The following is a 46,979-nucleotide window of genomic DNA, read 5'->3' as shown; positions in this document are numbered from 1 at the left end:
TCTCATCTCCACTCTCTGATGGTTACGATGAGCCTGAAATCCTCCGCTACGCAATCAACCTAGTCTGTTCCATGGGTGCTGATGGCGGACACGAAAAAGATGCAGTTGCTGCCGAATTGCGTGCAGGGCAGGCATCCATGCATCACGGGCATCTATTTCACGCATCAGGGCCCAATAACACAGACGATAGACGCATTGGTGCGGCGTTGCGTTTCATAAAGCCTTCAATGAAACAGCAGAATGGCGTGAAAACTTTGGTTGCGCTAGTCGCAGGGCGAGATGATTTTGGGCATTTCTTACTTGCGTCCTCCCCTCAGGGCTTTTTGCATGAGAACGATTTCGTTTTGTGTCAAAGGGATGCAGACCGCAAGAAACAAATACTCTTCGCCGGAGTGTAATGGTTCCCTTAGCAAGTTCAGAACCATTGTTATTTCGACCCAATAGCCGACCTGAAGCGCTAAAACTGGCGGACCTACAAGTGTTATCATCGTCGCTCAGCTTTTCTTCCATCGGGCAAAAAGCTGAAGAGGTAGTCTACGGCAAGCTCGAAATTAGACTATTCATTGCTAGCTCATAAGGCATTCTGTTTGGTCTTGTCAGAAGAACTTTGCTTAAGCGAGGTAGGGGTGTTGCATAGCTTTTTCCCATGACCAGACCTGCCTCATTCAAATACTTCAAAACCAGCCCCGTGATAATCCGCCTTGCGGTGATGCTGTATATCCGTTTCCCGCTCTCGCTTCGAAATGTCGAAGATCTGTTACACGAGCGAGGCATCGACGTGAGCCACGAAACTGTCCGATATTGGTGGAACAGGTTTGGCCCTATGTTTGCATCAGAGATCCGAAGAAAGCGTGATCAGCAACTCAGAGCCTTTTCAAAATCGAAGTGGCACGTTGACGAGGTTTTCGTGAAGGTGAATGGCAAGCGGCATTATCTTTGGCGGGCTGTGGATCATGAAGGCGAGGTGCTGGAAGCCGTTGTTACCAAACGCCGAAACAAAGCTGCAGCGCTGAAATTCCTCAAGAAATTGATGAAGCGACATGGTTGCGCCGAAGAGATCGTCACAGATCGCTTCGCTTCCTACATGGCTGCGCTCAGAGAAATGGGCGCGCTCGAAAAACAACAGACGGGAAGGTGGCTCAACAACCGCGTCGAGAATTCGCACCTGCCGTTTCGACGACGCGAACGCGCGATGCAGCGTTTCAGGCGAATGCGAAGTTTGCAGAAATTCGCCTCCGTCCATTCCTCTGTTTACAATCACTTCAGCCAGGAAAGATCGCTAGCCAGTCGAGACACCTTCAAGCTGACCCGCACCGCCGCTCTCGCCGAGTGGCGTCAACTTTGTTCCGGATAGGTTCGCGGTTTCCGCGGCAAACTGAGACTGGTTCGAATTCGTCTGACAGCACCGCCATTACTCCTTCTAACAGAGAACTATGTCTGCCCCGGCGTCTTGGCTGTGCAACGCAGTTTCGTGAACCACGCCAGATTTCCGAAAGCCCAGGATCGTATACCCTGGTCGCTATTGCGTTCCCTTAAAAGAACACCCGTTAAGCCGGAAAATAAAAAACACTATAAACATTAACAAAAATATCAATTTGATATAGAGTTATAGTGTTTTTGTTCTGTATCGCTTGGGTTTTCGTGTGACACAAACGCTTTATGACAAATACGGTGGCTTCAAAACGATCAGCCGTGTCGTGATGACCTTCTATGAAATGGCGTTGGATTCGGATGATATCGGCCATTATTTTGAAGATATCGACATGCCTCGGCTGATTGATCATCAGACGAAATTCGTATCGTCCCTGATTGGCGGACCGGCGTCATTCAGTGATGACAGGATCGAAGCCGTTCACAGGCATCTGGGTATTTCACACGACGAATTTGATGTGATGGCTGAGCTGTTTGGCGAAGCGCTGAGCGTGCATGGTATGTCCGATCAGGATATCAAAACCGCGCTGGCTGCAATTGAAGGGAAGCGTTCAATTATCGTCGCCCGAAACGCGGCATGAGCATTCATGCGATAAACGAACAGCTGTTACGCGCCATCGGTGTCGGCATTGCCGTGGTGCGCGCCTCGGATCTTCAGTTCGTGTTTCATAACGGACCTTTCGCAGAGTGGTTTGGAACCCCCGAGAACGGCAGTACTCTTACGGACATTCTGCCTGCCCTTGATCCCAAAGAACTTGAAGACGTCAAGCAATCGGGCCTGAGATATTCGGTTGAGTTGCAGATCAAACCAAAGCGGCGGACCTTGATCTTTGCGGTCGCAGTTTCGTTGGCAAGCGGATTGTCAGAGCAGGTTCTGATTGTCGAATGCCAGAACATCACGCGCATTCGCGAGCTGGAAAGTATGATCGACAGCTATTCCACCATGGTCGAACGCAACACGCGAGAGCTGGAACGCGAAAAAGAACGGGTTGAACGCCTGCTTTTGAACTTGATGCCACGGGCGGTTTATGAAGAATTCAAGACCTTCGGTGTTGTCACTCCGCAGCTCTACAAGCAGGTGTCTGTGGTCATGCTGGACTTTGTGGGTTTCACCGATTTCGCGGCCAAGACCGACCCGACAGTGACCCTGAGTGAGTTGAACGACATTTTCACGGCGTTTGACAGGATCGTTGAACAATTCGGGTGTGAAAGGATCAAAACAATAGGTGACGCATATCTTGCGGTCTCAGGCATGCCTGACCCGACACCCGATCACGCGACTGCAGTGGCTCATTGCGCGGTACGTTTCCTGCGTTATCTCGAACGCCGTAACGAAAGCCATCCGCACAAATGGCAGGCCCGGATCGGTTTGGGCATGGGGGCCGCAGTCGGGTCTGTCGTGGGCATTCAGAAATACGTCTACGACGTTTTCGGTCCGGCGGTAAATATCGCGTCCCGACTGCAAATTTTCGCTAATCCTATGAAAATAGTTGCGCTGGAAGAGATGAAATACGCCCTGATTGACGAGTTTCAGGTCTCGGACCTGGGACGTGTCGACATAAAGGGAATGGGCGAGATGAATCTTATCAACGTAACGTCCGGGCTGAGCTTACCGCAAAGCAGTCGAACTTTTTGAAAGGTGTCAGTCGTCCTGCGGGATCAGACCCAGCCCTCGCAGATAGATACCAATGCCGCTTTCCAGCAGGTCTTCCGGGGGGAAGGGAGACGTCGCCCCGGTATTGCGCGCGTATAATTCGACCACGCCATGGCTCATCGCCCAGATGTGCGCGCTGAACATCGACGCGGGCGGGCGCTTTTCTGGTGGAATATGTTGCGACAAGTCAGCGGCTGCTTTCTCGAGAACCGATTTGGCCCGATTGGCGGCCATGGATAATTCTGGGGTGCGATTCAACGAAATTCCGCTTTCAAACATGGCGATGTAGTGGCCGGGGTTCTTCCGGGCAAAAGCCAGATAGGCCCGCCCGGTTGCCTCGAAGGCGGACAGGGCAGAGGGTTGGCCTGTGTCATAAGCGTATTGCATCAGGTCCGCGAACATCTCGAATCCCTGCCGTGCGGCTTCGGCGATAAGGTCTTCGCGCCCTTCAAAATGGCGATAGACTGCGGCTGGTGTTACGCCAGCGGTTTTGGCGGCTTCAGATAACGTAAAACCTGTCGGCCCCTTTTCTTCGATCAAGGACAAGGCTGCCTCGATCAGAGCTTGCTTTAGGTTTCCGTGATGATAACCGCGTTTCGACATCCCGGCCTCAGGTTCTTCGATTAGGTATTGGAAGACAAGGGGATAGACCAAATACACCCGGTCGTCCAACACTTGCCCTTGAAAGCCTTGGCCGGGCAGGGCGAAAACGCAATCTACGCTTCCCAGACATCCGGACCACCGCAGATCAGGGGATCAATGCCACCAATGCTTTTTGCGTCCTTCTCATCATAGTCCAGCGTGTGCAGGACCGTTTGAATTGCTGCAAGACGGGCGCGTTTCTTGTCGTCGGACCGGACTATTGTCCAAGGAGATATGTCTGAATGTGACCGGGTAAGAGTTTCCGAAATCGACTGTGTGTATTCATCCCACTTGTCCAACCCTGCCACGTCAATCGGGCTGAGTTTCCATTGCTTTAACGGGTCGGTTTCACGGGCCAGAAAACGGTTTAGTTGCTCAGCGCGCCCGACATTGAGCCAGAACTTGAAGAGTTTGATGCCATCATTGACCAGACCCGTTTCAAGCGGCAGAACCTGACGAAAGAACCGCTCGCGCTCTTCCCGGGTGCAGAAACCAAAGACGTTTTCGACCACGCCGCGATTGTACCAGCTGCGGTCAAAGAACACGATCTCGCCGGCTGCAGGCAGGTGCGGGATGTAGCGCTGAAAGTACCATTGACTGCGTTCAGTTTCCGAGGGTTTGCTGAGCGCCACATTGCGCGCGCCGCGCGGGTTCAGGTTTTCGCGAAACCGTTTGATCGTTCCGCCCTTACCGGCAGCATCGCGGCCTTCGAAGATGATGGCGATCCGTTGCGCCGTGTCCTTGACCCAAGACTGCATTTTGACCAGCTCGATCTGGAGCAGTTCCATCTGCTCTTCATAGTCCTTGGGTTTCATCTTCTCGCTATATGGGTAGGTCGGGTTCAGGATATCGCCTTTCTTCGAATTCTCGATCTCATCCCGCATAGCTTTGGGCGCGCTATCCTGAAAATACTTCTCGATAGAACCTTTTTCGGTCCGAGCCATATGTCACCTCGCGATAAAACCCATATCCGACTATGGATTAGAGCTTGGATTAACGCAAACCTGCACGCTGCGCTGCACGATCAATTGCGGCAGCAACTTCGGGCGCTGCGACAACCTGCGGCATGTGACCGATCCCCGGTAACGCGACCAGTTCGGCCTGCGGGATTTGCTGGATCAGACGTTGCGAATGCCATTCAAGGCCGACAGTGTCATCGGCGGTGCCGTGAACGATTTCGGTTGGCACTGAAATCTCACCGTATCGCGGCTGCAATTGGGTTATCTCATCCAATAGGTTGGCCCGTTGCTTGGCATTTGCATGCATGGAACTGCGCCGAATGGTCAGGCCGGGCCCAAAATGTTCAGCATATCCAGCGGGGGCCGATTGGGGCGCAAATACACTGTCCAATGCCCGCGTTACGTACCAATCGGGCACAAAGGAAGAAATCAGAGGCAGGGCGAGCGTATTGCCGAGCGTGGTAGACGCTAATTGGTTAAACCCATCCAGCGGCGTTTCCCACGGAATGGCGGCGGGTGCGATCAGAACAAGTGCTGAGAGGTCGTCGGGCCTGGTGACTGCCCATGCTAGTGCCACTGAACCACCGTAGCTTTGGCCCGCCACGACAGGCTTGTCCGCCCCAAGCTGGGCAGCAGCTTTTTGCAGGATATCCGCTTGCTCCGTGATCATTTCACCGTCTGGGTTGAAACTTTCTGAAAACCCCAGGCCAGGCCGGTCAAAAACGATGACGCGGTAGCTTTCCGCCAGAATAGGTGCCAGCGCAAAGGTCATGTCGCGGGTGTTGCCGCTTGAGCCGTGAAGAAGGACCACATCTGGCCCATTCCCTATGACAACCGCATGAACCGCGATTCCGTCGACATCAAGAATCTGGCCTTCGGGTGGGAAAGCCGCTTCTGCCTGTGCTTCATTCCGGGCGCTGCGCCACGCAGTCACAGCGACAAGGCCCAGAATGATGAGGCTAAAGGATATCAAGGTCTTAGTGGCCAATTTTGCTCATATCAAAAGGCGTCGTCTGATAGATTTCGTTTATCCAGTTTCCGTAAAGAAGATGCGCGTGACTGCGCCAACGGTTTTGAGGTGTCTTGGATGGGTCATCATCCGGATAGTAGTTGATCGGCACGTTGATGGGCGTGTCATTGGCGACGTCGCGGTCATACTCCTGTTTCAGCGTGTCGCTGTCATACTCAAAATGATTGAAGATATACAGCGCGCGGTGGCTGGGATCTTCGACCAGACAGGGACCCACATCATCGCTGCCCAGAAGGGTCGTCAAACCCTGCGCGGCGTCGATCTCATCTTGTTTCATTTCCGTCCAGCGGCTGACCGGGATAACGCAATCGTCAGAGAACCCACGCAAAAAAGGTGATGCAGGGTTCAGGTTGCGGTGGCGGAAACAGCCAAAGGCCTTGGCATCCAGCATGTGTTTTCGGACACCGTGAAAATGGTTGATCATCGCCATCCCGCCCCAGCAAACACCAAAGGTTGAATGAACGTTGGTTTGGGTCCAGTCGAAGATCTCGCTGATTTCATCCCAATAGGTGACATCACCAAATTCCAGATGCTCGATCGGCGCGCCAGTAATGATCAGGCCGTCAAATTTCTGGTCCTTGACCTCCTGAAAAGGCTGATAGAACTCGGACATATGCTCGGCGGCAGTGGTTTTTGTCTGATGTTCCGTCATACGGATCAATGACAGTTCGATCTGCAACGGGGTTGCACCGATCAGGCGCGCAAACTGGTTTTCCGTCTGGATCTTCTTCGGCATCAGATTTAGCAGCCCGATGCGCAGGGGGCGAATATCCTGACGCATTGCCTGATCCTCGGACATGACCATAACGCCCTCTTTGTTCAGGACGTCAAAGGCGGGCAGATCAGAGGGAATTTTGATGGGCATGTGTCTGACTTCGAAGAGATTAGGGAAAACTGGTAGTTAGGCGTTATTGCGTCTGGCCTCAAGGGTGCGTTCGATCAACTCATCGAAATCGGCCGCATCGCGGATCTTGCCGATGTCGTTGGCATCAATCGTCACGCCCCAGTTCTTTGCCATCGCCTCGTATCGGGGCTGACGATGGGCCAGGGCTTGCGCATAGGTCCAGCGGACAAAATCATCGGGGTTGACCTCGGCCTCTGCACAGCCGTGTTGATCCAGATACTCGGTCCAGGAACGTGTCAGAAAATCAGCCTGATAGGACATGGGTTTTGGGGCCTTGTCGAAACGGCGCACAAGGTCGGCTGTGTGACCCTCGTCACCCTTCAGCCAGATCATGAGGGTGTGCCGCGCGAGTTCGGACAAAACCTGATCCCTTGGGTCTTCGGGATCTACCCACTCGCAGATGGATCCGCCCGTATCGCAGATAAAGTGAGGATATTTGTACAGACGCTCGGCGCGGTCGATGAAGTATTCGGTGTCCAGCAGCGCATGAATTTCGGCCAAGCGAAACTGTTCCTGCCTGCGGCGGTATTCCGGCATGTCCAAGCCGCCCAGATCGGGGTTTCCCGGCTTGCCCAGATAAGCGGCAACAGGTGTCAGGTTGGCGAATGAAATATTCGAACCGATATAGATCGAATCCGACAACAGCAGTTCACGCAAGAACGGAACTTTCATGGCCTCGGCCTTGGCATTGTCGGTGATGTACTCGCCCATATAGCGCGTGCCGATCCGGTAATCGATCGAGTAGTGGAACCAGTTCCCGGAATCTCTGAGGATGTTGGATACGTAGGTCTTGCCCAACCCCGACATGCCAAAGAACAGCACTTTCTTTCGGCTTGCCGTGCGCCAGTCATTGGCTGAGGTGTAGATCATTTTGCGCTGTCCTTTTTTGCCCTAGCTAAATCGGGCAGCGCACGGCGTCAATTGGGCCGGGGCGAACGATTGAGAACCAAAAGGCCAATCGCCAGAACGGCAAAGCCCAGAAAGGCGCTAGGGGGCAGGGACTCTTCGCGCAGCAATGCACCCAGAACAATAGCGACCGGAGGTATGACAAGTGTGACCAGCATCAGATTGCCACTGCCGGCCATTGCCAAAACCCGGTAGTAAAGCAGATATGCGCCGGCCGTTGCGACAATCGCATAGTACCCGATGGCCACCCAGGTTATTGCGGGTAACGCCAAGCTGGGTACTCCATCAACTGCTAGTGTTATTGGCAATACCAGCACTGTCGAAGCCGTCAGCATACCGGCGGCGGCAATCACCGGGGGAAGGTGCGATAATGTCTGCCTCGCCCAAGCCGCGGCACATGCGTAGGAAACTGTTCCGGCCAACACTGCAAGCTGAGCGGTGCTTTGCAGGCTGAAACTCAAGAAGTTCTACACTCCAATCGCGATTGAGACACCAAGAAACCCCAGGCAGACACCCAGTAGCCGGGTTTTTGTCAATCGCTCGTCGCGAAAAAACAGTGCTGCTATCAAAACGCCGAAGATCGCAGTTGCTGCATTCAGGATCGCCGTCAGACCCGTGTCAATGTAAAGCTGCCCCCAAAGCCATCAGGCTGAAGGGGATGACGTTGTTCAACAGCCCCATGACCAGAAAAGCGCCCCAGATACGGGGCGCACGCGGCACCTTGATCCGCCTGATACAAGTTACCAGCCACAAAACCAGCATGGCCCAGAATGTGCGGTGCAAAACCGAAGTCATCACGGGAAGCGTGTCCAGAGCGACCCGGATGGAAACAAAGGAGGCGCCCCAGATCAGTCCAAGGAGCAAAAGCTCGGCCCAGGCGCAGAGAGAGAGGTGTTTTTGTTCGTTCATGCGGGCACTGTTTCATTGAAGTTAACCAACGGCGACCCGGTTCATGCGAAAAAGCCCCGCAGAAACTGCAGGGCTTTACAGTTACATAAGATTACTCAGATCAGTTCAGAGCGTATGTGATCTGGAAACCAACGCTCCAGGCGCTGTTGCCTGTGAACGTACCACGTGCCGCGGGACCAGCACCATTCGCAGTGGCATCCCCGATGTCGGTGTAACGAACACCGCCCGAGATTTTTGCCTTCTCAAGCGAGTACGTGCCACCCAGACCGATGCTCCAGAACCCATCTGTCGGACCGAGGTTCGAAACCGGCGTACCTTGGGAAGTTTCGTAGCCCAGTGTCACAGCACCAGAAAACTCTTCCGAGAACTGATAACCCAAACCGAGCGAGTAGGTGAACGTGGCATCGTCATAGTCAACCAAGTTCGTGGGGGCCGGGTAGTTTGGCGGGTTATACACGAGCTGTGGCCAGTCGACCCAACGGATCGAGCCAAACAACAATGTCTTGGGCGCCACGCCTGTTTGAAAATCCAGATTCACCGACTGCGGTGTTTCAATCTCACTCGAAGTGTTGACAGGCAACCCTCCGGTCAAAGCACTGGATTCTGTCTGTGAAAGGTCGTGGCTGATCTTGGAGTTATAGGTCAGAGATACGCGCGCGGCGATCTCAGGTTTTTCCCAGGCGACACCCACGACATAGCCAAATGCGGTATCAGCGTTAGTATCAACTTGATACCCAAAAGTAATTGGTACAGTTATTGAAGCCTCGACGCGCTGCGCGCGAATACCGCCGATCGCACTGAATCCACCGTCGAATTTGTACCGCAGCAAAGCAGTAATCGCATCTGTGTCAGCAGTTGCCTGCAGCACTCGTGGGTCTGCTGGATTAGCCGGGTTGAACGAAAGCGGGTAGGCGGCCGCATACTGAATATCGGCACCGTAGGGTTGATCATAGATCAGTGCGAAATCAAGCTTATCGGTAAGCGCCGTTTTGAACCCAAGGTGCGGTGTAAAAAAGTCGTTCGCAACTTCACCTGAATCAATGGGTTGGCCGCCGTTTGTACCAAAAATGTCTGGCATCGTGCCGGTCACGCTTGGGTCGGTATACCCCAACCGAAACTGAACTGCAGAGCCTTCTTCAAAGATCAGGTTGATACCCTGACCGCTGCGGTCCAGACCGCCTGCAAAACCAGCCGTTGCTCCAACGCACAATGCGCACGTTGCGAGTAGTGTTGTTTTCATTCTGTCCTCCCGAACTTTTTTCGAGTATTTGCCTGGCGAAGAATTGAGTGAGTCCAGCGCTTACCCGTGTGTAATGCGCGATACTTTCTTTTCAGTTAGTTTAAGGTCAACTGGTGACGGTGCGTTACTTGTTGCCACTACAGTTCTGAACTGTTGCCAAACTGTTACGATTTTCGGACCAGATGTTCAGGAAAATGCCAGTAAAGATGACGGCAGCGCCGATCAGTACCCAATGGTCGATGGGTTCATGATAGAGGAGCATCCCGATTACTGCGATTGTCGGAAGACGTGCAAAATCAAAGGGAATGACCACGGTTGCCGGGGCTATGGATAGGGCATTGGTAATACAGAAATGCGCCAGCAAACCCGCCAGCCCAACCAAAATCAGGTAAGGAGCGGTCTGCGTTGTCGGAAGCGCAATCTGACCATCGATGCCAGCGGCTGTGGCTCCAAGGACTGCTTGCATTGCAGTCAGCCAAAAAACAATACACCCAATGCTGGCAAATCGCGTGAGCTTCTTGGTGGTAATCGTTGTAAACGCAAAGAATACTGCGGATGCGGCGGCTGTCATAAGGCCGGGGCTCAAGGGGGCAGCGCCGGGGCGCGTGACGATCAGAACGCCCGAAAACCCGATAAGCGCCGCTATCAACCTGAGCGGCGTCAACCGTTCGTTCAGAAACGGCGGCGAGAGCAGGATTACCCAAAGCGGCTGCGTGAACTCCAGCGCGAATACCTGCGCTAAGGGAGCCACTGCCACGGCGTAGAACCAGAGATTTTGCCCCGTGAAATGTAAGGTGTTTCGTAAGGCGTGCAATCCCAGCCGTTCCGTCGAAACTTGCTGCCAGTTGCGAGTCACAGTCAGGACAGTTGCAACAACAACGAACCCAACGATGCTGCGATACATCATGATTTCAAAGGTATCATGCGCAGAACTCAGTTCACGCCCTGCAACCGCCATGGAAGAGAATGAGGCGATCGCGCCGGTCATCCATAGACCGGCCTTGATTACGTCTTTCTGCGCATGGCTCATTTCGAGCGTCCCTCAGGTTGGTCGCGGGGCCGCGCTGCCAAAAGACCGCAAAGCCAAGCGCTTATGATAAGCAGACTAGGTTCGTCCGGCTATTCAAACGCCGAAGGTGCGCCAGATTCAAGGTCGTATAGGTGACTGCCCGGTACAAAGGCTTGAACGAGTAGGGCTTTTTGCCGCTCAATCAGTTAAGTTTTACGCAGACACCCGCCGGTCATTCCCACTCGATGGTGCCGGGGGGTTTCGATGTGATGTCATAAGTACACCGGTTGATGCCTTTGACTTCGTTGATGATCCGCGTTGCCGTTTCGCCCAGGAATTCATGGCTGAACGGGTAGTAGTCCGCGGTCATGCCATCGACAGATGTTACGGCCCGCAGCGCGCAGGCGTAGTCATAGGTGCGCCCGTCGCCCATGACACCTACGGTCCGCACTGGCAAGATGGCAACAAAAGCCTGCCAGATGTCGTCATAGAGGCCGTGTTTACGGATCTGGTCGATAAAGATCGCATCAGCTTCACGCAAGATGCCCAGTTTTTCGCGGGTGATTTCACCGGGGCAGCGGATTGCCAGACCAGGGCCGGGGAAAGGGTGACGTCCGATGAAGCTTTGTGGAAGGCCAAGTTCGCGGCCAAGCGCGCGAACCTCATCCTTGAACAGCTCTCGCAGGGGCTCGACCAGCTTCAGGCCCATCTTTTCCGGCAAGCCACCGACATTGTGGTGCGATTTGATGGTTACAGAAGGCCCGCCCGAAAATGACACTGATTCGATTACATCCGGATAAAGCGTCCCTTGCGCCAGGAACTCGGCCCCTTCAATGGTGTCAGCGTGTTTTTGGAAGACGTCGATGAACAGCTTACCGATGATCTTGCGCTTGGTTTCCGGGTCGCTTTGCCCTTCAAGCTCGCCAAGGAACAGTTCGGATTCGTCCGCGTGGATCAACTGGATGTTGTAGTTGTCGCGGAACATGCCGACGACTTCTGTCGCCTCGTTCTTGCGCAACAGCCCGTGGTCGACGAAGACGCAGGTCAACTGGTTCCCAATCGCCTCGTGGATCAGGATCGCCGCGACCGAGCTGTCAACACCGCCCGACAAACCGCAGATGACCTTCTTGTCGCCAACCTGCTCGCGGATCTTGCGGATCATTTCTTCGCGATAGGCCCCCATGGTCCAGTCGCCCTTGAAACCGGCCAGCTTGACGAAGTTCGCATACAGCTTCGCGCCCTTGGGCGTGTGGTGCACCTCGGGGTGGAATTGCACGGCATAGAAGTGACGCGACGGATCGGCTGTGATCGCAAAGGGCGCGTTAGGCGATGTGCCGAAGACCTGAAACCCCGGTGCGATTTCACTGACGTGGTCGCCGTGGCTCATCCAGACCTGTTCATCCCCGTCGTCAAACCAGCCGTTCAGAATTGCCAGTTTGTCTTTCGGCGTGACAAAAGCCCGACCAAACTCGGCCGTGCCATGGCCGCTTTCGACCTTGCCGCCAAGCTGGTGCATCATCACTTGCTGGCCATAACAGATGCCCAGAATCGGCACGCCATAGTCAAAAATCTCTTGCGGAGCACGGGGCGAGCCCTCGCGCGTCACACTGTCCGGCCCGCCCGAGAAGATCACCGCGCGCGGGGCCATTTCCCGCACGAAATCCATCGTGACATTCTGGTAAGGGTGAATTTCGCAATAGACATTAAGCTCACGCAGGCGGCGGGCAATAAGCTGCGTAACCTGGCTGCCGAAGTCGATGATCAGAAGGCGGTCGTGGGATGTCTGGGTCATGTCAGCGCCTTAGGGCAAGCCCGCACATTTCGCAAGAGCGAGGTCCGATTCCAGCGCGGGAATCAAAAAAGATCACTGCAAAAATTTTTGACTCGAGGGTTTACACCGGTGGCTCCGTCGGCGCACTTGGACAGGGCAGAAGGGTACGCTTTCCAATTCCAGATTTCACCCTTGGCGGCCGGTTCGCCGGATTGCCGCGCGGCAATGTCGCTTTTCCCCCCAACTTGCCGCAATCCCTATGCTTGCGTCCGGGCAAACCTGTATCAAACGCTCAATCTAACCAACAACACGGGATCTTCTCATGACTGAGGCAAACACCCGGCGCAGGGCGAGAGGTGGCGGTGGCGCTGCCCGCCGTGCCGAGCGGACTGCAGTTCGTATCGAGACCGCGAAATACATCGAACGCAACATTCCGAACTTCGAAATCCTCAACGAAGAGGCACTGGAGATCATTGAAAACAACGCGGAAACCGTGTTGGAAGAGATCGGTGTTAACTTTGTTGATAACCCTGCCGCTCTGGAACGCTGGCGCGACGCGGGTGCGGATATCGACGGTGAACGCGTGCGCATTCCGCGCGGCCTTGCTCGTGAGCTGATTAAAACAGCGCCCAGCGAGTTCACCCAACATGCCCGCAACCCCGAGAAGTCGGTCGTGATTGGTGGCCGGAACATGGTTCTGGCCCCGGTTTACGGCCCTCCTTTCGTGCGCGATGCACAAGGCGGCCGTCGTTACGCGACGATGGACGACTTCAACAAGTTCGTGAAACTTGCCTATATGTCCAAGTGGCTGCACCATTCGGGCGGTACGGTGTGTGAACCGACCGACATTCCGGTGAACAAGCGCCATCTGGATATGCTGAAGGCGCACATGACCCTGTCGGACAAGCCTTTCATGGGCTCGGTGACCGATCCCAGCCGGGCGCAGGATTCGGTTGAAATGTGCGAAATCCTGTTCGGTAAGGAATTCGTCCAGCAAAACACGGTGATGACGTCGCTGACCAACATCAACTCGCCGATGACATTCGACGATGTGATGATGGGCTCGCTGGAAGTCTATGCCCGCAACAATCAGGCCTGCATCATCTCGCCCTTTATTGTGGGCGGTGCGATGGCGCCGGTCTCGGTGGCCGGTACTTTGACCCAGGTTCTGGCCGAGGTTCTTGCCGGTGTGGCGTACAGCCAGATCGTCCGTCCTGGTGCTCCCGCGATCTTTGGGGCATTCGTGACCTCGATCGACATGAATTCTGGCGCGCCGACCTTCGGTACGCCGGAAGCTTCGCATATCACCTATGGCGCGGGTCAGCTGGCGCGGCGTCTGAACTTGCCGTATCGGTCCGCAGGGTCGTTCTGCGGCTCGAAACTTCCGGATGCGCAGGCGGCTTATGAGACAGCGAACTCGCTGAACATGGGTCTGTTGGCTGGCGTGAACTTCATGCTGCATGCCTGCGGCTGGCTGGAAGGTGGCCTGGTGGCCGACTTCGAGAAATTTGTTATGGATGCCGACCAGTTGGGCGTTTTGCATTCGCTGGCCAAGGGCGTGGCCTATGATGACAACGCGCAGGCCATGGATGCGATCCGGGAAGTTGGCCCCGGCGGGCACTATCTAGGATGCGCCCACACGCAGGCGAACTTCAAGGAATCGTTCTGGAAGTCCGATCTGCTGGACTACAAGCCATATGAAACCTGGCAGGAAGAAGGTGCGCGTGATACGCGGGCTCTAGCCTCTGTGCGGGTTGAACACCTGCTGGCGAATTATCAGCAACCGCATATGGAGCCGGATACAGCCGCAGCGCTGGAAGCCTATATCGCCGAGAAAAAGGCCTCCATGCCGGATGCGTTTTCCTAATTATTGAATGACCGGGGCGCGGTTGGCCTGATACAGCCGCGCCTCACCCAACAGCGCGATAAGAATGTCGAGATGCCGGACCAGAGAGTATGCGGCATCATCTTCTTTGCGCAGTTCATTCACCTCTTTTTCCATCTCCATCAATCGCAGCAGGGCCTGACCTGAACCCGGCAATGACCCGTATCCCAGAATACGTTGCAGATGCCTGTCCCGGTTGTACTCTCTCGCTCCGAAATTGGCGGCTCTTGCCAACATGCGTGGGCGGTGAAGCATTGAGATCATTGTCATCAGGTCCTGCATCTTATGTGTCCTGTGTCTGAAGGTTTACCGGACTATTTAATGCACAACCTAAGCGGGTGTTGCCTGCGTGACAGCCTCTCCGAACGATGGTTTCACGACTGTTTATCTTTTTGAATCAAATCTGGTTCGTGCCTTGTGCGGTTAACGAACGAGTAACGAATGGACCTCTAGTTAGATTTGGTTAACCCGCTATCCGAGGGCGAAAAGTGACATTTTGTTTTGTCGACGAGGGCAAATAATCATGGAAAACAACATGGCTTTCACCATTCCGGCATGGGTTCCAGAGGGGGCGCAAAGATACCTTGCTCATACCGAAACCGGACGCTCGATCCGCGATATCGCGAGATCGGCAGGTTGCCATGCGTCAACCATCCTCCGGCAAATCCGGCGTATCGAGATGCGCCGTGACGATCCTTTGGTGGATGCGGCGTTGCAGTCGCTGGCAGAAACACATTTTTCCATGCCCGACGACGCAGGCGACGCGGTCGTGATCGCGGATGAAGCTGCCCAGGAAGAGGCGTTCGAAAGAGAGGCATTGCGCATTTTGCGCCGCCTGAGTGAGACAGGTTCGGTTCTTGCCGTGGCTGAAGAAATGGAAAAAGCGGTAGTCGTTCGTGACACCGGCAACGCCGGAGCGACCAGAACCGCGGTCGTCGATTGCGAGATTGCTCAGGCTCTGGCCTTAAAGGACTGGATTTCCTGCGATAATCCCGGTCGTATTTCACGGTACAGGATCTCTGCGGCTGGCCGAACGGCCCTAAGCCACCTGATAGCAAAAGCGGAAAACAAGGCGCGGGTGGGGACCGAAGTCGGATTTGCCGAAGCTCAGTCGTTGTTTCAGGCAAAAGCATCGGGTGGGGCGACTGACCGGATCAGGCGCATTCGCTATAGCGCCACCGAAAGCCCGTTGGTTGCCCTTGCACGCAGGCGTGACCGCGATGGCAAGCCTTTTCTGGATGAATCGCTTGTCAGCGCCGGAGAGCGGTTGCGCGAAGATTTCGAATTGGCGCAGATTGGCCCACAGGTTTCACAGAACTGGGACCGGTTTCTAACGGCTGGTGGCCGCAGCAGTTATGACAGTGAAAGCCACGGAGGAAAGGGGTCATCGGATGCGCGGGACCGCGTGGCGCGGGCCTTGTCTGAACTTGGCCCGGGGTTAAGTGATGTTGCCCTGCGGTGTTGTTGCTATCTCGAAGGGTTGGAACTGGCGGAAAAACGTATGGGTTGGTCGGCACGATCCGGAAAGATTGTTCTGCGGATCGCGTTACAACGGCTGAAACGCCACTATCAGGATCAGGCTGAACGCGACCGCATGATTGGCTGAAGATACAATAAAGGCCCGTTAAAACGGGCCTTTATTCGTCTTGTGAATACTCAAGCCAGTTCGGGCTCTGCCATCGCCTGAAGATGTTTCATCAGGTTTTCGGGCGAAGACACCCCATAGGGATCTTCGGGGCAGTTATCCATCAGGCCAGGTTCTTCGAACCAGGCTTCGACAACACCGTCGTTTACGATGGCCGCATAGCGCCATGACCGCATGCCAAAGCCCAGATTATCCTTGTCAACCAGCATACCCATTTTGCGGGTGAACTCGCCCGATCCATCCGGAATGACCTTGACGTTGGTCAAACCCTGATCTTGCGCCCATTTATTCATCACAAAGCTGTCGTTGACAGACATGCAGTAGATTTCATCGACACCCTGGGCAATGAAATCGCCATATCCGTTTTCAAAGCCGGGCAGTTGATATGTCGAGCAGGTGGGCGTGAACGCGCCGGGCAATGAGAACAGGATCACGCGTTTTCCGGCAAAAAAGTCAGCGGTGGTCTTGTCTTCCCAACGGAATGGGTTTGGTCCTTCGATTGATTCATCGCGAACACGGGTGTGAAAGGTCACGTTGGGCAGTATTGCTCCGGATTTCATGTTCAAGCTCCTGTGATTCACCTGTGATTTTGTCGTGACTTAAAACAGTTCTAAACTGCCTTCAATCGACGAAATGCCGCATTTTGAATTAATAACCTCTTCTCATTACTCATTGAAAACATGCGGTGAAACGGATTATTACAATCTCGTTTTCGCTCATGCGCGGCGGCGTTGCATAGCGGCTATGCGCCGCTGGTGTAACACTGCACATCTGTCTATGTTATGAGCGACAAGATTGACCTAAAGTCAGGAATATTGCCCGTGCGAGATCTGAAGATCCCCGAACAGCGCCATCCGGAAAAAGCGCACCGCCCGGATAATGCGCAGCCCAAGAAACCGAACTGGATCAGGGTCAAGGCACCCGGCGGCAAAGGTTATGCAGATACGCGCCGGATCATGCGCGACAATAATCTGGTCACCGTCTGCGAAGAGGCGGGATGCCCCAATGTCGGCGAATGCTGGAGCCAGGGCCACGCCACCATGATGATCATGGGCGAGATCTGTACCCGTGGCTGCACATTCTGCAATATCGCTACTGGCCGCCCAGACGACCTTGACGCCTTTGAACCCGGCCGGGTGGCACATGCGGTCGAAAAACTTGGCCTGAACCATGTGGTTATCACCTCCGTTGATCGGGATGATCTGAGTGATGGCGGTGCCGAGCATTTTGCTCAGACCATCCGCGCGGTGCGGCACCGCTCTCCCAAAACCACGATCGAGATTCTGACGCCCGATTTTCTGAAATGCGATGCTGACGTTCTGGAAATTGTGGTTCAGGCAAAGCCGGACGTCTTCAATCATAATCTGGAAACCGTACCGGGTTTGTACCCCGAAGTTCGCCCCGGCGCGCGGTACTTCCATTCACTGCGTCTTTTGCAGCGGGTGAAAGAACTTGATCCGTCGATCTTTACCAAGTCCGGTATCATGGTTGGGCTTGGCGAAAAAGAACAGCAGGTGCGTCAGGTCATGGATGACATGCGCGCGGCGGATATCGATTTTCTGACGATTGGCCAGTATCTGCAACCAACACCGAAACACCACGGTGTTGATCGTTTCGTAACACCCGACGAGTTCGCCTCATACGAAAAGGCAGCTTACGGCAAAGGCTTTCTGATGGTATCTGCGTCGCCGTTGACCCGGTCTTCCTATCACGCTGGTGATGATTTTGCCCGGCTGCGCGCGGCGCGTCTAGAAAAGCTGCAACACGCGTGACACCGGATCAGATCGCGCGACTGACATGTCTGCGCCACGAGCTGCATCAACAGCCTGAACTTTCGGGACAGGAAGAGAATACCGCCGCACGGGTGGCTGAACTTCTGCGCGACGCAGGCGCTGACCATGTCCTGACCGGAATAGGTGGGCACGGGATTGCCGCCGTTTTCGAAAGTGGCCAACCTGGTCCCACCCTGGGCATTCGCTGCGAACTGGATGGGTTGCCGATCCAGGAGTTGGCGGACCATTCCTATGTATCACAGGTCGCGGGCAAAGGTCATTTATGCGGCCACGATGGGCATATGACTATGGTTCTGGGCGTAGCAGACGGGTTGAAACATCACCGCCCCAAGAAGGGCCGCGTCGTATTGATCTTCCAGCCAGCAGAAGAGACCGGCCATGGTGCAATCGCTTTCCGGGCTGATCCCCAGTTCGCCGGGTTTGCGCCCGACCTCGTACTGTCTTTGCACAACTTACCAGGATTGGAGTTGGGCGCGGTCGAAATTTGTGACGGTCCTTCTAACTGTGCCTCACGCGGGATGCAGATTGTTTTGACTGGAAAGACGTCGCATGCCGCTGCTCCGCAAGATGGGGTGTCACCTGCCAGTGCGCTGGCAAGTCTGATGCCGGCTTTGACCGCGTTAGGTGGCGGAGGGGATCTGAATGACGACTACGCATTGACCACCGTCACACATGCCACGTTGGGTGAGCGCACGGTCGGAGTAGCACCGGGGCGGGCCGAGCTGTGGGTGACGCTTCGCACAGTCACGGACGCGCGAATGGCGCAGCTGATCAGCGACGCTGAATCGTTGGTCCACGAAACGGCCAAAGCCGAAGGGCTGGCGGTCGAAATCAGTTATGACGAAGTGTTTGAGGCTTGTGCCAATCACCCGGAAGCAGTTTCGATCCTGTCCAAGGCCTGCACGGAGCAGGGCGTTTTTTGCAGATTGGTCGATCAGCCACAGCGGTTTTCAGAAGATTTCGGCCAGTTTGGAAAAAGCGCGAAAACCGCCATGTTCTGGTTGGGGTCGGGGAGCGACCATCCCCAGTTGCACAACCCGGACTATGATTTCCCGGATGCGCTTATTCCGATTGGGACCGGGATATTTCTGAGGGCCATCGAAGCTGTGTTAGACAGCGACTGCTAGGACCGAGGCTTTCAATTCATCAGATCGCCAACGATTCCAACAGCTTCTATTACCGTCTTCGTATCATCCGATATCGAGATAATTTCATCGTCGATCCGAATATACCGTTGCCCCGGCTTCAGCGGCTTGAGCTTCCAGTTGTCGAGGTCGTCAATATAGTCAAAATCCAGGTCGCCCGGCAATTTCTGACCTCGGGTGTATCGTTTGATTTGACCGGGCGGAACAGCCTTGCCGTTTGACTTAATGGATTTCTCTACTTTGGACTTGTTGGCACCTTGCCCTTTGCCCTTGTTGTCTTTTGCATATGACGCGCTTGCAAGGGAGACGATCACCAAAAAGACGCCCGCTATCGCGATAAGACGCTTCATCAAAAATCCTCCTGTGACTACCTGAAAGGTAAAGCGACGAGGCGATGGTTGTCCATTGATATTCTAAATAATGAATTTTTAATCGGGTCTGAGGACGAGGCCGGAAAAGGCCCGCTCGGGCTATTCGTCCGTAAAGCGGACTTTGCCAATATAGGGCAGGTTGCGATTGCGTTGAGCATAGTCAATTCCATAACCCACGACAAATTCGTCTGGTATCTCAAAACCGATCCAGTCTGATCGAAAATCCACTTCGCGGCGGCTCGGCTTGTCCAGCAAGGCAATGGATTTCAGGCGCGCGGGGTTACGGCTTTGCAGCAACTTGGTGACATGGTTCAACGTATGGCCTGTGTCAACGATATCCTCGACAACCAGCACGTCTCGCCCTTCAATTGCGCCGCGTAAGTCTTTGAGAATGCGAACTTCCCTGCTGCTTTCCATCGCGGCTCCGTAAGAAGATGCTTCAAGGAAATCCACCTCGATCGGAAGGTCAAGTTCGCGCACAAGGTCGGCGATGAAAACAAAGCTGCCGCGCAGCAGACCCACGACCACCAGCTTGTCTGTTTCTTTGAACTCTGCCGAAATGTCGCGACACAGCTCCTCGATTCGAGCGGCGATGGCCTTTGCCGAGATCATCTCATCTATCACATATGCGCGGTCAGTCATCGCAGCCCCCTTGATCTTTGGCGCGCAACATACGACATGACGCGCCATTGTCACCTGCAAATACCGGACCTCATGCCTATCCATTCGGAAACCCGCCACCTGCCGTATACAGCCCAGCAGATGTACGACCTGGTTGCCGATGTGGCCAAGTACCCCCAATTTCTGCCGTGGTGCGCTGCTGCCCGCATTCGCAAGACCTATGCGATGGAAGAGGCTGAGGTGATGGAGGCCGATCTGATCATCTCGTTCAAGGTTTTCCGGGAACGATTTGGTAGCAAGGTAACCCTGTTTGCGGATCAAAAGAAAATCGACACCGAATACCTGGACGGCCCCTTCAAATACATGAAATCCGACTGGCAGTTCGAGGACGCGCCTGATGGGGGCTGCAACGTCTCGTTCCATGTGGATTTCGAATTCAAGAACGCCATCCTGCAAGGGATTATCGGTGTGGTTTTCAACGAAGCCATGCATCGGATCGTGCGCGCGTTCGAGGCGCGCGCGCAAGAACTCTACAGCTAGGTCTTTACCCTTGTCAGGCGCACGCTAGACTACGCGCATGACGGAATTTACAGTATCATTGGCCGCTTTTGCGGCAGGGCCGATTTCTACGTCGTCTCAGGCGCGAATCGTCACATCGCTATCTGTTCTTGACTGGGTCGCTGTGGGCCGGGCAGGCGCGCGCGAACCCGTCTCAACCACGGTTCGCGACATGATACTTTCCGAGGGCGGGAACCCTCAGGCGCATCTCTTTGGCGGCGGCCCGGCGCCGCTACGTGGTGCGGCGTTGGTGAATGGCACGGTGTCTCACGCGCTGGATTACGATGACACGCATTTCGCCCATATCGGGCATCCTTCCGTCGCCATTTTGCCCGCAGCCCTTGCGGTGGCCGAATGGGATGACCGTATTCTTGTCGACTTTCTCGAAGCCGCTTTGGTGGGTATGGAAACCTCAATCCGAATTGGCTTGTGGCTGGGGCGCGGTCACTATCAGGCAGGGTTTCACCAGACGGCGACATCCGGTGCCTTTGGGGCGGCAGTCGCTGTTGGCCGTTTGCTGGGTTTTGACGCAAACCAGATGCGAATGGTTCTGGGTCTGACGGCGACGCGTGCGGCGGGGCTGAAGGCGCAGTTCGGAACCATGGGCAAGCCGTATAACGCCGGACTTGCCGCTTCAGCAGGGGTCGAGACGGCCTTGCTGGTACAGCGCGGTTTTCAGGCCAACGCCGACGCGCTGGAGGGTCCTTATGGATTTGGGGCAACGCATCAAGGTGCAGCGGATCAAACTGCTCTGGATGGGTTGGGCGATGAATGGCTGTTTGAAACGGTCAGCCACAAGTTTCACGCCTGTTGCCACGGTCTTCACGCCGCGCTGGAAGCCGCGCGGGAGTTGGACATAGCGGAGCCAGAGGTCGCCGAGATCCAGATAAAGACTCATCCGCGCTGGATGAGTGTGTGCAATCAACTGTCACCGACAACCGGACTGGGGGCCAAGTTTTCCTATCGGACAGTGATCGCGATGCAGGCGCTGGGATATGATACGGCTTTGCCAGATAGTTTCACCGACAAGGTCTGCGTCGACCCGCGTATAACGTCTTTGCGCGACCGCATCACGGTCGAGGCAGATGACAGCCTGTCAGAAACGCAGGCGCATCTGTCTCTGCTGCGTCGCGATGGCATTCGCCGCGAAGCGACGCATGATCTGCTGAACCCAATGTCGTTGTCGGACCGTGAGGATCGCGTGCGCGACAAAGCGACCAAGCTGATCGGTGCGGATGAGGCGGACACGATCTGGTCGATGCTGCGCACCGGGGGACGTGCCCGCGATCTGGCCGAACGTATGGCGGGTTAAGCCACGCACCAGTGCAACGGAAAGCCCGGGTCAAATACAGTGACTGGTCCATCGCCTGTTTCAATCTTTGAGGGATACGAAACGGGCTCACCCTTGGTCAGGGTAATCATATCCTGGTTCACCGGTAAGCGATAGAAACCCGGCCCGTTGAGCGACACGAAGCCTTCCAGCTTTTCCAATGCACCTTCCCGGTCAAACATTTCAGCCACCAGAGACATGGTGTTGGTCGCCGTAAAACAGCCCGCACAGCCACAAGCCATTTCCTTGTTTGCATCCGTGTGCGGGGCACTGTCCGTGCCCAGAAAAAACCGCGCATCGCCCGATGTTGCGGCGGATAGCAGGGCTAGACGGTGTTCCTCGCGCTTGGCAACAGGAAGGCAATAGTAATGCGGTTTGATGCCACCAACCAGGATATGGTTGCGGTTGATAATCAAGTGATGCGCCGTGATAGTTGCACCCAGATCAACCGCGTTGGCTTTGACATAATCCACACCATTGGACGTCGTGATATGTTCCATCACAACACGCAGGCCCGGAGTCGATCTGCGGATCGGATCCAGAACACGGTCGATGAACACGGCTTCACGGTCAAATATGTCGATCTCGGAATCCGTCACCTCGCCATGCACACACATGGGCAGGCCGATTTCGGCCATCTTCTCAAGCACCGGGCGCACTTTGTCGAAGTCGCGCACACCTGAGGCGGAGTTGGTGGTAGCCCCGGCAGGATACAGCTTGACGGCTTTGATCAGACCGTTGGCATGGGCCGCTGCGACATCTGCGGCATCTGTATCTTCGGTCAGATACAGGGTCATCAACGGCTCGAACGTCATACCATCGGGCAGAGCCGCCATAATGCGGTCTCGATAGGCGGCGGCCTGATCGCCGCGCACAACCGGCGGTACAAGGTTCGGCATAATGATCGCACGGGCGAAATGGCGCGCGGTTTCGGGCAGGACGGCCTGTAGCATCGCGCCATCGCGCAGATGCAGATGCCAGTCGTCGGGGCGGCGGAGCGTAAGGGTGTCGGTCATGGCCTTCCGCTAGCATAGCTGTTGCGAAAGACCAACTGCGTCCGCGCAAGGCACAAAAAAAAATCTTGTCAACCGACCTGAACGTCGTAGCTCTGTCCAAGGTTGAGGCCTTGACGCCCAGACACTTGCATGACCTGTTTATCCCTAAAGCAGAGAGGGGTTCCATGACACAGCCAGATTCCATCGATGCCCTGCAGCAGATGCTGGGTCGTCAGGGCTATGTCTGCGGTCGCGCCCTTGCGACGGTTGTGTTCCTGTCGCTGAAGCTTGGACGCCCGTTATTTCTGGAAGGCGAAGCAGGGGTTGGAAAGACCGAGATCGCCAAGGCTCTGGCATCCGGGTTGAACCGGCGCCTGATCCGGTTGCAGTGCTACGAAGGGCTGGATGCGTCGTCAGCCGTTTACGAATGGAATTTTCCGGCGCAGATGGTCGCGATCCGAACGGCCGAGGCCGCGGGTGGGGCCGACCGGGGCGCGTTGCAGACTGAACTGTTCTCGGGCGAATACCTGATCGAACGCCCCTTGTTGCAGGCGATGCGCCCGGACGAAAACGGAGCGCCAGTTCTGCTGATCGACGAATTGGACCGGACCGACGAACCGTTTGAAGCGTTTCTGCTCGAAGCGCTCGGTGACTTTCAGGTCACCATCCCCGAACTTGGCACTATAAAAGCACCTGAACCGCCCATCGTGATCGTCACCTCGAACCGGACGCGGGAAGTGCACGATGCTCTCAAGCGCCGTTGCCTCTATCATTGGGTCGATTACCCCAACTTCGAGCGTGAGATCGAAATCCTGCACGCCCGTGCGCCTGAAGCTGCGGAAGCACTCAGTCGCGAGGTTGTAGCCTTTGTTCAGCGTTTGCGCACCGAGGATTTGTTCAAGAAACCCGGTGTGGCCGAGACCATCGACTGGGCGAAATGCCTGTTGGCGCTGGATGTGATGAACCTCAGCCCCGAGGTGATCGGGGATACGCTGGGTGCGATCCTCAAATATCAGGACGACATTCAAAAACTTCAGGGGTCCGAGGCAAAACGCATCCTCGACGAGGCCAAGGCCACGCTCGAACCGGTCTGATGTTTCATCTTTTTTCAAATACTCCGGGGATATGGGGGCAGAGCCCCCGTAACGTCTGATGGCCGAACAACTTCCGCTGGATATACCCGACAACCCAAAGCTGGCGCACAACATCACCCATTTTGCCCGCGCGCTCAGAAAGGCTGGGCTGCCGATCGGACCCGGTCGTGTGATCGACGCTATTCGTGCAGTGCAGGCGGCAGGTTTTTCCGAGAAACGGGATTTCTACTGGACCTTACACGCCTGTTTCGTGAACCGCCCGGAACACCGCGTGATTTTTGCGCAAGTCTTCCGAATGTACTGGCGAGACCCGCGTTACATGGAACACATGATGGCGATGATGCTTCCTGCAATTCGCGGCGTTCAGGAGGAGCACAAGGCCGACGCCGGTGAAAAGCGCGCGGCTGAGGCACTGCTGGACGGGGTTGAGCGTGATTTGCCGGACGCTGCCGGGCAAGAGGAAGGCGAAACCGAGATCGAAATCGACGCAACCCAGACCGCCTCATCCGAGGAACGGCTACGCAATCTGGACTTCGAGCAGATGAGCACGGCCGAAATCGCGCAGGCCAAGCGCGTATTGGCGCGGATGACACTGCCGGTAAAGCCAATTGAATCACGCCGCGGGCAGACCAGTCATTTGGGGCACCGCATCGACCGTGCCCGCACATTGCGCGCGGCCATGCGGCAAGGGGGGGAGTTGCGCGAAATTGCCAGGCTACAGCCCAAACTACGCTGGCCAAATCTTGTCGCACTTTGCGATATTTCCGGCTCGATGAGCCAGTACAGTCGGATCATCCTGCATTTCCTGCACTCAGTGTCCAACGCCAAGGGAGCGGGTTGGGCCAAGGTCTATGCCTTCACATTCGGCACACGCCTCACCAACATAACGCGCCACCTGCACCAACGGGATGTAGACGCGGCACTTGCCGCAGCAGGGGCCGAGGCGCAGGATTGGGAGGGCGGCACGCGTATCGGAGAGTGCCTGCATCAATTCAATAGGGACTGGTCACGCCGGGTGATGGGGCAGGGGGCGGTTGTTCTGTTGATCACAGACGGGCTCGAGCGGGGCGATCCTGAGCTCCTCAGGAAAGAGATCGAGCGTCTGCACCTGTCCTCAAAACGCCTGATCTGGTTGAATCCCTTGTTGCGTTGGGACGGGTTCGCGCCCAGGGCGCAAGGGGTTGCCGCGATGCTACCGCATGTTGACAGTTTTCGCGCAGGGCATTCGATTGCCTCACTCGAAGACTTGGCCGCAGCGATTTCACAACCCGACGATGAGGGGCAGAAAGCACGGCTGATGGCCGCGCTTTCCGACTAGCAGCTTACGACAGCTGTTCTTCATTGCACTTGCGGGCCATCTCCATGGCTTTGTAAGTGCCTGTCAGATCGACGGTGAAGGCATAGGATGTCTCGGGAAACACGATCATGACCTTCTTCTTGGCCAGATCATCCGCGAACTGTGGGCTGTCCGACAGAACATAACCACCGGAATAGCCTTTGGTGATGTTACCTTTCATGCCGGTTGCTTCACCCAGATATATGTTGTCGCCCAGCAGGATGGCGACTTCTTGCGTCTCGCCACGTTTGATATCGGTTTCAGCCTTGGTGAAGATGCCGACATATCCCACGCCACGATCTTCGGTCAGGCCCATCTGAACGACGTTTTCCGCATCATCCACCGCCTCGATCAGGCAGGATTTCTTTTCAGTGTCGATGAAGACTTTCCAGCCTTCAACCTCTCCATAGCGTTGGAATGTGTCAGCCCACGCTGCGGTTGAAGTCAAAAGACCAACTGCCGCGCCCAATGCAAGAATACGTTTCAACTGCATGTCTCCGATCTATGATTTGTATGGTATGCAAGCCAGACCTGAAGTCGGTTGCCTGCACAGGCTAGAACTCGGGTCACAAACAATCAATGCTATGATTTGTTGAATATGGCTCGGGCAATGGCGTTGCCTTATGGGGTTCAATATAGACCTTTTGGTAAGCCTGATGCGCTTTTCATCACGCAATTCCCGCTTATGTTGGTGTCATAGGTCATCCGGAGGTTCCGATGGAACGATTCGACAACAGTCCTGAAACGGCGCTTGACTGGCACCGCAGCGGGCGCGGCGCGGCGCTCGCTACAGTTGTCGAAACCTGGGGCAGTGCACCGCGGCGGGTGGGATCCCAATTGGTGATTGGTGGCGATGGTCGGATAGAAGGTTCCGTTTCTGGTGGATGTGTCGAAGGTGCTGTTATCGTCGAGGCGCTTGAAGCCATTGATGAAGGCGAAGCGCGTTTGCTTGAATTCGGGATCAGTGACGACGATGCTTTCGCGGTTGGTTTGGCCTGTGGGGGGACTATACGCATTCTTGTCGAACCCATAGGAGAAGTCCTGCCCGAATCTATGTTGGCGGAACTGGTTGCCGCTCGGGCCGCTCGTGAGCCCGTTGCCTACGAAGTCAATGTCGAGACCGGGCGCAGGGCGTTGCGCCGCAATGCTTATGCCGACAGGCTGCGTATGGATCGGTCAGGGTTCGAAGAGGATGGCCAGACCTTTGTCGCAGTACATAACCCACCGCTGAGGTTGCTGGTCGTTGGGGCGGTTCACATCGCGCAGGCTCTGGTGCCGATGGCGCGGATTGCGGGCTATGATCCAACCATTATCGACCCGCGTGACGCCTTTGCGTCCAGAGCACGTTTTCCCGGTGAAACGATCCTGACGGATTGGCCGGATGAAGCCGTTGCGAAGCTGGGACTGGACGCGCGGACCGCTATTGTCCTGCTGACACATGACCCAAAACTTGACGATCCGGCGCTACAAGCCGCGTTGGCCGCCGATGTGTTCTATATCGGTGCATTGGGGTCAACACGCACCCATGCCAAGCGCATTGAGCGTATGAAAGCGGCGGGTTTTACCGATGCGCAAATCTCAGGCATTCATGGGCCCATTGGCCTGGATATCGGGGCCGCCGGTCCCTCGGAAATCGCGGTTGCGATACTGGCGCAGATCACTGCAGTTCTGCGAGGGAAAGCATGAAATTTGGGCCTGTGCCGGTGTCCCAGGCAGAGGGGGCCATTCTGGCGCATTCGGTTACAGCGGATGGGCGAAAGCTTCGCAAGGGGCTTGAATTGCGCTCGGAACATGTGGCGCAACTGGAAAAGGCTGGTCTAAGCGAGGTCATTGTTGCCCGACTGGATTCCGGCGATTGCCATGAAGATCAGGCGGCACGTAAGCTGGCGTCTGCGCTGGCACCTGATCCGGCATCAGCCAACTTGCGGGTTACCGAGGCATTTACCGGGCGGGTAAACCTTTTGGCCGACGGGCCTGGGGTTGCCGTGCTCGATGTTCGTGCACTTGAATTGTTCAATCTGGTCAATCCAATGATTACCGTTGCGACCGTTCCGCAGTACCAGCAAATGGGTGCGAACGGCATGGTGGCGACCATTAAGGTCATCTCATATGCCGTGCCAGAGGCTGATGTTCAGCGCGCCGCCGGGCTGGCACAAGGAGCTGTGCGTCTGGCGCGGCCTGTTCATCGGACAGCCGGTCTTGTTGTAACGGAAATTCCCGGTGGTCCACCGAACGAAAAGGGGATTGCGGCCATTCGGGGACGGGTCGAGGCATTGGGAATGGAGCTTGCGGAGGTGCAGATTGTTCCGCATCGAACGGATTCCTTGACCAGCGCGATTTCTAAGGGGAAGGGCGATCTTCTGATGATATTGACGGGTTCGGCCACCTCGGATCCCAACGATGTCGCACCGTCGGCCGTTCGGCAGGCCGGTGGGACGATTGATCGCTTTGGTATGCCGGTTGATCCAGGAAACCTGCTGTTTCTTGGGGACTTGCAGGGCCGACCTGTGATCGGCTTGCCGGGATGCGCGCGCTCTCCGGCGTTGAACGGGGCCGATTGGGTTCTGTCGCGTGTCGCATGCGGGATTGAAACAACAGGTGCAGATATTGCCGGAATGGGGGTTGGCGGATTGTTGAAGGAAATCCCGACCAGACCTCAGCCGCGGGCGAAAAGAAACGACTGACCGCCGCCAAGGTCCGCGATATGGCGTATCACACCGTACTTGCGGCCAATGTATTATTGATATTCTAGGGTTTTCTCATCCTTGGCAATACGCCGGGTCGCCAATACGCGCCGGTGTCCTCCCGGGCTTTTTGAAACTGTTCGACCCTATCCCGTGCGGCGTCTCCTCCTGCATCAAAGAGATGTCCGAGCAGGCATTCCAGAACCGCCATCGCGCCAGAAAAGCTAGAAAACGGATGTAAAGTGCGGGTGCTGACGGGCAGAACGACATCCGGGTTGACGCCGGGTGCAATCACCTCGCTATCCGACAGCAACACAATCTTCATGGCCCGGTCGCGGGCAAAACGCATCGAATGGATCGTATCTGCGGAATAGGGATGGACGGTGATGGCAAACAAACAATCCTCGGACGTGGCCTCGACCAGGTCATCGACAGCCGAGCCCATGTGTCTTGGTATCAGCTGTAATCCGGGATGGGCCATGCGGCCGGCGTAGTGAAAATAATAGGCCAGCGCATGACTGGACCTTGTGGCGGTCACATAACAACGACGTGCAGACACCATGTACTCAACGACACGCTTGGCCAATTGCGGCTCCATCAGGCGCAGGGATCGGGACACAACATTCATCTCATTGCGCGCAAATCTGGCCTGTGCGTCATTGAAAGGGTCTTGTCTGGGTGACGTGGTTAACCATTCCTGACCAATCCTGTCTTCACTGTCGGTTGTGAGAGCAAGGCGAAATGGGTGGCGAAAGGCGTCAAAACTGTCGAAACCCATACGCTGCGCCAGTCGAACAAGAACACTGGTGCTGATGCCGATCCGGTCGGCTGTCGCTCGGACCGGGTTCAGGCCGAAATCACCGGGATGGTCGATGATATATTTCGCCGCGACTTGCATCTGCGCTGGCATTCCGTCGATCTCGCGTCGGATTTGGCTGGTCAAGGCTGTAAGGGTGGGTGTCATACCAAAAAGAAACATATGTTTTCTTTTGTGTAAATTGAAAACGTCATCCAGCGAATCTAACTGAGGGCAAAGATTTGGGTGGTGCTATGACATCAATAACAACTGACAGCTCGGACAGGCCCTACGTTCTAGTTGCGCCAAACGGTGCCCGGCGGAACGCGTTGGATCATCCCGCCTTGCCACTCAGGGTTGATCAGATCGTCATATCTGCGCGGGATTGCCATGCCGCAGGTGCGGATGGGTTGCATCTGCATATTCGGGATGCAGACGGACGGCATTCACTGGACGCCGGATTGTACCGGGAAACGCTTGCGGAATTGCAGCGCGAGGTTCCAAAAATGGAGCTACAGATCACGACCGAAGCTGACGGGCAGTTCGACGTGGCATCGCAACTGGACTGTTTGCAAAAGGTGCGACCTGAATGGGCATCAATCTCGGTGCGTGAAATCGCCCGCGATCTAAACCTTGCGCCCAGGGTCTATGCACTATGTGCGGATCAGGGCACACGGGTTCAGCATATCTTGTATGATACTGAGGACGCACGTTTACTGGAACAGTGGCTCGCTTTGGGCATCGTACAGGCGGATCAGACAGATCGTTTGCTTGTTCTGGGGCGATACAGCGATGGCCAGCAATCTGTGCCTGCCGATCTCGACGCCTTTCCAGAATGCCCGGCCCGTTGGATGGTGTGCGCCTTTGGAACGCAAGAACATGCCTGTCTGGCTGAGGCTGCGCGACGCGGTGGTGACGTGCGGGTTGGGTTTGAAAACAGTCTGACGGGGCCGGATGGCAGGCCGTGGGCAGATAACGCGGCCTCGGTTGCAGCATTAGTCGAATTGCTTGGAAGGGCACAGAAATGAGTCATGTTTTCCCACGTCACACGAAATCGGACCTTCCTGTCGCGGTCGGCGGCGATGGCTGTTATCTGATCGACGCAAAGGGCAAGCGTTACCTGGATTGCGGTGATGCGGCAGTATCTTGTCTGGGCCATTCGAGCCAGGCCGTGATCCAAGCGGTACAGCAGCAGGTGGAACAGATTGCCTTTGCGCATACAGGGTTCATGACATCAAAACCGGCTGAGGCTTTGGCCGAATTGTTGATCCGGTACGCGCCGGGGGATCTGGACCGGGTGTATTTTGTTTCGGGCGGGTCCGAGGCGACCGAAGCGGCGATCAAGCTGGTGCGCCAGTATTTCCTTGAAATTGGTCAGCCTGAACGGCGTCACGTTATCGCGCGAAAGCAAAGCTATCACGGCAACACTTTGGGGGCTTTGTCCGCAGGGGGTAACGCATGGAGACGGGCACAATTCGCCCCGATGCTGATCGAGATGATGCATATCTCTGCCTGCTACGAATATGCCGAAAAACCGGAAGACGAGAGCAGCTTTGACTATGGTCAGCGTGTGGCCAATGAGCTGGAATCCGAAATCCTGCGGCTGGGCCCTGATACTGTCATGGCATTTATGGCCGAACCAGTGGTTGGGGCTACCCTTGGCGCAGTCCCTGCGGTTGAAGGGTACTTCAAGCGTATTCGCGAGATCTGCGACCACTATGGTGTGTTGCTGATTTTGGATGAGGTGATGTGCGGTATGGGCCGAACCGGTCACCTGTTTGCCTGCGATCATGACGACATCGCGCCGGATATTTTGTGTATCGCCAAGGGGTTGGGGGCCGGATATCAACCGATTGGAGCCATGCTGTGTACCGGCAAAATCTATAACGCGATCCGCGACGGATCAGGGTTTTTCCAGCATGGACACACCTATGTTGGTCATCCGGTCGCCACAGCCGCCGCATTGGCGGTGGTCCGTGAGTTGACCGAACGGGATTTACCAGCGCGTGCCGGGGTCATGGGCAACAAACTGCAATCTGCCCTTGAGGCAGCATTCGGACAGCACCCGAACGTGGGAGATATCCGTGGGCGCGGGTTGTTCCGTGGTGTTGAACTGGTCGCTGACCGCGACAGCAAGGCCCCTTTTGATCCATCACGTGGCATCGCAGGTAAGGTGAAAAAGGCAGCACTGGCCGATGGGTTGATTTGCTATCCTATGGCTGGCACGCGGGATGGCCGGAACGGCGATCATGTCCTGCTGGCGCCGCCCTTTATTATTGAAGAGGAACAGATAGGCGAGCTCGTCAGCAAACTGGAACGCGCCCTTTCTGCTGTGCTTTGACATTACCGTGAGCGCACTGTTCGCCCGCAGCTTATTTGTTAATGTCGCGGGAGAAGTATCTGAAAAGGCGAAATCAATAGTGCTGGATATTTGGCGCAGTTTCCGTGCACTTCCCCTTTGGGTGCAGATCTGGGTGGCCGTAATATTGGTGCCGGTTAATCTGGTTCCGCTTGCTTTCCTGGATCAGCCACAAGGGATGCTCATCGCTGTTCTAGCGATTACCGGCATGGCGCTGAACATACCCGTCATGGCGGTTGTGCGCGGGATGAGCGGCGCGATGGCTTTGCCGCACATTCTGTGCTGGGTTCCACTGGTTGTCGTAGTGGCGCTTTTGTTGTTTTCCGATGCGACCCTGAGCGCTGCCTTTGCCAAGTTTCTTTGGGTGCTTCTGATCGTTGACGTAATTTCCCTGCTTTTCGATTTCAGGGATGCGGTCAACTGGTTACGAAGCAGACGCGCGACCTGAACAAAAAAAGCCCCTTCGGCAGCGAAGGGGCTTTGATCGTTTTGGTCTTTGAAGCAGATTACTTATGCGGAAGCGGACCGATCATCATGACCATCTGACGGCCTTCCATCTTCGGCATGTTCTCGATCTTGCCGACCTCTTTGATGTCTTCGGCCACACGCTCCAGCAATTCGCGACCCAGGTTCTGGTGTGCCATTTCTCGGCCACGAAAGCGCAGGGTGACTTTGACTTTGTCGCCCTTTTCCAGAAACTTAAAGACGTTCTTCATTTTGACGTCATAGTCATGCGTATCGGTGTTCGGTCGGAATTTGACCTCTTTCACTTCGATGACTTTTTGTTTTTTGCGCGCTTCGTTTTCGCGTTTTTGCGTTTCGTACTTGTACTTGCCGAAATCCATGATCTTGCAGACCGGTGGGTTCGCATTAGGCGAGATTTCGACCAGATCAAGACCTGCATCTGCGGCCATCTGCATGGCTTTGGCGGGATGAACCACCCCGACGTTTTCACCTTCGGCACCAATCAGCCGAATTTCGGGGGCACGGATTCTTTCATTTACGCGCGGGCCGGTTTCACGTTGAGGCGGCGCGTTGTGAGGTCTGCGAGCTATGGGTTCATTCCTTTGATGATTGCAGAATTTCGAGCCCGGAATTTAAACCGGGCGAGACCGCACTTCAAGCGGCATAAATACAGGGTAATGCGAAAAAACTTGTTTTCTGCCGGAGTTTTTCGCGTTCAGGGCGGCAAAGCCCTGAACGCAGGGTTGCTTTAGCCGACAAAGGCTTTTTCGATCACGAACTCCTTGGGTTCCGAGTTGGCGCCTTCACGCAAACCAAACCCCTCGAGAATTTCCTTAATATCCAGGTTGAAAGCCAGCGAACCGCAGACCATTGCACGGTCGGTTTCAGGCTTGATGCCGCCATCAATACCCAGATCGGAAAATACGGTGCCATCCTGAAGAAGGGTGGTGATGCGGCCCATCTTGGGGCTCTCCTCCCGTGTGGTGGTCGGGTAATAGCGGATCTTGTCGGCAAATCCTTCACCGATCAGTTCGGCCAACAGTTCGTCCTGACGGATGCTGTCGATCAGCTGACGGCCATATTCCAGCTCTGCCACTTCGCGGCAGGTGTGGGTGATGATGACCTCGTCATAATCCTCATAGGTCTGTGGTTCACGCAGCAGCGAGGCAAAAGGTGCAAAGCCGGTGCCGGTTGCAAAAAACCACAGGCGTTTGCCGGGCAGCAGGGCGTCATGCACCAATGTGCCAACCGGTTTGGGACGCAAGATGATCTGATCACCCGGTTTGATATGTTGCAATTTCGACGTCAGCGGGCCGTTCTGAACTTTGATCGAATAAAACTCCAGCTCTTCATCCCACGAGGGCGAAGCGATGGAATAGGCGCGCAGCAACGGCTTGCCGTTGTCACCCAGCAGACCAATCATCACAAACTCGCCCGAGCGGAACCGCAACGAGGCCGGGCGCGACACCTTGAAAGAAAACAGGCTGTCGGTCCAGTGTTTGACGTCGGTTACGGTTTGCGCGTCCGGAAGGACGGGGACTTTTACTGCGGTTGCTTCGCTCACGGGCTTCATCTCTGTCATCGTTTACCTGTCGGTCTGCTAAACCGACATCTCCGTTTAATCTTTGATCCAAGTCAGGAAAAGGGGACAGATTGCCCCCTTTGCGTCACAGGCTGGCAATCGCGGGATCAGCCGCGCAGGCGGGCCTGATAGTTATTCTCTTTCCAGTTCGCGCGGGCCAGCCACTGATCTTCGGGTTGGCGGTCTGCCAGTTCTCCGTCGATCTCGACCTCGTCAAAGCCGCTGCGGCGCGCCATGGCGTATTGATCGGCAAGCACATGCCCTTTGGCGCGCAGCCGGCCTTTGTAGCCCTTCAGGCGCAATGTGCGGGCGATGGTAAATCCGCGACCATCTGCGAAAGACGGGAAGTCTACCCGAACCAGCCTGGTGCCGCCCAGCCGGTCAAACAGTTCGTCCGGGTCTGTCTCGGAACTGACGTCCAGCGCGACCACGTCATTGGCGGCGTCATCCAGAGTGACAAAGCCGTCGGTCCAATCATCAGGCGAAAAGCCTTCATCCGTTACGATTACGTTCATGTTTTCTCTCCGACGCGCATCATCTTGCCATCGACAAAATGGATGCCGCATTCTTCCTTGTTTTGGTCGCGCCAGCGTCCGGCGCGGGGGTCTTCGCCCTCTTTGACCGGCGAGGTGCAGGGCGCACAGCCGATCGAAGGGTATCCTTTGGCCACCAGCGGGTGCCGGGGCAGGTTGTTTTCTTCCATATAGGCCCGCACATCCTCGGGCGCCCAATGGGCGAGCGGGTTGACCTTGATCCGGCCTGTACCATCCTCGACCTCGAAGAATTCCAGCGCGGCGCGCGTGCCGGCCTGAAATCGCTTGCGTCCGGTTATCCAGCCATCGAACCCCACCAGTGCTTTTTGCAGCGGGAACGTCTTGCGCAGGTTGCAGCACGCGTCCGTGTCGCGCAGGCGCAACGCACCGTATGGGTCTTCGCGCTCAACTTCTGCATCCTCGGCCCGGATGATGCGAATGTTGGTAAGCCCTAGACGCTCGCTCACCTCCTGCTGGTACTCCAGCGTTTCGGTGAACAGCATTTGCGTGTCCACGAAAAGAACGGGCGTTGCCTTGTTCACCACCGCCGCCATGTGCAAAAGAACGACAGATTCCGCACCAAAGCTCGAGACCAGAGCAAGCTCATCGATCTCTTCAATTGCCCCATGCATGACATCATGAGCGCTGTGGTGCCGGAACCGGGCATTCAGGTCTTCGACACGTTCAGTCAGTTCGCGTCTGTCCCGGCCCAGTTCCGTCTGGATCAGGTCAAGCGGCATTTGCTCGGGCCTCGGGGTAGAGGGCGTCTTTGAACGGCGCCATGCCCACCCGGCGATATGTTTCCAGGAATGTCTCCTCTGCGCTTGCACGCTGGTTCAGATAGGTGTCGACAATGCGCTCAACGGCAGGAACGATTTCGTCATAGGCAAAGCCCGGACCGGTGCGATCACCAATCGCCGCAGTCTCGGTCGCATCGCCACCCAAAGTGATCTGGTAGTTTTCCACGCCTGCGCGGTCCAGACCCAGAATGCCGATATGGCCGACATGGTGGTGACCGCAGGCGTTGATGCAGCCTGAGATCTTGATCTTCAGGTGGCCGATGTCATGCTCGAGCTTCAGGTCCTCGAACCGCGTCGCAATTTCCTGAGCAACCGGGATCGAACGCGCCGTCGCCAGCGCGCAATAATCCATGCCGGGGCAGGCGATGATATCGCTGATCAGACCGATATTGGCGGTTGCCAGTTCGTATTCCTTCAGCTTGGCGTGGATCGCGGGCAGGTCCGATTTGTGGACATGCGGCAGGATCACGTTCTGCTCGTGGCTGATGCGCAGCTCGTCATAGGCGAACCCTTCGGCCAGATCGGCCATCACGCGCATTTGCTCGGCAGTTGCATCGCCCGGCGTTGCCCCATGCTTCTTGATCGAGATCGTGACGATCGCATGGTCCGCGTCCTTGTGCGGCGCGATGTTGGTATCGACCCACGAGCGGAAAACTGGATCGTTGGTATAGGAGCTTTCAAACGACGCGACCGAAGCTTGGCGGAAGGCAGGCGGTGCAAAGTGGTCCTTGATCTCTTCCAGCAGGTTCATGTCCGCGCCTTTGAACTGCGGGCGGACCTTCAGGAAGCGTTCGTTAACCTTGGCGCGGATAGCGTCGATGCCATGCTCGTGCACGGTGATCTTAATACGTGCTTTGTACTTGTTGTCGCGGCGACCAATCTGGTTCCATACGGAAACGGTGGCTTCCAGATAGGCCAGCAGGTCATCAAAGGCGACGAATTCGGACAATTCCTTGCCGATCATGGGCGTACGGCCAAGGCCACCGCCAACAATGACGCGCGCGCCAAGAACGCCGTCACGCTCAACCAGTTGCAGGCCGATGTCATGCGCCTTGATCACGGCGCGGTCGTTTTCACTACCGGTGATGGCGATCTTGAATTTGCGCGGCATGAACTGGAATTCCGGGTGGTCGGTCGACCACTGGCGCAGCAATTCGGCGTAAGGGCGGGGATCAGCGACCTCATCCGCAGCGGCGCCAGCAAAATGGTCGGCGGTCACGTTGCGAATAGTGTTGCCCGAGGTCTGTATGGCGTGCATGCCAACCTCGGCCAGCGCGTCCAGCATATCCGGCACGTCGCTCAGCTTTGGCCAGTTGTACTGGATGTTCTGACGCGTCGTGAAATGGCCATAGCCTTTGTCCCACTTCTCGGCCAGCAGCGCCAGTTGGCGCATCTGCGCACTGTTCAGCGTGCCATAGGGAATGGCGACACGCAGCATGTAGGCGTGCAGTTGCAGGTACAGCCCATTCATCAGGCGCAGCGGCTTGAATTCGTCTTCGGTCAACGAGCCGTCAATGCGACGTTCGACCTGGGCGCGGAACTGCGCGTTACGTTCTGCCAAAAATGCTGTGTCGAACTCAGAGTAGCGATACATGTCTAGCTGTCCTTGTTTGCAGCCCCGAACCTAGGGGCCTTGAAGGGGAGAGATATGGCCAGAGGTCAGGCCCGGGGCTGCGGGGAAGTTTCCTGTTTGCCGTGGGCATAGTTGGACGGACCAGTCCGGCGGAAATCTTCCCGAAAATGGGTGGGCTCGGGGCCGTTCTTTCCAGCAACGGCATCGGCCAGATAGGCGCCAACGACTTTATTTGCCTGACGCGCCGCATCCAGCAGACGCACCTGTGCATGTGCTTCGTCAGTGATCAGTTCCGCTTGGGACAGATCACGCGTCCAACTGTCATCTTCGGTCTGGTAAATGACGTCACCTACCAGCAAATCATTTGCGGTGACGACTTTGGGGGTAAAAGCGCGGGCCATCAGGCAAGCTCCTTATTGAATTCGGTTACGGCCTGCGCCGCTTCGCGCGGGGCAAGGCCATAGAATGTCAGGGCCGGTCCGTCCAATTCGGCGGCGGCCAGGTCGGCGGGCAGTTGATCCAGTGTGGTGGACAGTATCCGTTGGTTCGGGCGCGAGGCGTTTTCGACCAGCGTGACAGGGGTGGCGCGATCGGCGCCATGCATGATCAGGCGACCCTGGATAAAGCGGGCAGATTTCTTGCCCATATAGATCGCAGCAACCGAACCAGCCCGTGCCAGGGCATTCCAGTCATGATCGGCAAAACCTTTCATGTCGTGCCCGGTCAGGAACCGCACCGAGGAATTTCGACCGCGTTGAGTCAGGCTTTGGCCGATGCCAGCCACTGCGGCAGAGGCCGCTGTGATACCAGGAACGATCTGCCACGAAATGCCAGCCGCCTCGACGGCCTCGATCTCTTCATCCAGACGGCCAAAGACAGTGGGATCACCGGACTTCAGGCGGACCACGCGGTTACCATTCAGGGCATATTCGACCAAAAGCGCGTCAATATCACTTTGCTTCCAGGATGGGCCGAACCCGGCTTTGCCGACATCAACCAAGGCGGCGCTTTGACCGGCTATGTCCAGAACGGGTTCACTGATAAGGCGGTCATGCAGCACAACATCAGCCCGCTCAAACGCGGTCAGCGCCTTGAGCGTCAGCAACTCGGGGTCGCCCGGACCTGCGCCGACAAAGTCGACATGTCCTTTGGGGCCTGTTGTGCGAACGTCCTGCATCGGATCATCTCGGGTGTGGTTTGACTTGACCCTCAATATAGGAAATATTCCCACCAAAGCGCCATATGGACGCTCAAATAAGGACAAACGTTCCGTCAATGAAAAATTTTGGAACGAAAACTTCGATGTGGAAGGAAAATTGGAATGTCGGTGCGGATAGATGATACGGATCGGAAAATTCTGGCCGAGCTGCAACGCGATGCAGGGCAGTCACTGGACGAAATAGCGGCTCGGGTCGGCAGTTCAAAGACGCCTGTCTGGAATCGTATACGCAAGCTCAAGAGTGCAGGAATAATAGGTCAGCAAACGGTTTTGCTGGATGCCGAAGCGCTCGGGTTTGAAGCGACTTTCTTTGTTTTGATCCGCACATCGGAGCACGAGGCCGAGTGGCAGCGAAAGTTCCTTAAAGCATTGCGCGATCATCCCGAAGTGCAAGAGGCGCATCGGCTGGCAGGTGACATTGATTATATACTCAAGGTTCGGGTCAAGAACGCGCGCGCCTATGATCAATTCTACCAGTCGCTGATATCGGAGGTGCGAGTGCACAACGTGACCGCGCTTTTGTCGATGGAAGAAATCAAGTCCACAACGATGCTTCCCCTCAACGCATTGGTTGAAGGGGCGTAAAAGGCAGGTGCTTCCAACGCCGGATCGAGCCGCGCCTTATACAGGTCAGACCTGAACCATTAACCGTTCCAAACCATGGAAGTGATAGCTGTCTGAATAGGTTGGCTCTGTAGCGAGCCGCAGGTTCGGGCAGCTATTGAACAGAATGGGCAGGGCTATGCGCATTTCCAACCTTGCCAAAGGGGCGCCGACGCAGAAGTGGATGCCTCCGCCAAAACTTGTGTTGACCTCAATCGAGCGCGTCGGAACAAACCTTTCGGGTTCATCCCAGACAGCAGGGTCGCGGTTTGCAGCGCCAAGCAATAGTGCGACCTGATCACCGCGCCTGAACGAATGCCCAAATATGTCAACGTCTTCATACGCATAACGTGTGAACATGTGCAAAGGCGGGTCATAGCGCAGAATTTCTTCAATCGTTGCGTCGATCTGGTCCGGTGCCAGAACGCCGGGGCTGGTATAAGTTTGCAACAGAGTTTTCACACCGTTCGCCAGCGAATGCACAGTTGCTTCGTGACCTGCATTCAGCAGCAAGATGCATGTTGCGACCAACTCGTCGATGGTCAGCTTTTCACCTTCTTCCTCGGCGCTGATAAGCCGGGTGATCAAATCGTCACGGGGATCATTGCGTCGCTGGTTAATGTATCCCAACAGGAAATCCGTGAACTCCTGAGACGACTTGGCCGCCTTATCCTCGGTCGCCTGCGTCCGGTTGGCCTGATACATGGCGACCATGTCATGCGACCACTGCAACAGGTTGGGTGCCATGTCTTCGGGAACGCCCAGCAGTCGGCAGATGGTTATCACCGGGACCTGCGTGCAATAGGCACTCAACAGGTCGAAAGGTGTATTCGGAAACGTCTCGATAAGACTGTGGCATAGCGATTCAATGGAAGGCTGCAATGCAGAAATTTCCCGCGACGTGAAAGCGCGCATGACAAGCGCTCTCAGGCGGGTATGTCGCGGGGGTTCAGCTTCAAGCAGCGAGTGGGCTTCGATAGCCAGCCAGGGGGCCAGATGGGCAGGGCCCTGTGTCGCGCATTCAGGCGGAACTTCCCGCCCAAACCGGCGGTCGCGAAGAAGTGTCCGCACCGCCTGACAGGATGTTGCAGCAACCATATTGTAGTCGCGCCAATAGAACAGATCACCAGCAGTGCGGGCATGATCATAGAAAGGGTAGGGGTTCTGAACGAAACCCGGATCTGTCGGGGATTGCGAGAATGACTTCATGCGACGCACACTTGCCACGAGCCGCGTTGAATGCAAGACCCTGTCTATGCAGAGAGTTTGGATCATTGTCGGTTTTTTGTCCGCTGTCGGGCTGCTGTCAGGTTTTGTTTGGTCTTATGGTTATCGTCAGGCGCTGTCTCAGCTAAGTGACAAGGCCGAAGCTGACCTTGAACTGGCGGCGGATCGGCTCAGCACCCAGATGCAGGTCTATCAGGAACTGGCGGTTCTGATGGCGACACATCCCGCCTTGCACGCCTTGGATACACCGACACAAATACATGACGCGCAAGCGATGTTGCTGGACGTCGCCGACAAGACAGCGGCCGTCAACATGATGTATCTGGATCGCAGCGGTCGGGTTCTGGTCACCGCACAGCCAGTGGCACAGCGAGATATGTCCGCACATCCAGCGTTCAGGCGCGCCATGCAGGGTGCGGTGGGCACCGCGCATGAGGTGGTTCCAGAGAGTGGCGACCGGATATATTCTTATGCCGCTCCGACTTTTGCTCCGTCTGGGCAAGTCGAAGGTGCAGTGATGGTGGTTGCCGACGTCCAGGACATTGAACAAACCTGGCGGGGCAGTACCGAAGCCGTGTTCTTTGTTGATTCTGACGGTGTCGTCTTCATCTCGAACCGATCAGACTTGCTGTTCTGGAGCCGCGAGGCTGGCCAGTCCGGGCTGACACCGCCAGAAGGTGCGTCGGTGGATTTTGCAGCGACGCGGGTCGGCCAGCATGAATTGTGGCGGCTGAACTGGGGGCGGTATTTGCCACGCGACGCGTTGCACCTAACGCTTGAACTGCCTGTGATCGATATGACCGCCGAGGTTTTGGTGGACGTGGCCCCGGCCCGGCGACTTGCGGGGTTGCAGGCGGCGGCGGTCGCAGCGATCTGTCTGGCGTTTGGTGCCATGCTGTATCTTGCGATGGAGCGGCGACGGACGCTGGCTAATGCCAACATGGTTCTGGAAAGCCGGGTAGCGCAGCGTACCCGTGCATTGACCCAAGCGAACACTGCGTTACGCCGCGAAGTTGCAGAACGTCAGGAGGCCGAAGCAGCCCTGAAAAAAGCGCAGGCCGAACTGGTGCAGGCAGGTAAACTCAGCGCATTGGGGCAAATGTCGGCGGGGATCAGCCACGAACTCAACCAACCCTTGATGGCGATCCAGCAATTCGCCGACAATGGCACGGCCTTTCTTGAACGCGGCAAAGGCGACAGGGCCAGCGAAAACCTTGGGCGTATTTCGGAAATGGCCGCCCGCATGGCCCGGATCATCAAGAATCTGCGCGCGTTTGCCCGCAACGAAAGCGAACCAATGGGCCGGGTCGATCTGGTGCAGGTTCTGAAAACCGCCGTCGAGTTGACCGAAACCCGTTTGCGTGACGATGATGTGACGCTGGAATGGGAGCCGGGACAGTCTGCGGTTTATGTTTGGGGGGGTGAAGTCCGATTGGTGCAGGTCTTTGTTAATCTGATCAATAACGCGGCGGATGCGATGCTGGGGCGACCCAAACGGCACATTTCGATTGTGATGCACGAAGAAGACCGGTTGCGCGTTTCTGTGCGGGATACCGGCCCGGGGATTGAAGACCCCGACCGTGTGTTCGAGCCGTTTTATTCGACAAAAAGCGTAGGATCCTCTGAAGGTCTGGGGCTCGGCCTTTCAATATCATATGGTCTGGTTCAAAGCTTTGGGGGTGAAATCCGTGGGGCAAACACGACTGATGGCGCAGTGTTTACCGTCGAACTGGAACCCTATGGAAAAGAAGAGGCAGCATGATGCGCAGGGTTCTGTTGGTCGATGATGACGCAGCTGTTCGCGAGGCATTGGCGCAAACCATTGAACTGGCGGACTATGCACCGACAACAGCCGGATCTTTTGTGGCGGCCAAGGATCATATTCGGCGGGATTTCCCCGGTGTGATTATTTCGGACATCCGAATGCCCGGGCGGGATGGTTTCCATCTGCTGACCTATGCTCGGGATATCGACCCCGAGCTTCCGGTGATCCTTTTGACCGGAGAAGGCGATATCCCAATGGCCGTGGAAGCCATGGGAAAAGGCGCGTTCGATTTTCTGGAGAAACCATGCGCTGCGTCTGACCTGATGGACGTTCTTGAACGCGCATTCGCGGCCCGCACTCAGGTTTTGGAACAGCGCGCCCTGAAATCTGAACTTGAAAGGGGGGATCCGGCCGCACGTTTGCTGTTTGGTCTGTCTCCGCAAGCCGAGGCACTGCGGGATCGTGTGCGAACTGTTGCACCGACTGGGGCCGAAGTTCTTGTTACCGGCCCGCCGGGCAGCGGCATATCCAAAGTTGCCGAAGTGGTTCACCTGATGTCGCCCGCTGGTCAGGGGCCTTTTGTCAAACGTCCGGCTTCAAGCCTAAGCCCCGATGATCTTGCCCAAAGCTGCGGCGATGCAGTGGGTGGATCCCTGTTTCTGGACGAAGTGTCCGCCATGCCCCAAGCCACGCAGTTTGCGGCGTTGGAGATCATCGAGCGCGGTCCGGGGGGGCGTATTATTGCAGGGACAACCGCTGATCTGTCCGCTTTATGTTCGGAAGGGCGGTTTAACGCAGATCTGTTCTATCGTTTGGATGTGATGCGGGTGCGTGTTCCATCATTGGCGGAACGCCCCGACGACATTCCGGTGATTTTTCGCCACTATGTGGCGCAAGCGGCCGAACAGGCAGGCATCGCAATTCCCGAGATTTCGTCCGAACATCTGGCCGCCTTGATGGCCAGCGACTGGCCGGGCAACGCCCGTTCGCTGATGTCGGCAGCAATGCGGTTTGTTCTTGGAATGCCCGAGGAGGTTACACAAGCAACGGATCTGGGGTTGAGCGAACAGATGGCGCGGGTCGAGCGGTCACTATTGATTGCAGCTTTGGGCCGCCACAATGGAAAAGCGTCAGATGCGGCCAAGGCGCTGAAGCTGCCGCGCAAGACCTTTTATGACAAGCTGGCGCGCTATCAGATTCGTCCCGAGGATTACCGCAGATGAGCGGGAACCGGATTGGCACTTCTGATTCGAATGAAGTGATTCGGAATATGTGCGGAATTCCGCACAAGCCGCACTGAGGATGTGCGAGTTTTCGCACGGCTCGGGACTGTGAAGCGCAGAACCCGAACCAACAAAGCTGTAACACTTTGGTATTAAACAGGTAATCAGGCACTTTCTGCAATCGCAGTCAAAAGTTGTGTGCTTTACCCTGAGTCGCTTCACTGCACGTCATACGGCGCTTACCCGGCGTCGACTGCAAGTTTCAAGGAACTCTGGGAGGATATCAGATGAAGCTTCTGACAACGGCAGCAACTGCGCTTGCTCTGACTGTAACCGCAACGGCTGGTTTGGCTGCATGCGACGAAGGTGAAATCGTCGTTAAGTTCGCGCATGTGACGAACACTGACAAACACCCCAAAGGCATCGCGGCATCGCTGCTGGAGCAGCGGGTCAACGACGAAATGAACGGCACGATGTGTGTCGAGGTCTACCCGAACTCGACGCTCTACAACGATGACAAAGTTCTCGAAGCGATGTTGCAGGGCGACGTGCAACTGGCAGCGCCCTCGCTGTCGAAGTTCGAGAAGTTCACCAAACAGTTCCGCCTGTTTGACCTGCCGTTCATGTTCAAGAACGTCGACGCTGTAGACGCGTTTCAGGCCTCGGCCGAGGGGCAGGCGATGAAAGACAGCATGCAGCGCCGCGGCCTGCAAGGGCTGGCGTTCTGGCACAACGGCATGAAGCAGATGTCGGCCAACAAGGCTTTGGTTGATCCGTCGGATGCAAACGGTTTGAAATTCCGCGTGCAGTCGTCAGATGTGCTGGTGGCTCAGATGGAGGCCATTGGTGGCAGCCCGCAAAAAATGGCGTTCTCGGAAGTGTATGGCGCGCTGCAACAGGGCGTTGTGGACGGGCAGGAGAATACCTGGTCGAACATCTATGGCAAGAAGTTCTTTGAGGTACAGGACGGTATCACCGAAACCAACCACGGCATCATCGACTATCTGGTCGTGACATCGGTGGATTGGCTGGACAGTCTTGATCCGGCGGTGCGGGATCAGTTCCTGACTATTCTGTCCGAAGTTACCGAGACCCGGAACAAAGAAGCCTTTGCGGTGAACGAAGCGGCCAAAGCGTCGATCATTGATGCAGGCGGCGTCATCCGTGAACTGACCCCTGAACAGCGTCAGGCCTGGGTCGACGCGATGAAACCGGTTTGGGACAAATTCGCCGGTGACGTGGGTCAGGACAAGATCGACGCGGCACAGGCCATCAACGCCGGGTTCTGATCCGGTCAAAGACCGCGCGTCCGGCGACTGGGGAGTATTCGACGCGCAGGCCGGGCGGGCTGAAATGGCCCGCCCCATTCTCAACTCTCTCTTCAATAAAATGCGGGGACTAAAAGATGTCTGGTGCGAACTCCGGCCAGGGCGGGCTGATCGACCATATCGAAGAAACCCTGATCGCGTTGCTTTTGGGCCTTATGACGGTCGTTACATTTGCCAACGTGATCGCGCGGTTTGTCTTTAATTCCAATATCCTATGGGCGCTTGAGTTGACAGTGTTCACGTTTGGCTGGCTGGTGCTGCTGGGCGCGTCGTATGCGGTCAAGAAACATGCCCATCTGGGCGTGGATGCAATCCTGAACATGCTGGCGCCAGCACCGAGGCGCATTATGGCGCTGGTCTCGGTTGGATGCTGTCTGGTGTTTTCGCTGCTGATGCTCAAAGGGGCATATGACTATTGGGCCGTCTTTGCAGATCTGCCGCCAACATCGGGCCGCTGGTTCCCGACAGGGTTTGATTTCGGCGCGCGTAGCCAGAGTTTCTACGAGGTGGACGACATCCCCATGGTCGCTCCGCTGCGCTTTCTGGAAGACCTGATCAATTTTGGCGAAGGGTATGAAAAACTGCCCAAGGTCGTACCTTACCTGGTTCTGCCGGTATCCATGCTGCTGCTGGTGATCCGGTTTACGCAGGTCGCCGTTCAAATCTGGCGTGGTGAGACCGATCGCCTTGTCGCCAGCCACGAAGTCGAGGACGAGATTGAGGAAGTCCGCGCACAACAAGGGGTGCATGACTGATGGACGTTATCCTTCTTTTCTCGATGGTCATCGGCCTGCTGCTGATTGGGGTTCCGATTGCGGTTGCACTTGGCCTCAGCTCGACCCTGTTCCTGCTGATCTATTCCGACAGTTCGCTAGCTTCAGTCGCAGGCACGCTTTTCGAGGCGTTCGAGGGGCATTTCACCCTTTTGGCAATCCCGTTCTTCATACTGGCCTCGTCCTTCATGACGACAGGCGGCGTAGCGCGCCGGATCATCCGTTTCTCGATTGCTTGCGTGGGGCATCTGCCCGGCGGTCTGGCGATTGCGGGTGTGTTTGCTTGTATGCTGTTTGCCGCGCTTTCAGGATCGTCCCCGGCCACGGTTGTGGCTATCGGTTCGATCGTCATCGCAGGTATGCGCCAGGTTGGGTATTCCAAAGAGTTTGCCGCCGGTGTGATCTGTAACGCGGGTACGCTGGGCATCCTGATCCCACCGTCCATCGTGATGGTTGTGTATGCCGCCGCCGTCGAAGTTTCAGTTGGGCGCATGTTCCTGGCTGGCGTTATTCCCGGTCTGATGGCTGGCTTCATGCTGATGATCACCATCTATGTCATGGCAAAGGTCAAGAACCTGCCCAAGGGTGAATGGAAGGGGTGGGGTGAGGTCTTTACCTCGGCCCGCGAGGCCGGTTGGGGCCTGTTCCTGATCGTTATCATTCTGGGTGGTATTTATGGGGGTATCTTTACCCCGACCGAGGCTGCCGCGGTTGCTGCCGTCTATGCCTTCTTCATCGCCAGTTTCGTCTACAAGGACATGGGTCCGCTGAGTACGGAAGGGGACGCACAGAACCTGCCACTGCTGAAAAAGCCCTACGCTTTGGTCACAGCGTTCTTTCACCCCGACACCAAGCATACTCTGTTCGAGGCAGGAAAGCTGACGGTGACGCTGTTGTTCGTGATCGCCAACGCGCTGATCCTCAAACATGTTCTAACGGACGAACAGGTGCCGCAGCACATTGCTAGCGCCATGCTTTCAGCGGGTCTTGGACCGGTAACCTTCCTGATCGTTGTCAACGTAATCCTGCTGATCGGTGGTCAGTTTATGGAGCCGTCGGGCCTGCTGGTGATCGTTGCACCGCTGGTGTTCCCGATTGCCATCGAGTTGGGTATCGATCCGATCCATCTGGGCATCATCATGGTGGTGAACATGGAGATCGGGATGATCACGCCCCCGGTCGGTTTGAACCTGTTCGTAACCTCGGGTGTTGCGGGTATGCCGATGATGAGCGTTGTGAGGGCGGCGCTGCCGTTCCTTGCTGTCCTGTTCGTCTTCCTGATTATGGTGACGTATATTCCGTGGATCTCGACCTTCCTGCCCAACACCTTCATGGGGCCGGAAATCATAACCAATTAGGTTGTTTGACGATGTACGTAGCCGGGCGGTTTCGACCGCCCGGCTTTTTCGTATCTTGAACCCCAGCATCAAGTGCTTAACTAGGGTTCAGAGGACGACCTCCCCATAATGGGACATCTTTCGGGACGACCCGAACGAATACGAGGTCGTAATATGCCCTGGATCTTTCTTCTTTTTGCTGGCCTGTTGGAAATCGTCTGGGCTGTAGCCATGAAGCAATCGGCTGGTTTCACCCGATTGTGGCCTACGGCCTTGATGGGTCTTTCGATGATCGGCTCTTTCGGCCTGTTGGCGCTGGCGATGCGCGACCTGCCGTTGGGCACGGCTTATACCATCTGGACCGGTATCGGGGCTGTGGGGGCGTTCTGTGTAGGTATCCTGTTTCTGGGCGAAGCCCTTAGCCCTGCGCGGATTCTGGCGGCTCTTCTGATCGTGTCAGGTCTTATCCTGATGAAGCTGGCGTGAGCGTTTTATTGACCAAGCCATTTTGCTTGGGCAGGGTTCGGAAAACACGGGAAATGGAGACCGGAATGCTGACCGAGACCGACAAGCGCCTGCTGCGCGTGGCTTATGACGAGGCAAAAGCCGGGTTTGATGAAGGTGGATGCCCTATCGGATCAGTTCTGGCGCGGGGTGGCGAAATTGTTTCACAAGGGCGCAATCAACGTGTGCAGGGCGGCGATCCGATCGCACATGGGGAAATGGATGCTTTGCGCAAAGCCGGGCGTCAGAAAACCTATCGCGACACGGTTCTTTACACGTCTTTGTCACCTTGCATGATGTGTTCCGGCACTATCGTTCAGTTTGGTATCCCGCGAGTGGTGATCGGCGATACCCAGAACTTTGGTGGCAACGAAGACTTCCTGCGCGACCGCGGCGTCGAGGTGGTGATAGCCAACGATCCCGACTGCATCGCACTGATGCAGCGGTTCATCGAAGAAAAGCCAGAGCTTTGGGCGGAAGATATTGCCGAGTAAAGGCGAAACCTAGACGCTCTCCAGCGCCTGAATAATGCCCGTGAAATCCCCGGCCTTCAGGCTGGCGCCGCCCACAAGCGCACCATCGACATTTGAAACCGCAAAGATCTCCGCCGCGTTGGAGGGTTTTACCGACCCGCCATAAAGCAAACGGACAGAGCGACCCACTCCTTCGCCAAAGCGACGCTCTAGCCGGGCGCGGATGAAGTCGTGAACCTCTCCGATCTCATCAAGCGTTGGAACCTTGCCAGTGCCTATGGCCCAGATCGGTTCATAGGCAATAATCAGGTTCTCGCCGGTTGCCTGATCCGGGATCGACCCCGACATCTGACCGCCGATTATGTCGAGCGTATTGGCCGCCTCGCGCTGTTCCAGGCTTTCGCCAACGCAAATGATCGCTTTTAACCCCGCATCCATCGCAGCACGGGCCTTGGCGCGTATATCCTCGTCATGTTCTTGATGGTCCACGCGCCGTTCGGAATGACC

At 56.1% G+C, this 46,979-nt stretch carries 48 protein-coding genes and 2 pseudogenes (1 of these 50 cut by a window edge); 25 read left to right on the top strand and 25 right to left on the bottom strand.

All coding sequences use genetic code 11. The features are described 5' to 3' along the window. From ACR0AM_RS12985 to ACR0AM_RS12970, 4 genes are all read left to right on the top strand, one after another. Positions 1-398, top strand: a 398-nt coding sequence (locus ACR0AM_RS12985; protein WP_480623118.1) for a phytanoyl-CoA dioxygenase family protein, incomplete at its 5' end; no start/stop codon positions are given. 248 nt (positions 399-646) lie between these two features. Further along, positions 647-1,354, top strand: a complete 708-nt coding sequence (locus ACR0AM_RS12980) for an IS6 family transposase (protein WP_480623117.1) — start codon at positions 647-649, stop codon at positions 1,352-1,354. A gap of 289 nt (positions 1,355-1,643) precedes the next feature. Then, positions 1,644-2,012, top strand: a complete 369-nt coding sequence (locus tag ACR0AM_RS12975) for a group I truncated hemoglobin (protein WP_480493317.1) — start codon at positions 1,644-1,646, stop codon at positions 2,010-2,012. After that, positions 2,009-3,067: an adenylate/guanylate cyclase domain-containing protein gene (locus ACR0AM_RS12970; protein WP_480623116.1), complete on the top strand. Its 1,059-nt coding sequence runs from the start codon at positions 2,009-2,011 to the stop codon at positions 3,065-3,067. Before ACR0AM_RS12975 ends, ACR0AM_RS12970 begins: the two co-directional genes overlap by 4 nt. A 6-nt stretch (positions 3,068-3,073) precedes the next feature. On the opposite strand, the gene ACR0AM_RS12965 is transcribed toward ACR0AM_RS12970, so the two are convergent. The 9 genes and pseudogenes from ACR0AM_RS12965 to guaA form a co-directional block, all read right to left on the bottom strand. After that, positions 3,074-3,688, bottom strand: coding sequence for a TetR/AcrR family transcriptional regulator (locus ACR0AM_RS12965; RefSeq protein ID WP_480476721.1), 615 nt, complete (start codon positions 3,686-3,688; stop codon positions 3,074-3,076). 113 nt (positions 3,689-3,801) lie between these two features. After that, positions 3,802-4,671 carry a polyphosphate kinase 2 gene (gene ppk2, locus ACR0AM_RS12960; protein WP_480623115.1) on the bottom strand — a complete coding sequence of 290 codons (870 nt, stop codon included), beginning with the start codon at positions 4,669-4,671 and terminating at the stop codon, positions 3,802-3,804. Positions 4,672-4,720: 49 nt separating this feature from the next. Then, positions 4,721-5,674: an alpha/beta fold hydrolase gene (locus ACR0AM_RS12955; RefSeq protein ID WP_480603836.1), complete on the bottom strand. Its 954-nt coding sequence runs from the start codon at positions 5,672-5,674 to the stop codon at positions 4,721-4,723. Next, on the bottom strand, positions 5,664-6,581 hold the full coding sequence (gene metA, locus ACR0AM_RS12950) for a homoserine O-acetyltransferase MetA (protein WP_480603834.1): 918 nt from the start codon (positions 6,579-6,581) through the stop codon (positions 5,664-5,666). The genes ACR0AM_RS12955 and metA overlap by 11 nt, the downstream gene beginning before the upstream one ends. Positions 6,582-6,617: 36 nt before the next feature. After that, positions 6,618-7,490 (bottom strand): ATPase, encoded by an 873-nt coding sequence (locus ACR0AM_RS12945; RefSeq protein ID WP_480516818.1) that lies wholly within the window; start codon positions 7,488-7,490, stop codon positions 6,618-6,620. Between the two features lie 47 nt (positions 7,491-7,537). Next, positions 7,538-8,435, bottom strand: a pseudogene (locus ACR0AM_RS12940) (DMT family transporter). Between the two features lie 100 nt (positions 8,436-8,535). Then, the gene (locus ACR0AM_RS12935; RefSeq protein WP_480623114.1) at positions 8,536-9,675 is read right to left on the bottom strand and encodes an OmpP1/FadL family transporter; all 1,140 of its coding nucleotides are present in this window, start codon (positions 9,673-9,675) and stop codon (positions 8,536-8,538) included. Between the two features lie 124 nt (positions 9,676-9,799). Next, positions 9,800-10,705 carry a DMT family transporter gene (locus tag ACR0AM_RS12930; protein WP_480623113.1) on the bottom strand — a complete coding sequence of 302 codons (906 nt, stop codon included), beginning with the start codon at positions 10,703-10,705 and terminating at the stop codon, positions 9,800-9,802. A 211-nt stretch (positions 10,706-10,916) separates the two neighbouring features. Beyond that, positions 10,917-12,476, bottom strand: coding sequence for a glutamine-hydrolyzing GMP synthase (gene guaA / locus ACR0AM_RS12925; protein WP_480553353.1), 1,560 nt, complete (start codon positions 12,474-12,476; stop codon positions 10,917-10,919). 301 nt (positions 12,477-12,777) lie between these two features. Between guaA and ACR0AM_RS12920 the strand changes: the two genes are divergently transcribed. After that, positions 12,778-14,322, top strand: a complete 1,545-nt coding sequence (locus tag ACR0AM_RS12920; RefSeq protein WP_480472461.1) for a trimethylamine methyltransferase family protein — start codon at positions 12,778-12,780, stop codon at positions 14,320-14,322. On the opposite strand, the gene ACR0AM_RS12915 is transcribed toward ACR0AM_RS12920, so the two are convergent. After that, entirely contained in the window at positions 14,323-14,622 is a 300-nt protein-coding gene (locus ACR0AM_RS12915; protein WP_480537731.1) for a DUF6477 family protein, read from the bottom strand. A 241-nt stretch (positions 14,623-14,863) separates the two neighbouring features. Between ACR0AM_RS12915 and ACR0AM_RS12910 the strand changes: the two genes are divergently transcribed. Then, a complete protein-coding gene (locus tag ACR0AM_RS12910) occupies positions 14,864-15,946 on the top strand; it encodes a DUF6456 domain-containing protein (protein WP_480537733.1) in 1,083 nt (360 codons plus the stop codon). Between the two features lie 50 nt (positions 15,947-15,996). Here the strand turns inward: ACR0AM_RS12910 and ACR0AM_RS12905 are convergent, their stop codons facing one another. Then, positions 15,997-16,545 carry a redoxin family protein gene (locus tag ACR0AM_RS12905; protein ID WP_480623112.1) on the bottom strand — a complete coding sequence of 183 codons (549 nt, stop codon included), beginning with the start codon at positions 16,543-16,545 and terminating at the stop codon, positions 15,997-15,999. A gap of 261 nt (positions 16,546-16,806) precedes the next feature. On the opposite strand from ACR0AM_RS12905, the gene lipA reads away from it, so the two are divergent. Continuing rightward, on the top strand, positions 16,807-17,757 hold the full coding sequence (gene lipA, locus ACR0AM_RS12900; protein WP_480623111.1) for a lipoyl synthase: 951 nt from the start codon (positions 16,807-16,809) through the stop codon (positions 17,755-17,757). Continuing rightward, a complete protein-coding gene (locus tag ACR0AM_RS12895; protein ID WP_480623110.1) occupies positions 17,754-18,905 on the top strand; it encodes an amidohydrolase in 1,152 nt (383 codons plus the stop codon). Before lipA ends, ACR0AM_RS12895 begins: the two co-directional genes overlap by 4 nt. Positions 18,906-18,916: 11 nt before the next feature. Here ACR0AM_RS12895 and ACR0AM_RS12890 read toward each other — a convergent pair whose 3' ends face one another. After that, positions 18,917-19,273 (bottom strand): hypothetical protein, encoded by a 357-nt coding sequence (locus ACR0AM_RS12890; protein WP_480623109.1) that lies wholly within the window; start codon positions 19,271-19,273, stop codon positions 18,917-18,919. Positions 19,274-19,393: 120 nt separating this feature from the next. Beyond that, positions 19,394-19,936 (bottom strand): hypoxanthine phosphoribosyltransferase, encoded by a 543-nt coding sequence (hpt, locus tag ACR0AM_RS12885; protein WP_480623108.1) that lies wholly within the window; start codon positions 19,934-19,936, stop codon positions 19,394-19,396. Positions 19,937-20,008: 72 nt separating this feature from the next. On the opposite strand from hpt, the gene ACR0AM_RS12880 reads away from it, so the two are divergent. Continuing rightward, positions 20,009-20,455: a type II toxin-antitoxin system RatA family toxin gene (locus ACR0AM_RS12880; RefSeq protein WP_480553360.1), complete on the top strand. Its 447-nt coding sequence runs from the start codon at positions 20,009-20,011 to the stop codon at positions 20,453-20,455. Positions 20,456-20,492: 37 nt separating this feature from the next. Then, positions 20,493-21,785 (top strand): MmgE/PrpD family protein, encoded by a 1,293-nt coding sequence (locus tag ACR0AM_RS12875; RefSeq protein ID WP_480537736.1) that lies wholly within the window; start codon positions 20,493-20,495, stop codon positions 21,783-21,785. Here ACR0AM_RS12875 and pyrC read toward each other — a convergent pair. Continuing rightward, positions 21,782-22,819, bottom strand: a complete 1,038-nt coding sequence (gene pyrC, locus ACR0AM_RS12870; RefSeq protein WP_480623107.1) for a dihydroorotase — start codon at positions 22,817-22,819, stop codon at positions 21,782-21,784. The two genes, ACR0AM_RS12875 and pyrC, sit on opposite strands and share 4 nt — an antisense overlap. A 164-nt stretch (positions 22,820-22,983) precedes the next feature. On the opposite strand from pyrC, the gene ACR0AM_RS12865 reads away from it, so the two are divergent. Together ACR0AM_RS12865 and ACR0AM_RS12860 are read left to right on the top strand one after the other, a co-directional pair. Continuing rightward, positions 22,984-23,892, top strand: coding sequence for an AAA family ATPase (locus tag ACR0AM_RS12865; protein WP_480623106.1), 909 nt, complete (start codon positions 22,984-22,986; stop codon positions 23,890-23,892). A gap of 58 nt (positions 23,893-23,950) precedes the next feature. After that, a complete protein-coding gene (locus ACR0AM_RS12860; RefSeq protein WP_480472485.1) occupies positions 23,951-25,210 on the top strand; it encodes a vWA domain-containing protein in 1,260 nt (419 codons plus the stop codon). A 4-nt stretch (positions 25,211-25,214) separates the two neighbouring features. Here the strand turns inward: ACR0AM_RS12860 and ACR0AM_RS12855 are convergent, their stop codons facing one another. Beyond that, positions 25,215-25,721 (bottom strand): hypothetical protein, encoded by a 507-nt coding sequence (locus tag ACR0AM_RS12855; protein WP_480472487.1) that lies wholly within the window; start codon positions 25,719-25,721, stop codon positions 25,215-25,217. A gap of 224 nt (positions 25,722-25,945) precedes the next feature. On the opposite strand from ACR0AM_RS12855, the gene ACR0AM_RS12850 reads away from it, so the two are divergent. Further along, positions 25,946-26,914 carry an XdhC family protein gene (locus tag ACR0AM_RS12850; protein WP_480516848.1) on the top strand — a complete coding sequence of 323 codons (969 nt, stop codon included), beginning with the start codon at positions 25,946-25,948 and terminating at the stop codon, positions 26,912-26,914. Beyond that, positions 26,911-27,912 carry a molybdopterin-binding protein gene (locus tag ACR0AM_RS12845; protein ID WP_480623105.1) on the top strand — a complete coding sequence of 334 codons (1,002 nt, stop codon included), beginning with the start codon at positions 26,911-26,913 and terminating at the stop codon, positions 27,910-27,912. The genes ACR0AM_RS12850 and ACR0AM_RS12845 overlap by 4 nt, the downstream gene beginning before the upstream one ends. A gap of 64 nt (positions 27,913-27,976) precedes the next feature. On the opposite strand, the gene ACR0AM_RS12840 is transcribed toward ACR0AM_RS12845, so the two are convergent. Further along, positions 27,977-28,891 (bottom strand): MurR/RpiR family transcriptional regulator, encoded by a 915-nt coding sequence (locus ACR0AM_RS12840; RefSeq protein WP_480623104.1) that lies wholly within the window; start codon positions 28,889-28,891, stop codon positions 27,977-27,979. Between the two features lie 71 nt (positions 28,892-28,962). On the opposite strand from ACR0AM_RS12840, the gene ACR0AM_RS12835 reads away from it, so the two are divergent. The 3 genes from ACR0AM_RS12835 to ACR0AM_RS12825 all read left to right on the top strand — a co-directional run bounded on the left by ACR0AM_RS12835 (position 28,963) and on the right by ACR0AM_RS12825 (position 31,515). Then, positions 28,963-29,736, top strand: coding sequence for a beta-keto acid cleavage family enzyme (locus ACR0AM_RS12835; protein ID WP_480623103.1), 774 nt, complete (start codon positions 28,963-28,965; stop codon positions 29,734-29,736). Further along, the gene (locus ACR0AM_RS12830; protein ID WP_480623102.1) at positions 29,733-31,049 is read left to right on the top strand and encodes an aspartate aminotransferase family protein; all 1,317 of its coding nucleotides are present in this window, start codon (positions 29,733-29,735) and stop codon (positions 31,047-31,049) included. Before ACR0AM_RS12835 ends, ACR0AM_RS12830 begins: the two co-directional genes overlap by 4 nt. 79 nt (positions 31,050-31,128) lie before the next feature. Beyond that, entirely contained in the window at positions 31,129-31,515 is a 387-nt protein-coding gene (locus ACR0AM_RS12825) for a hypothetical protein (RefSeq protein WP_480623101.1), read from the top strand. 58 nt (positions 31,516-31,573) lie between these two features. Here ACR0AM_RS12825 and infC read toward each other — a convergent pair whose 3' ends face one another. The 7 genes and pseudogenes from infC to cobA form a co-directional block, all read right to left on the bottom strand. Then, complete coding sequence (gene infC / locus ACR0AM_RS12820) at positions 31,574-32,035, bottom strand: translation initiation factor IF-3 (protein ID WP_480481680.1); 462 nt, start codon at positions 32,033-32,035, stop codon at positions 31,574-31,576. Between the two features lie 245 nt (positions 32,036-32,280). Beyond that, entirely contained in the window at positions 32,281-33,114 is an 834-nt protein-coding gene (locus tag ACR0AM_RS12815) for a ferredoxin--NADP reductase (RefSeq protein WP_209504075.1), read from the bottom strand. A gap of 107 nt (positions 33,115-33,221) precedes the next feature. After that, on the bottom strand, positions 33,222-33,629 hold the full coding sequence (locus ACR0AM_RS12810) for a DUF934 domain-containing protein (protein ID WP_267365587.1): 408 nt from the start codon (positions 33,627-33,629) through the stop codon (positions 33,222-33,224). Next, on the bottom strand, positions 33,626-34,387 hold the full coding sequence (locus ACR0AM_RS12805) for a phosphoadenylyl-sulfate reductase (RefSeq protein ID WP_480553372.1): 762 nt from the start codon (positions 34,385-34,387) through the stop codon (positions 33,626-33,628). Before ACR0AM_RS12805 ends, ACR0AM_RS12810 begins: the two co-directional genes overlap by 4 nt. After that, entirely contained in the window at positions 34,377-36,041 is a 1,665-nt protein-coding gene (locus ACR0AM_RS12800; protein WP_480623100.1) for a nitrite/sulfite reductase, read from the bottom strand. Before ACR0AM_RS12800 ends, ACR0AM_RS12805 begins: the two co-directional genes overlap by 11 nt. A gap of 65 nt (positions 36,042-36,106) precedes the next feature. Continuing rightward, the gene (locus ACR0AM_RS12795; RefSeq protein ID WP_480472509.1) at positions 36,107-36,421 is read right to left on the bottom strand and encodes a DUF2849 domain-containing protein; all 315 of its coding nucleotides are present in this window, start codon (positions 36,419-36,421) and stop codon (positions 36,107-36,109) included. Further along, positions 36,421-37,167, bottom strand: a pseudogene (gene cobA / locus ACR0AM_RS12790) (uroporphyrinogen-III C-methyltransferase); the annotation flags it as partial. The pseudogene cobA and the gene ACR0AM_RS12795, both read right to left, overlap by 1 nt. A 174-nt stretch (positions 37,168-37,341) precedes the next feature. Here cobA and ACR0AM_RS12785 point away from each other — a divergent pair. Continuing rightward, entirely contained in the window at positions 37,342-37,824 is a 483-nt protein-coding gene (locus ACR0AM_RS12785) for an Lrp/AsnC family transcriptional regulator (RefSeq protein WP_480472511.1), read from the top strand. Positions 37,825-37,869: 45 nt separating this feature from the next. Here ACR0AM_RS12785 and ACR0AM_RS12780 read toward each other — a convergent pair whose 3' ends face one another. Further along, positions 37,870-39,051, bottom strand: a complete 1,182-nt coding sequence (locus tag ACR0AM_RS12780; RefSeq protein ID WP_480623099.1) for a cytochrome P450 — start codon at positions 39,049-39,051, stop codon at positions 37,870-37,872. On the opposite strand from ACR0AM_RS12780, the gene ACR0AM_RS12775 reads away from it, so the two are divergent. From ACR0AM_RS12775 to ACR0AM_RS12745, 7 genes are all read left to right on the top strand, one after another. Further along, positions 39,050-40,831, top strand: a complete 1,782-nt coding sequence (locus ACR0AM_RS12775) for a sensor histidine kinase (RefSeq protein WP_480623098.1) — start codon at positions 39,050-39,052, stop codon at positions 40,829-40,831. The genes ACR0AM_RS12780 and ACR0AM_RS12775 overlap by 2 nt on opposite strands. After that, on the top strand, positions 40,828-42,057 hold the full coding sequence (locus ACR0AM_RS12770; RefSeq protein WP_480553379.1) for a sigma-54-dependent transcriptional regulator: 1,230 nt from the start codon (positions 40,828-40,830) through the stop codon (positions 42,055-42,057). Before ACR0AM_RS12775 ends, ACR0AM_RS12770 begins: the two co-directional genes overlap by 4 nt. A gap of 287 nt (positions 42,058-42,344) precedes the next feature. Beyond that, complete coding sequence (locus tag ACR0AM_RS12765; RefSeq protein WP_480623097.1) at positions 42,345-43,346, top strand: DctP family TRAP transporter solute-binding subunit; 1,002 nt, start codon at positions 42,345-42,347, stop codon at positions 43,344-43,346. A gap of 116 nt (positions 43,347-43,462) precedes the next feature. After that, entirely contained in the window at positions 43,463-44,140 is a 678-nt protein-coding gene (locus ACR0AM_RS12760) for a TRAP transporter small permease (protein WP_480623096.1), read from the top strand. Continuing rightward, positions 44,140-45,516 carry a TRAP transporter large permease gene (locus ACR0AM_RS12755; protein WP_480516868.1) on the top strand — a complete coding sequence of 459 codons (1,377 nt, stop codon included), beginning with the start codon at positions 44,140-44,142 and terminating at the stop codon, positions 45,514-45,516. The genes ACR0AM_RS12760 and ACR0AM_RS12755 overlap by 1 nt, the downstream gene beginning before the upstream one ends. 153 nt (positions 45,517-45,669) lie before the next feature. Next, positions 45,670-45,981: a DMT family transporter gene (locus ACR0AM_RS12750; RefSeq protein WP_480472525.1), complete on the top strand. Its 312-nt coding sequence runs from the start codon at positions 45,670-45,672 to the stop codon at positions 45,979-45,981. A 65-nt stretch (positions 45,982-46,046) separates the two neighbouring features. Next, positions 46,047-46,493: a nucleoside deaminase gene (locus ACR0AM_RS12745; RefSeq protein WP_480623095.1), complete on the top strand. Its 447-nt coding sequence runs from the start codon at positions 46,047-46,049 to the stop codon at positions 46,491-46,493. A 9-nt stretch (positions 46,494-46,502) separates the two neighbouring features. Here the strand turns inward: ACR0AM_RS12745 and tpiA are convergent, their stop codons facing one another. Beyond that, positions 46,503-46,979 carry the 3' portion of a triose-phosphate isomerase gene (gene tpiA, locus ACR0AM_RS12740; protein ID WP_480516874.1) on the bottom strand. It continues 273 nt past the right edge of the window, so only the last 477 of its 750 coding nucleotides appear in the window; its start codon lies beyond the right edge, outside the window — the gene reads right to left on this strand; the stop codon is at positions 46,503-46,505.

The organism is Ruegeria sp. AD9, from assembly GCF_056542305.1.
This window is presented reverse-complemented; position numbering and strand designations above follow the sequence as displayed.

What these genes read in the sequence shown, in the direction of transcription:
- ACR0AM_RS12980 (WP_480623117.1), top strand. Translation starts at nt 647, where the DNA reads ATGACCAGACCTGCCTCATTCAAATACTTCAAAACCAGCCCCGTGATA.
- ACR0AM_RS12970 (WP_480623116.1), top strand. Translation starts at nt 2,009, where the DNA reads ATGAGCATTCATGCGATAAACGAACAGCTGTTACGCGCCATCGGTGTC.
- ACR0AM_RS12965 (WP_480476721.1), bottom strand. Translation starts at nt 3,688, where the DNA reads ATGTCGAAACGCGGTTATCATCACGGAAACCTAAAGCAAGCTCTGATC.
- ppk2 (WP_480623115.1), bottom strand. Translation starts at nt 4,671, where the DNA reads ATGGCTCGGACCGAAAAAGGTTCTATCGAGAAGTATTTTCAGGATAGC.
- metA (WP_480603834.1), bottom strand. Translation starts at nt 6,581, where the DNA reads ATGCCCATCAAAATTCCCTCTGATCTGCCCGCCTTTGACGTCCTGAAC.
- ACR0AM_RS12945 (WP_480516818.1), bottom strand. Translation starts at nt 7,490, where the DNA reads ATGATCTACACCTCAGCCAATGACTGGCGCACGGCAAGCCGAAAGAAA.
- ACR0AM_RS12935 (WP_480623114.1), bottom strand. Translation starts at nt 9,675, where the DNA reads ATGAAAACAACACTACTCGCAACGTGCGCATTGTGCGTTGGAGCAACG.
- ACR0AM_RS12930 (WP_480623113.1), bottom strand. Translation starts at nt 10,705, where the DNA reads ATGAGCCATGCGCAGAAAGACGTAATCAAGGCCGGTCTATGGATGACC.
- guaA (WP_480553353.1), bottom strand. Translation starts at nt 12,476, where the DNA reads ATGACCCAGACATCCCACGACCGCCTTCTGATCATCGACTTCGGCAGC.
- ACR0AM_RS12920 (WP_480472461.1), top strand. Translation starts at nt 12,778, where the DNA reads ATGACTGAGGCAAACACCCGGCGCAGGGCGAGAGGTGGCGGTGGCGCT.
- ACR0AM_RS12915 (WP_480537731.1), bottom strand. Translation starts at nt 14,622, where the DNA reads ATGCAGGACCTGATGACAATGATCTCAATGCTTCACCGCCCACGCATG.
- ACR0AM_RS12910 (WP_480537733.1), top strand. Translation starts at nt 14,864, where the DNA reads ATGGAAAACAACATGGCTTTCACCATTCCGGCATGGGTTCCAGAGGGG.
- ACR0AM_RS12905 (WP_480623112.1), bottom strand. Translation starts at nt 16,545, where the DNA reads ATGAAATCCGGAGCAATACTGCCCAACGTGACCTTTCACACCCGTGTT.
- ACR0AM_RS12890 (WP_480623109.1), bottom strand. Translation starts at nt 19,273, where the DNA reads ATGAAGCGTCTTATCGCGATAGCGGGCGTCTTTTTGGTGATCGTCTCC.
- hpt (WP_480623108.1), bottom strand. Translation starts at nt 19,936, where the DNA reads ATGACTGACCGCGCATATGTGATAGATGAGATGATCTCGGCAAAGGCC.
- ACR0AM_RS12880 (WP_480553360.1), top strand. Translation starts at nt 20,009, where the DNA reads ATGCCTATCCATTCGGAAACCCGCCACCTGCCGTATACAGCCCAGCAG.
- ACR0AM_RS12875 (WP_480537736.1), top strand. Translation starts at nt 20,493, where the DNA reads ATGACGGAATTTACAGTATCATTGGCCGCTTTTGCGGCAGGGCCGATT.
- pyrC (WP_480623107.1), bottom strand. Translation starts at nt 22,819, where the DNA reads ATGACCGACACCCTTACGCTCCGCCGCCCCGACGACTGGCATCTGCAT.
- ACR0AM_RS12865 (WP_480623106.1), top strand. Translation starts at nt 22,984, where the DNA reads ATGACACAGCCAGATTCCATCGATGCCCTGCAGCAGATGCTGGGTCGT.
- ACR0AM_RS12860 (WP_480472485.1), top strand. Translation starts at nt 23,951, where the DNA reads ATGGCCGAACAACTTCCGCTGGATATACCCGACAACCCAAAGCTGGCG.
- ACR0AM_RS12855 (WP_480472487.1), bottom strand. Translation starts at nt 25,721, where the DNA reads ATGCAGTTGAAACGTATTCTTGCATTGGGCGCGGCAGTTGGTCTTTTG.
- ACR0AM_RS12850 (WP_480516848.1), top strand. Translation starts at nt 25,946, where the DNA reads ATGGAACGATTCGACAACAGTCCTGAAACGGCGCTTGACTGGCACCGC.
- ACR0AM_RS12845 (WP_480623105.1), top strand. Translation starts at nt 26,911, where the DNA reads ATGAAATTTGGGCCTGTGCCGGTGTCCCAGGCAGAGGGGGCCATTCTG.
- ACR0AM_RS12840 (WP_480623104.1), bottom strand. Translation starts at nt 28,891, where the DNA reads ATGTTTCTTTTTGGTATGACACCCACCCTTACAGCCTTGACCAGCCAA.
- ACR0AM_RS12835 (WP_480623103.1), top strand. Translation starts at nt 28,963, where the DNA reads ATGACATCAATAACAACTGACAGCTCGGACAGGCCCTACGTTCTAGTT.
- ACR0AM_RS12830 (WP_480623102.1), top strand. Translation starts at nt 29,733, where the DNA reads ATGAGTCATGTTTTCCCACGTCACACGAAATCGGACCTTCCTGTCGCG.
- ACR0AM_RS12815 (WP_209504075.1), bottom strand. Translation starts at nt 33,114, where the DNA reads ATGACAGAGATGAAGCCCGTGAGCGAAGCAACCGCAGTAAAAGTCCCC.
- ACR0AM_RS12810 (WP_267365587.1), bottom strand. Translation starts at nt 33,629, where the DNA reads ATGAACGTAATCGTAACGGATGAAGGCTTTTCGCCTGATGATTGGACC.
- ACR0AM_RS12805 (WP_480553372.1), bottom strand. Translation starts at nt 34,387, where the DNA reads ATGCCGCTTGACCTGATCCAGACGGAACTGGGCCGGGACAGACGCGAA.
- ACR0AM_RS12800 (WP_480623100.1), bottom strand. Translation starts at nt 36,041, where the DNA reads ATGTATCGCTACTCTGAGTTCGACACAGCATTTTTGGCAGAACGTAAC.
- ACR0AM_RS12795 (WP_480472509.1), bottom strand. Translation starts at nt 36,421, where the DNA reads ATGGCCCGCGCTTTTACCCCCAAAGTCGTCACCGCAAATGATTTGCTG.
- ACR0AM_RS12785 (WP_480472511.1), top strand. Translation starts at nt 37,342, where the DNA reads ATGTCGGTGCGGATAGATGATACGGATCGGAAAATTCTGGCCGAGCTG.
- ACR0AM_RS12775 (WP_480623098.1), top strand. Translation starts at nt 39,050, where the DNA reads ATGCGACGCACACTTGCCACGAGCCGCGTTGAATGCAAGACCCTGTCT.
- ACR0AM_RS12780 (WP_480623099.1), bottom strand. Translation starts at nt 39,051, where the DNA reads ATGAAGTCATTCTCGCAATCCCCGACAGATCCGGGTTTCGTTCAGAAC.
- ACR0AM_RS12770 (WP_480553379.1), top strand. Translation starts at nt 40,828, where the DNA reads ATGATGCGCAGGGTTCTGTTGGTCGATGATGACGCAGCTGTTCGCGAG.
- ACR0AM_RS12765 (WP_480623097.1), top strand. Translation starts at nt 42,345, where the DNA reads ATGAAGCTTCTGACAACGGCAGCAACTGCGCTTGCTCTGACTGTAACC.
- ACR0AM_RS12760 (WP_480623096.1), top strand. Translation starts at nt 43,463, where the DNA reads ATGTCTGGTGCGAACTCCGGCCAGGGCGGGCTGATCGACCATATCGAA.
- ACR0AM_RS12755 (WP_480516868.1), top strand. Translation starts at nt 44,140, where the DNA reads ATGGACGTTATCCTTCTTTTCTCGATGGTCATCGGCCTGCTGCTGATT.
- ACR0AM_RS12750 (WP_480472525.1), top strand. Translation starts at nt 45,670, where the DNA reads ATGCCCTGGATCTTTCTTCTTTTTGCTGGCCTGTTGGAAATCGTCTGG.
- ACR0AM_RS12745 (WP_480623095.1), top strand. Translation starts at nt 46,047, where the DNA reads ATGCTGACCGAGACCGACAAGCGCCTGCTGCGCGTGGCTTATGACGAG.